The sequence below is a fragment of the Parabacteroides sp. 20_3 genome (assembly GCF_964238835.1).
Taxonomy (GTDB): Bacteria; Bacteroidota; Bacteroidia; order Bacteroidales; family Tannerellaceae; genus Parabacteroides; species Parabacteroides distasonis.
This window is the reverse complement of sequence record NZ_CAXSNO010000011.1, coordinates 57,672-115,342: the sequence shown is the minus strand read 5'-3', so window position 1 is coordinate 115,342 and position 57,671 is coordinate 57,672. Positions and strand designations below refer to the sequence as shown.

Genomic DNA, 57,671 nt, shown 5'->3' with positions numbered 1-57,671 from the left:
TATGCCCACCGTATATCGCTGGGTGAGGGAACCGCTCTTTTTCAGGAATGAGAAGGAATTATCGGTATAAAAGTCGCGTAAGTTCATCGGATAAGGGTGGTTATCCAAGCGAAGATCGGCCGCGTTGCTGTGGTAACGGAGCAAAGACTGGACTTCCAACGTGTATTTGTCCAAGCTCCACAGGCTCCGTAAATTATTACGCAAGTCGAGGTTCGGGGTTTTGATGCGTTGGTTCAATGCTGTACGGCCGGTGGAAGCCATGTTTCCGGTTATATGGGAAAGGCTGGATTGCCAATCTCCGGTGGCTGAGGACTGGTTCTTGAGATACCTTTCCTGCGAGTTGTTTTCCACTCCGATATTTAGGTTGGCTTGATCCGAGCGAATGCGGCTATCGCTTTGCTCCGTTAGATGAATCGTATCCTCGGATTGGTAATAAGTCGTCTCACTCCCCCTTTCCTGTGTTTGCCGGTCGTGGATATAACCGGCGTTTATACGGAGTTGGGTGTTCTCGTTCAGTTTATATAGGCGATTTGCGGATAGGCTGTGTATATGGTTGAACAGCCAGCGCTCTTTCTTTAGCGGGGCGGAGAATGAGGGCTGTAGCAGAAATTGGGGAACCTTGGGCTCGGATAAACGGGATTCGGGTGATTCGGTAAGCGTATTTTGCTCGTCCGATACATCCTGCCCGGTATTATTCCCTTTATATAGATAAGCGGATTGGCTGCTGCGGCTGATCTGCAAGGCGTCAGCGGCTCCTTTCCATAAGAACGGGGATGCGCCGAGACCGCCTTCGGCATTGATCAACCAGCGATCTCGGAATTCCGGTCTCAGCTTGAGGTTCAACGCTACGTCTTCGGTCTTGATCTTTCTCTGTAACACACGGATCGGTTGGTGGTTCTCCATCACTTGTATGTTCTGTACGGCGTCGGCTCGCAGGTTCTCGCTGATTTGCTTGTATTTCCCGTTGGTGAGATCCAGTCCCTCCACATAGAAATTACGGATCTCTTTCCCGTTGTAAGAGATCTTCCCCAGATCATCGATATCGATACCCGGAAGTTTCCGTAATACGTCCTTGATGGATTGATCCTTTGGGGAGAGAAAGCGAGTGACATCATAATTGATCGTATCTTGCCGCCCCCAGACACGTCCCGGACGGATTTCCACCTCCTTTAGGCTGAATACCTGCGGCTCCATCTCAAAACGAAGCGTTTGTCCGGCATGTACGGCTTGTTGCTGGGTTTGGTACCCTAAGAGCGAGACGGAGACGAGAAGTGAGTCCGTCCGCTTCGGTTGGGTGAGGGTAAAGGTCCCTTCATTATTACTTAACGTATAGTTGATAGGAAAGGAGACGTTGCCTCTGGTTAATTGCACGGTGGCCGCTTCTACCGGCAGTTGGCTTTCCCTGTCGATCACGATCCCTCGGATGACGGATTGGGCGGCCAATCCTGCCGGGCAGAGCAGCGTAAGTAAACAAAAAGTGTGTATATGCAGTATGATCCGTTTCATCTTTCTTCCCTTTCTATAGGGTTATACGGCATGTTCTTGGGTTGGTAAGGTTTTCCGTTATCGTCGGTGACGGTCACTTTCACCTGTGGCGAGGTCAAGGCGATGTATCCGATAGGATCGGCGGCATATCGTTCGTAAGCCTTTTGCAGGTTCTTGCGGCTGATCGGCTCGAAATCGTTTCCCCCGAAAAGGATCGGGTTCTTACCCCGGCTCAGTTTGATACCCGCGCAGATGAAAGTGTAATGTCCTTGGCTGTCTTGGGCTTTTAGGATCAGGCCCGGTAATCCGCATAATTTCCAAGGACCCTCGCTTTTCGGTATCTCCGGCGTGTACCAAGCCTCATAATGCCTGCCCTTGAAATGACATGTCGCTTTCCGGCAAGGATAGGACAGGATGGTCATCGTATCGGGCAGTAAGGTCCATTCCGGGCGCTCCTCCTTTTCCTCGCAGCGAAAGCGACTGGCGGCAAGGGCATCCAAGGTCGTGGTCTTTCCCGCCGGATAATTCTTGTAGACCTGTGCATTGGTCTTGGAGGAATATCGTTGCAGGTGTTCATTGATGACTTCTTGTGAGGCTCCGGCGGCTTTGTCGGCCTCTAGTACGGAATCGGTGAGGAATTTGGCGTAACTATAGTAAACGGAGCATTTATCCCCGACCTTCAGCATGAGGGTCTCTTCCTCTTTCTTGTCGGGTTGGAGCGTGTCCGGCATGGACGTGGTTTGGTATTGTACCGTGAAACGTGTCTCGTCGATGGGCTTGGCTCTTAGTACGTCGTTTAGGTTGAAGATGTTGATTGTCACTTGGGCGTTCGTCTCGTGTCCCGCCCCTGACAGACCTACGCAAAGCAGGCCGATTGTCGCTATGATTCGTTTCATGATCTGTTGGTTTTAGAAGTTATTTGTTGCGAATGTAAGAGAGGAACGTTCGCCGTAAGGAAGATTTTTATTACTGAAATATTACTCCGCTTATAAAAATGGCTACATGTACGTTGTAATCATGGAGTAGCTATCTATCTTTGCCGGAAAGGAATGAGACATGGGAAAGAGAATTCGATGGATATGGGTAATCTCGTTGTCGGCGGCTTTGGCGGCGATCGGGGTACAAGGCTATTGGCTGTTCAATCAGTTCCGGTACGAGATGTGTACTTATGCGGATGAGATCGCCGGTGAGGTATTTCATGCCGGGCAGGAGGAATTTCGTATACGGAAGGAAGAGGCGGAGTTGACGAAAGGTACTTATATCATAGAACGCCAGTCGAAATACCAGTCTGGTGATAGCGTGTTAAACGGGTTGAAAAACTCGTTCGGTTTCCAGCTTTATCCCAAGGATACGACAAAGATCCATAGTTTTCGGCTTCATCTGGACCCGAATATGCCGGAAGATAGCTTATTAGTTGGGGTAGATCGTTCGGTCGTGGAGTTCTTCGTGCCTTTCTCTGCGGAGCGTTTGGACTCCATCTTGTCTGTCGGTCTGCCCGGTCTGGATTATCGGGTACGTCCGTTCGTAGCGGGCGATACCTTGTCCGGGCAGTCATCGGCCTTATGGTTGCCGTTATCGAAAAACCTGCTTTCAACCTCTATCTCGATATGCTATTTGTTCGCCCCGATCGAGCGAAAGGCGGTGTGGGTGGATGTGGATCTTCCCATGAATCCGTTATTGGGCCGGATGGGATGGCAGCTTTTCCTAAGTATTTTCCTTATCTTGTTATTGCTGGCTTGTTTGAGTTTCCAGATCCGTACGATCTGGGAGCAAATGCGCTTGAACGAGTTGCGTGAGGGATTCGTACATACGATGATCCATGAGCTGAGGCGACCGGTACAAACCTTGAAGGTATTCGTCTCTTTCTTGAATGACCGGGAGATGCGGATGGATGAGGCCACGACGGAACGGGTCCTTCAAGACTCCATGTTCGAGTTGGATAATCTTTCCGCCTATCTGGGAAAATTGAAAGATATGGTCTGTGCGGACGAGCGGGAGACGCTTCTGAGACCTTCCGCTTTTAATCTCCGTGAGTTGGTGGAGAAGGTGGTACGCCTAACCAATATCCCTGCCGGGAAAAAAGTCTCTTTCTCGACGGCCTTTCCCCCGGATATGCCGGATCTGACGGCCGATCCGGTACATGTGGCGAATGTCTTGTCTAACTTGATAGAGAATGCGATCAAATATTCGGGAGAGGAAGTGGATATCGATATCGTAGTGCTTTGGAATCAGCAAAGGGTGGAATTGACCGTTTCGGATAATGGCTTCGGTATCGCTCCGGATGAGCGGCGAAAGGTGTTCGATAAATTTTACCGTTCGTCTCATCTGCCGGATAAGCAAATTCCGGGTATTGGGTTGGGATTGAGCTACGTTCGCCAAATAGTAGAGGCGCATCATGGCTCTGTATCCCTGCGAAGTGAATTAGGTGAAGGCACTCGAATTACTATAAATCTACCGACTACAGCCTTATGAAATCGACATTGAAAATACTTTTCGCTGACGATGACCTTAAGTATTCCCTCGTCTTGAAGCGATTCTTGGAACGGGAGGGGTATGAGGTGACTTATACCGGCAATGGTACCATGGCTTTGGAGCAATTCCCGGTCGTGAAACCGGATCTGGTCTTGCTGGATATCAACATGCCCGGCCTAAACGGTTTCGAGGTAGCGGAAAAGATCCGTGAGCAAGACCGCCATGTCTTGATCTTTTTCCTTTCCGACCGTTCCGATAAGAACGACCGTTTGAAAGGTTTTAGCTTGCGCGGAAACGATTACTTGGCGAAACCCTTCTATCCGGAAGAGCTGATCGCCCGTATCAAGGACCGTTTTGAGATCGGTGTCCATGAAAACGTGCAGGAGGAGAGCTTCCATTTCGGAAACACGACCTTCAACTATACCACGAATGAGATCCGTACGGGCAATAACAAGGTATTGATCACTTCCCGCCAAGCGGATCTTCTGCGAATCCTGGCGACAAACCTGAATCTGGCGGTGGATCGTGACCTTCTGTTGGAAACCGTCTGGGGAACTAGCTCATACGCCAACTCCCTGGCCTTGAATGTGCAGGTCACCTATCTCCGTAAAGCGCTTCATAACGATCCGTCTACCGGCATCGTATCCTTGCCGAAGAAAGGATATATGCTAAGAGGATAGAATTTATCCGGTAGAATTGGGTTTCTGATCCGTAAGCATTATCTTTGTCCCACAAAGTATTCACAGAAAGAAAATGAATCATATATGAACTTCAGCGAACAATGTTTCCGCATTTTTGAGCAAGCTACGGAGGCTTATCATGTAACTGACAATGTAGATGCTACAGTGCATAATCCCTATGCGGTAAAGAGCATCGAGTTTTATCTTTATCTTAAGAACTGGATCGATGCCGTACAATGGCATTTGGAGGACATTATCCGGAATCCGGAGATCGACCCGGTGGAAGCGCTGGCTATCAAACGCCGCATCGACAAGTCGAATCAAGATCGTACGGATTTGGTAGAGTTGATCGATAGTTTCTTTCTGGATAAATACAAGAACGTGAAAGTCTTGCCGGATGCTACGATCAATACGGAAAGCCCGGCTTGGGCGATCGATCGTCTCTCTATCCTTACGCTAAAGATCTATCATATGCGTGAGGAGGCAAACCGTCCGGATGCTACTGCCGAGCATAAGGCTCGTTGTGAGCAGAAACTGGCGGTGCTGATGGAGCAGAAGAAGGATTTGTCGATGGCTTTGGATCAATTGCTATCCGATATCCGTGACGGTAAGAAATACATGAAGGTCTACAAGCAAATGAAGATGTACAACGACCCGGCCTTGAATCCTGTGTTGTACGGTAAGAAATAATGGCAAATATATTAGTAATACGACTTTCGGCTATTGGGGATGTGGCGATGACCGTTCCCGTTATCTATTCCGCAGCCAAGGCGAATCCTACGGACTCGTTTACCGTGTTGACGCAAGCGTTCTTGATCCCGGTCTTTATCAACCGCCCGAAGAACGTGAACGTGATCGGTATCAATACGAAGACCACGGAGAAAACGTTGGCGGGATTGCTCCGTTTTGCCTCTGCCTTGGTGAAATACGATTTCGATATAGTGCTGGATTTGCACGACGTGTTGCGGACCATGATTATCCGTACGCTGTTCCGCTTGAACGGCAGACGGGTGTTTGTCGTGGATAAGGCCCGGAAAGATCGTGCCCGGTTGACCGACGCAAAGCATAAACGATTTAAACAACTTCGCCCGGTGATCGAACGTTACGCGGATGTGTTCCGCAACGCCGGGCTTAACTATACGGAATCGTTCACCTCGCTTTATGAGACCTCGACCCCTGATTTATCCGCCTTGGAACCCCTTGTGGGAACGAAGACGGGCAAATGGATCGGTATCGCCCCCTTCGCCAAGCACCGGGGAAAGATTTATCCGACCGGGGAGATGGAGCTGGTCATGGCCGAGCTTTCCGATCGAGAGGATTTTACCATCTTCCTGTTCGGTGGTCGTGGCTACGAGGAGGCGCTCTTGGATCAATGGGCTTTTGAGTATCCCCGGGTAAAAAGCGTGGCGGGCAAGTATTCCTTGGATCAGGAACTGGCCTTGATCAGCCGGTTGGATCTGTTGATTTGCATGGATTCCGCCAATATGCATTTCGCTTCCTTGGTCGGTACACGGGTAATTTCTGTTTGGGGCGCTACCCATCCCTATGCCGGATTTTACGGATATCATCAGGATCCGGAAGATTGTATCCAGCTGGATTTACCTTGTCGTCCTTGTTCCGTATTCGGCCAAAAGCCCTGCCTGCGGAAGGATTGGGCGTGTATGAAACAGCTCAATCCGGACCTAATCATAAACAAGGTATTAACCTCTTTAAATGGAACGATTTCGGATGCAGGAGGTCATTAACCCGGCGTATAGGCGATTCGAGGATTTTGTAAGGCGTGTACCTCGTATATTTTCAGAAGAGGGAAAAACGATTTATAAGGCGAGGAATGAGATCAAGGTTTTTGAGGTAGATGGTGTGGAACTGAATGTCAAGCGATATAGAGTCCCCCACTTGATAAACCGTGTTATTTATCGTTTTTTCCGTCAGCCTAAGGCCGTGCGAGCCTATGAGTACGCTCTGCGTTTAGTCGCCAAGGGTTTTGAGACTCCTGCCCCGATCGCTTATATCCTTTTTAGGAAGAAAGGGTTTTTGGAATATAGTTATTTTATCAGTCTGCAATCCAGCTATAAGACATTGTATAAAGTCGGACAGCGTCCGGTAGAGGAGAACGAGGATATTTTCCGTGCGTTAGGTACTTATATGGCAAAGTTGCATGAGGCGGAGGTTTATCATGCCGATTTCTCTCCCGGAAATGTATTGTACGATCGTACGGAGGAAGGGGTTAAGTTCTCCTTGATCGATATAAACCGGATGCACTTCGGGCCTGTCTCGCTAAAACGAGGATGCGCGAATTTCTCCCGCTTGTGGGGACGGGAAGCCGCTTTTCATTTAATGGCGGAGACCTATGCCGAGAGCCGGCATTTTGATGAAGCGGAATGCCTTCGTTGGATATTATATTATCGAAATCGTTTCTGGAAGAAATATGCGTTGAAGCATGAGATTGAATTTGAATTATAGACTTTTATGAAAATACAAATACTCCGGTTCTGCTTAGTTGTTAGTTGTCTTTTGACCTATGTATCTCCGGTTAAGGCGTTAGAATGGTGGGAAAAGGTAGAGTATCTGACTTACTCGCCCCGTTATTTCGGGCCAAATGCCTTTCCGATTCCCGAGTTGGTAGGAGGAAGCCTGTCCAGCCGTTGGGAAGTGGAGCTTCGGGGGGAATATCATAAGACGCGAGGCGATCAGACGAAAGATATCTTTGCCCGTTTGTACATTCCTGTCGTAAAGGGACGTGTAGGGGTGAATGTCAGTTGGGTATTCCAAGAATGGTATGAGATGTCGCCGGAAGTGCGGGATGAGCGTTATGCGGTAGAACTGAAATCCCCGATTGTTTGCCGGGGCGACGTGATCTTTAATTTTTATTTCCAAGCTCTCCGGAGCGAGAAGTGGATGGATATCGTGGTAAGCGCCAACCTGAAAACCGCCAGTGGCGGACGCTTGTGCGACGCTCGTTATACGGATGCGGCCTCTTATTGGTTCGACGCCAATCTGGGACGTACGTTGTGGAAGCGGAAAGATGTAAACGCTTCGATCCGTGTGCAAGCTTTAGCGGGTTTTTATTGTTGGATGACGAACGATGTCGTGAATCGTCAGAACGACGCTTTCTGTTATGGGGCAGGTGTGTTAGGAACCTATCGGGGGTTCTCGTTGGATTGTAATTATGCCGGTTTCCGGGGATATCGGGATAATGGGGATAAGCCGATGATCCTACGGACAAAGCTAAATTATGAGCTTAAGAAAAATATCCTGTCCTTCCAATATAAACATGGAATGAAGGACCATCTTTATGATAGCTATTCATTAGCTTATATCCGTTGTTTCTGAATCTGTAAATAATCTATGCTTTCTTGATCGACCTGAATAACGTGGCGAAGCCATCTGTATAAGCCTTTACGCTGAAATCTTGGATGATATGCTCACGTGAGGCCTTGGCGAACGCTTCCAATCGCTCCGGGTTATCGATAAGCGAGCGGATAGACGCCGCCATTTTTTGAGGAGAAGAAGGCGGCACTAACAATCCGGTGACTCCGTCTATGATTAAGTCTCTTGCTCCCGGTATGTTTGTTACGATACAAGGAACGGAACAAGCCATAGCCTCCCGCACGACTCTCGGGGAGGCATCCCGGTGCGAGGGAAGTATAAACAACTGGGACGTGACCAGAAAAGAGATGGCGTCGGAACGCTGTCCCAGAAAATGAATTTGTGCGCTTACCTTCGACTGTTGGGCTAATTGGAAATCATTTTCCCCATATTCTCCCACGATTGTAAGATGTACCCGTGGATCATCCAATAAGATAAACGCATGAATCAAATCGGTTAAGCCTTTGAACGGCCTGTTCTTCGTCGCTCCGATATAGATGCAACGAAAGGCGTCGTCCGGAATATCGTCTGCTTGTTTGGGCGTACGGACTGCCTCCTTGATCCAATCGATATCAAATGGCTTTGTGCTGGTTGTTAGTCTTTTTCGTGCGATGAATCGGGAGAGATATTCCTCGATATCTTTGGTCTCGCATACGACATGCTCCACGGCGGGATTTAATATGCCTAGATAATAGGTCGGATCGAACCGCTTCAATTTAGCCTGCGTGCCTCGGTATGCGATATTCTTCGCCCGTGTGCCTATGGAGGCGAATAAAGCGTTTGATAAACCGGAACTACTTGGTGAGTAGATAAGGTCGATCCGATAAGTCTTGATGATTTCGCGCAGGGCACGAATAACGTTCCAGTTGAACTTCGAGGTAATGACCGGCAGATCCAAGGGTGTACAATTCCCATAGATCTTTTTGTCGGTATACGATTGGGGGGAAGCGATATAGATGTTGAAGTCCTCAAGCTTGGACAATCCTTCCAGCATTTTGTAGGTCGCTATGTCGGCTTCTTTATAGACTAAAAGTATATTCATTGTGTATGGATAAAATGGATTTGCTAAGATCGTGAGATATTCTCGTATACTCGCATGAAATGAGCCGCTAATACGTCGGGCATGAATCGCCGTATATTCTCTCGTCCGCCGGAACGCATGGATTCGGCCAGCTTCGGCTCGTTCAATACGGACTCTATCAAGCCGCGCAGTTCTTGCTCATTTCTCGGATCGGTATATAGAGCGGACGATCCGCCCGCCTCTTCCAGACAAGAACCGGTAGCCGCTATCACCGGAATACCGGCAAGCTGGGCTTCTAATATCGGGATACCGAATCCTTCGAAAAACGAGGGATATACAAATAAGGTCGCCATCTGATAGAAAGCGGCTAATTCGTTAAAAGGTATATGGGTCAAGATACGGACGCGACCGGACAGGTTGTTTTCCCGGATATAGGTCTCTACCGTATCCGTATAAGGCGTATGCTTACCGATAGCGATCACGGAGATATCTTCTTTCAGGGCTTTCAGGGCTTTTACCAGAAGCAATAAATTCTTCCGTTCCTCGATGCTCCCTACATATAATATATAAGGCCCGTTTATCTGATATTTCTCGCGTACGGACGATTTCACGTCTTCTTGAACCGCTTGCCCGAATATCGGGTCACAACCTTGGTAAACAACCTCGATCTTGCTTTCCGGAATGTGGAAGAAGTCCCGGATGTCTCGCATCGTCTGCCTGCTGATCGCTATGATCTTGTCCGATCGTAAACAAGCTTGCTTGAATTTGTAGGTATAGATGGAACGATCGATCGGTTTATAAAGCTGCGGGTAACGCAAGAAGATCAAGTCATGTATCGTTACGACCGCTGGGATTCCGTTCTGTTTTAGATTCATAGGAATCTCATTACTCAAGCCATGGAACAGATCTACGTGCTCTTTTCGAAGCGTAGTCGTTAGACCGGAGGTACGCCATAAAGACGGAAATAGTTTATCGAACCTGCCTTCCGGATAATGGAATGAGACACTTGGACGCTCCTCGATCCGTTTCCGTAACGCCTCTTTGCCTTTGCCCGGCGTATAGAGTTGATAGATATGCTCCGGGAAAGAAGTGGACAAACTATTCACTACGAACCGGCTATAATTACCCAGTCCGGTAGCGTTATGCGTAATCCGTTTTGCGTCGAAAGCGATCTTCATAGGCTTGAATTCGATATATTGGGCAAATATACGATATAATTTTAATTACCTTTACCTCATTTCCTTCCGAAATCCGCCGGGATCTCCCCCCATACGGATGTTTCCCATTTGAGGATCTGGGTGGTATAGGTATGGGTGTTCAACCATTTCTCGGCCCGCTCGATGAGGTCGAAGATAGGTTCGTTGATCGGTTTACGTGCTAATAGGGTTTTGCATTTCTTTTTCTTGACCCAGCTGATGGCGTTGCGGCTATCCGAATAGATCGGCAGGTCGCTTCCCTTTTGCTGTAGCAAGGCGAGGCCGTGTACTAAGGCGAGGAATTCCCCGACATTGTTCGTGCCCTCCTTCAGCGGGCCGATATGGAAGATCTCTTGCCCGGTAGCGGTATAAACGCCTCTGTACTCCATATCCCCGGGATTACCGCTACAGGCGGCGTCTACGGCAAGACTCTCATTGATGGGGTTCCCGATCGGGGCTTCCGGCGCGAGACGGGCCACGGCTTTCGGGGAAGAGACGGTCTTTAGGTAATGGGTATAGCCGGCCTCGAAGGCTTTGGCGGCTTCCTCCCGGTTCTCGAAGGATTTATATTTGGCTCCCTCTTGTCCGTCTACCTGTGCCTTGCATTCCGCCCAGTTATCATAGATTCCCGGGTTCAAACCTTTCCATACGACATAAAACTTATTCTTGGCCATGGCTCTTACTCAAGATTTCTTGTGAGAATTGCGTATAGGTACCGAACGGCGCTCTTTTATCCTTGAAGAAACGGATCAAGGCATCCAGCCTTCTTTCCATGCCGCAACCGGAATGGTTGGTCATGATAAACGGTAACTTTAGCTCTTTCCGATCACTTAAGGAGGTGAACTCCCACGGATGGAAATAGGTCAGGAAATAACCGTCCTCTTTCCACGTCCAAAGCGCCAGCTTACGGTACAAGGTGGCCGGAAGGTTATGGTAAGCCAGCCAAAACAAGGGGAAACGGACGATCGGGGTCACCGAGGCGGGCAGTTGCAATACGCCCGCTTTCATGAAATAGGTACGGGGCTGCCCCAGATGGTTGTAACGGCCGGGAATGCAAGTCGGGTTCAAGGACGAGTTGTATAGATAACCGGCCTTATGGATCTCTTCTTCTTCGACGGGCATCATGCGGGCCATACGGAAACCGTTCACCGGTTGTCCGGTCAGTTCCTCCAACGCCTCTTTGGACTTGCGTAGATCGGCGGTCTCGAACGACGAGTGATAAAAACCATGCGAAGCGATCTCATGTCCACCCTTTTGGATGTCCAAGATCAAATCCTTTGCGTGAAGGGCGAAGTTCGCCGTGCAAAAGAAAGTCGCTTTTACCCGGTGACGGGCCAGACATGCCAGTATCTTCCGGGTTCCTTCTACGGAAGTACGCATTTGTTCCTCGAACGGCAATTCCACGCCGTGTTCCAATGGAGCGTCAAACTCCTCGATATCAAAACTAAGTAATATCATGTATGTCAATTAATCTCTATGAAATAAGATGGATAAGAAGTTCAACGCTTCCCGCCGCAGGACCTTGAATCCCATATCGGATACCGCCAGTCCTTCTTTGATGTTCGCGTTGATCGTCCGTAAGTTTATCTCTTTCCGGCGACTTGCCTTATAGATAAATTCCGTATCGAATAGGAAGCTATTGATACGGGTCGTCAGGAATATCGCCTGTCCCGCTTGGCTGAATCCCTTCATGCCCCCTTGCGTATCCTTGATCTTGATCCGCAAGACCCATGTATTGCATATGTGGGACAGTTTGGATAACATTTGCCGGAAAGGAGGTAGATTATCCTGATAACTTTTGCCGCGGGTAGCCACGACTACGTCCGCTCCTCCTAGCAACGCCTCGACCATCCTGCCGAATGAGTCGTTTGTATATGGAAAATCGTAGTCTGTATAAATAATGTAAGGAGAGGTACATCGCTTTACCGCCTCTCGCAAGGCATATCCTTTTCCCCGGTTGGGCTTATAGTCCACGACGCAGACATCCGGTATCAATTGCCGGAGGCGGTCGATCGTTTCCGGCTCGTATCCCCGTCTCGAACCATCACTGACAATAAAAAGGTGGAAACGTACCGGGCTGAATAATCGCTCCACTTCGCGGAAATGGGTGGCTACTCGTTCCTCCCAGCCCGAAGGCGGGTTGTAACAAGGTAATACCAAATCTATGTCTGCTCGTGCGTTCATTCCATTTATACCTTTACCGGATTATAACTCCTCGTACACATCTCAAATGTCAGCTTTAGCCAGATCAGCATACAAGGCAACGCTTTTAACGCATACGGGTATACATAATGCACTCGTATGTATTTCGGGAAAAGATCGGACGGAGACATGCTGGTCAATATAAAGGCGAAGACCATCAAGACAATATCCAATGTCGAACGTTTCCACGGTACAGCCGTATACCAAATAGCGACTCCGATAAACGCTATGATATAGGTACTGGACTCGCTACCCGTGCTGAACAGTACGACAAACATCAACACCGAGGCCAATAACGTTTTCCGGAAAGCCTCATATTTATATTGACTGATGCGTAGATAAGGCAGGCCGAATAATAGTAATCCCCCTATTATCAGATAAATGTCCGAGTAACTGACCGATCCCGATATCTTACGAACCATTCCCAAGAAGGAAATGTTCTGCATGAGCGCGAATAAGTTCTCCGAATTTTTTCCGGATAAGTCCTCGAACCAACCGGTATATTGGGACATTATATAATCCGGCCCGGACAATATCATCGGGGCTACGACCATGACGACCGCCCATCCTACGCAAGATAGGCTGAACTTCATCTTATGGCGAGAGAAAAAGAAGAACGCCAATCCCGTGATCCCATACAATTTAGTAAAGGTACCCAACATGATCACGAAAGCGGCCCATACGTCTTTCTCTTTCTCTATCAATACGTAAGCGAGGACAATGATAGCGGCGATACTGATATTGAATTGCGACATGAAAAGCGAGGTAAGCAACTCGTGGGCACAGAACCAATAGATAAAGATACGTTCCCGCTTGATCCCCGGCAGCATCTTGATCGCCCAGAATAAGAAAAGGCTCTGTGCCACCGACCAAGTAAGCAATCCCAACCATAACGGTGTAACGGCGAATGGAGCGATGACCAAGCTAAATACCGGCCCGTAGTGAAAAATATCGTTGTATTCTTCCGGATAGGCGGCATAGAGCGGCAATTCATTCAACGTATGCCAAAAGGATTGCCTGAAGATCGAGAAGTTATTATATTTCCCGGGGAAATACTTGGTAATCCATGCGATAACCCCCAGCAATGCCCATAGCCCCATTAAGGTACTATATTTGCTGAAAAATGGCTTATGGATGATTGTATTGAACTTATCTATAAATTTCATCATCGAATCTACATCTGTCTACGGGGCAAAATTACATAAAAACGGTGACTTTTATGCGAGTTAAATAAAAATACTATTTTTGCGTCCAAAACTGGTAAGAGATTATTTATGAATGAAATGTTGAGATACACGATCATTCGTGTAATTCTGTTTGTAATGGGAGGCTTTCTTGTTCTTGGATGTTCGGATGAAGATGATGTGGGTAATAGTGGAGGAACGAGTAAATATGGTTTGATACGGATGGCGGAGGAGGATTATGATTCGTCGAATACTTCTTACATCCTTCAGGATGAGGAACCGGACGAGGTTCTTTTCGATTCGTCAAAGCGAAAATTCAAGGTGAATGAGCCTTTGCAGGTGTCAGTTACCGGGCAGAAGGAGTTGATGCTTCGTTTCTATTCTCCTAGAGCTATCCATAATGTGATTGTCTGGGCTACGGTTGAGGGTTATGAGGATGAGGTACGGTTTGCGGAGTTTACTACGGTTTTACCTTTTCAGGAGTTTAAAATGAAGTTGCCTTTTCTAGAACGGGCGAAGGTTTATTATACACGTTCCGGCGAGGAGGTTACCATAGATGCCCATCCGGATATCGTGGCCGAGAATATAAGTTTGCGGGTTGAATGTGGAGATCCGGTCTATCAAGGAATGATAAACGTGAAACCTAAGTGGGATATTTGGTTTGGTAAATATTCCGGTTCGAACTGGGGCAACTTTAGGCCACATCTGGCTCGTGAGGCGGTTGCCCTTTCCTTGAATATGGCCGCGATGTTTTCTTCCTCGCTTTTTGATGAGGAACTGGAGAAGTGGCGTGGCAAGCTGATAAATAACGAGCAAATCGTGGATATAGATGTGTTGAAGAAACAGATCACGAATCATGGCGGGTTGTGTTATGGACGCGTGGTGAATGTTGTCGGTCTGGGTGGAGGAAATACCTTTGGGCTAGGTGAATATGTCTATCTGACCCATTATGCCGACGATGCCAATGGTTCTGACACGCCGTATCATGAGCTGGCACACTGCTTGGGGTATGGGCATAGTGGGAATATGACGTACTATCCGGCGGAAGGCGGTTTCCCTACAATTTGTATGAAGGTTTACTCACAGCTTTCCGTGAGCAAGAATTTACCGGTTTATTCCCGCCGTTTCTTGCATACCCGGAGGAATAAGAATCTGGTAGAGAATAAAAACGTGTATACTTCCTCGAAATACATTATCGATGATCCGGAATTGGATGCCATAGATGGCGGGCTTGGGCTTGCTCCGATGGAGACGGATAGGGCTGGTGATGAGGGTTCTCCTCTCTCATTTACACTTTCTGTCTTGGATATTCCCGGTGCCACTGTGGAAACTTTTCATCCGAAAGCGGTCCATCTTTATGGGAATACGCTATATGTAGCAAATGACGCTCCGGGACATTATAGTTTGGAGGTCTTTGATGTATCTTCCGGTAATGTGCGTCATGTGAAAAGTATGGTTGAGTGGATGAACGGAGATAAGAAAGAGACCTTTGCGGGGGAGCCAAACGGCGTGACTCGCTCGTATGGGAAAATATATGTCACGAATACGGGAAGCCGTACGGATGTGTTTGATGCGGAAACGTATGAGTTCATTACTTGTATCGGTACGGGTACTTGGGGTGAGGGTGGTTATCAGACCGTTCATGCGTTTGATGTGACGGCTAGTCAAGGGGCTGTCTTTATCCGGGATAAACGGAAACTGGTAGTTGTCTTGGAGCAAGATGTACAGCCCGGTTCCGCTGCTCGGGTACCTATATATAGCCGTAGCGTAAATTTACAAGAGGCAATGGGTACTTATGCGGTAGCGGCACGAAATGATGGCTTTTTATATGTGACGGCCCAGAATAAAAATATGATCTATTTATTCGATCCTGCGGACATTCGGGCAGGGGACACGGGCTTTGCGCCGTATCTGATGACATTGGGATTTGAAAAGTCTCCCCAGTCGATAGCGTTTGTAGGGGATCGTTTGTTTGTTACGCTTCGTGTCGATGATAAACGGTCGGAGCTATGGGAGATCAGCCCTAAGAACGGAAAATTATTGCAGGACTTTACAGATTCGATGGTCTATCCCGAGAAAATAGCCGGTGCTCGTCATACTTTATTGGTAGTGGATCGTGCGACCCAGACAGTAAAAGCCATTGGCCTATGATTTTTTTATTGATTCTTAGGAATAAAGAAGATGGAGTTCCCGGAAAAAGTTTACATTTGCGAAAACTATTATAATAACGTATGAAACGTGTTTTTTTGGTCGGATATATGGGAGCGGGCAAGACAACGGTGGGAAAAGAGCTTGCCAAGCTCGCCGGTCTTTCGTTCATAGATCTTGATTACTATATCGAAGGGCGTTATCATAAGGCCGTTTCGCAGATATTCGCCGAGAGAGGGGAGGAGGCTTTCCGAGAGATAGAACGGAATATGCTTCACGAGGTCGCTGAGTTTGAGGACGTGCTGATCTCCACGGGAGGAGGCGCTCCTTGCTTTTTCGATAACATGGAGTTTATGAACGCTTCTGGCACGACGGTTTACTTAAAGGTGTCAGTCGAGGAGCTGGCAAAGCGTCTGGAGTTGTGCAAACATACCCGTCCGGTGTTGAAAGGACGTTCCGGGGAGGAACTGAGGGCGTTTATCGCCGAGAGTCTGGAGAAAAGGAATCCGTTTTATACGAAGGCGTCCATAACGTTTGATGCCGAGAAGATGTTAACAGAATCTGATGTACATGACATATCGAACGCGTTAATGAAAATCCTATAGCATATGGAAGCGAACGACGGCCGGCAGGCACAGGGGGCCTATATCCCGCAGGAATTATTGAAAGAGATCAGCAAGGTGAATAACCGTTTGCTTATCGGTATTCCTCGTGAACGATGCGAGGCGGAAAAACGTTTGCCGTTGACTCCGGAGGCAGTGGATATGCTGACCGATTGCGGTCACCGGGTGCTGGTGGAAAGTGGCGCCGGATTAGGTATCAACTATTCCGATAATCATTTCTCGGAGGCGGGGGCGGAGATTGTCGATACGCCCGCGGAAGTTTTCCAAGCGGATCTGATCTTGAAGATATTGCCTCCGTTGCCGGTGGAAATCGCGCTTATGAGACCTCGCACGACCGTTTTCTCATTGGTGCAGTTTAATTTATTCGCTCAAGAGGCTTTCGAGTTGATGATGGCGAAACGGATTACCGCTATCTCTTATGAGTTGATGGCGGATGAATATAATCGTTTCCCGGTGCTGAATGTCACTTCCGAGATCGAGGGGGCGGCTTCCATAACGATCGCTTCCGAGCTGTTGAGCAATACCCAAGGAGGTAAAGGGATCTTATTAGGCGGTATCCCGGGCGTATCCCCTACGGAAGTGGTGATCATCGGGGCCGGAAACGCCGGGACCGTGGCCGCGCGTGCCGCATTGGCCTTGGGAGCATCCGTGAAAGTATTCGATGATGATATCAATAAATTGCGTATAATACAACAGGTCTTGGGGCAAGGGCTTTTTACTTCCACGTTCCATCCGAATGTGCTGCATAACGCGTTTCGTAGCGCTGACGTGGTGATCGGGGCGATGCGTTATATTAATACGAGACATCGCTATATTATCGCTACGGACTTGGTGCGTACGATGAAAAAGGGAGCTTTGGTGATCGATCTGAGGGTAAGCCAAGGCGGTTGCTTTGAGACGACATGCTGCTTGTCGAGGGAAGATCCCGCGGTGTTCGAGCAATATGGGGTATTACATTATTGTAAACTGAATATCAGCAACCGGGTGGCTCGTACTACCTCGATGGCTTATAGTAATATATTCGTGCCTTTATTATTGTCGTTGGGCGACGCCGGTTCCGTGCAAGGAATGATCAAATCGGATAAGGGCTTTAGGGCGGGAGTATATATGTATTACGGGAAGACAGTGAATAGTTATGTGTCTAATCATTTTAATCTATCATCTAATAATCTTGATCTATACCTCTCTGCTTTTTGATGCGGAAAAGTTTTGAACTCGCAAAGTTTATGCTTTACTTTGCGGACGATCTAAATACCAATAAGCGATAAAGCTAATAAAGTATATTATGGCAGAACAGACAAAAGTTAAGACGCTGGAGAAGGTTGTAATTCGTTTCTCGGGAGACTCGGGAGATGGCATGCAGTTAACCGGTACAATCTTTTCAAACCTGTCCGCGGTTTTCGGGAACGAGATTTCTACATTCCCAGACTATCCGGCAGAAGTACGTGCTCCACAAGGAACACTAAGTGGTGTATCTGGATTCCAAGTGCACTTGGGATCGCGCAAAATCTTCACACCCGGTGATAAGGCCGACGTATTGGTGGCCATGAATCCCGCCGCGCTAAAGGTGAACGTAAAACACCTAAAACCCAATGCGATTGTTTTAATCGACACGGACTCTTTCAAGAAAAGTGATTTGGATAAGGCCTTGTTTACGACCGATGATCCGTTTACTGAGCTGGGATTGACTGGCGTGCAGGTTGTTGCCGCTCCGATCTCTACGATGGTAAAAGACGGATTGGTTGAGTTTGGCTTGGACAATAAATCGGCTCTTCGCTGTAAGAATATGTTCGCCTTAGGACTTGTTTGCTGGTTGTTCGAGCGTCCGCTGGAGGAGGCTATGCACATGTTGCAGAATAAGTTCGCTAAGAAACCGGTTATCGCCCAAGCTAATATCAAGGCTTTGACGGACGGTTATAATTATGGTAATAACATCCATGCCTCGGTTTCTACGTATCGTATCGAGAGTAAGAAAGCCGAGCCCGGATTCTATACGGACGTGAATGGTAATAAGGCTACTTCCTATGGTTTGATAGCCGCTGCCGAGAAAGCTGGTTTGCAGTTGTTCTTGGGTAGTTACCCGATCACTCCGGCTACTGATATTTTACATGAATTATCTAAACGTAAGGATTTAGGCGTTATCACGGTTCAGGCCGAGGATGAGATCGCCGGTATCTGTACTTCTATCGGAGCTAGTTTCGCCGGTTGCTTGGCGGCTACGTCTACTTCCGGACCAGGTCTTGCCTTGAAGAGCGAGGCGATCGGTTTGGCTGTAATTGCCGAGTTGCCTTTGGTGATTATCGATGTTCAGCGTGGCGGTCCTTCTACGGGCTTGCCGACGAAGAGCGAGCAAACGGACTTGATGCAGGCTCTGTATGGCCGTAATGGTGAGAGCCCTGCCGTGGTAATAGCGGCCTCTACGCCGACTGATTGTTTTGATGCCGCATTTTGGGCGGGTAAGTTGGCCGTGGAGCATATGACTCCGGTTATCTTGTTGACCGATGCCTTTATCGCTAACGGTTCTTCCGCTTGGAGAATTCCGGAAATGGATAAATATCCGGAGATTAAGCCGAATTACGTAGCTAATTATCAAGACGAGAAAGTTTGGAAGGCGTATCGTCGTAACAAGGAAAGCTTGGTTCGTTACTGGGCGATTCCGGGAACGGAAGGTTTTGCTCATCGTCTGGGTGGTCTGGAGAAAGACTACGAGACGAGCGCTATCTCTACCGATCCGGCTAACCACCAGAAGATGGTGACGACCCGTCAGGCTAAGATCGATAAGATCGCCGACTATATCCCCGAACTGGAAGTGATCGGAGATGAGGACGCTGATTTATTGATCGTTGGTTGGGGTGGAACCTACGGACACCTTTACGAGACGATGGAGACGATGCAGGAGAATGGCAAGAAGGTGGCTTTCGCTCACTTCAAGTTTATCAACCCGCTGCCTAAGAATACGGCTGAGGTTCTTTCTAAGTATAAGAAAGTGGTGGTGGCTGAGCAAAATAACGGACAGTTCGCTAACTATTTACGTGGAAAGGTACCCGGATTTAACCCGTATCGCTTCAATCGTGTAAAGGGACAACCTTTTGTCGTTGCGAGATTAGTTGAGGAATTCACTAAAATATTGGAGGCTTAAAAGATGACAACAGAAGAAACTAAATTTCAACCGAAAGATTATAAAAGCGACCAGTACGTACGTTGGTGCCCGGGTTGTGGCGACCATGCGGTACTGAATTGCCTGCATAAGGCTATGGCCGAGGTAGGAGTGGCTCCTCACAATATGGCAGTTATCTCAGGTATCGGCTGTTCTTCCCGCTTACCTTATTATATGAATACGTATGGCTTCCATACGATCCATGGTCGTGGAGCGGCTATCGCTACCGGCGTAAAGACGGCTCGCCCGGACTTGAGCGTATGGTTGATTACGGGTGATGGCGACTGCTTGGCTATCGGCGGTAATCATTTTATCCACGCTGTCCGTCGTAATATCGATTTGAATATCGTTCTTTTCAACAATAAGATCTATGGTTTGACGAAGGGGCAGTATTCCCCGACATCCGACCGTGGTTTCGTATCCAAGAGCTCTCCGTATGGAACGGTGGAAGATCCGTTTGTGCCGGCTGAGTTGGCATTGGGTGCCCGTGGTAATTTCTTCGCCCGCTCGATCGATGTGGATTTGAAGAATACGACCGAGGTATTGACGGCTTCCGCTCGTCATAAAGGCGCTTCCGTTACGGAAGTGTTGGTAAACTGCGTGATCTTTAATGATGGTATCCATAAGGGGATCGTTGATAAGGCATACCGTGCGGATCGTACGATTTTCCTTCGCCATGGCGAGAAAATGGTTTACGGCGCTAACATGGATAAAGGCCTTGTGCTAGACGGCCTAAAACTGAAATCCGTAACGATCGGACAAGATGGTTATACGATGGATGACGTATTGGTACACGACGCCCATGAGAAGGATAACACCTTGCATATGATGCTTGCCATGATGAGCGGTGATATGCCAATCGCATTAGGCGTAATACGAGATGTGGAGGGACCGACCTATGATGAGGCTGTCCACCAGCAAATCGAGGAGGTACAAGCGAAGAATCCTACACGTAAATTACACGACCTTTTGATGAAAGGTGAGATTTGGGAGGTAAAGTAATATATTTCTGATCGGATATAAGAGAAGGCGCAAGATATTTATCCTGCGCCTTTCTTATATTTATACGCTGGATTTGTTTGTGTGGAAAAAAGTATATATCTTTGTTTCAGTCACAATAAAAGCGAATACCTATGATGACGACTTCGGAAATAGTTGAGATGCTAGCTAAAAGTATATGATTTGTAAACTCCATATTACAAATAGACTAAGGGTTTTGTTAATTGCATGGAAAAGAGTAATTATTACTGAAAAATTTCCTTAATAAGCTGTGTACGATAAAAAAAAATATTACTTTTGTACCGCGGTTAACAAGGTGGAGTCGCAGCAAGCTCCAAAAGGTCGGAAAGCCTCACCGTATCGAACTAGAGTAGAGAGAAAAGTTATATAAAGTCAATCATTTAAATTAAATTCAAGATGGCTAATTTAGATTTAAGCAAGTACGGAATTGTTGATGTGAAAGAAATCGTTCACAATCCGTCTTATGATGTTCTGTTCGCAGAAGAAACTAAACCGAGTTTGGAAGGCTTCGAGAAAGGCCAGGTAACTGAGCTAGGTGCTGTAAACGTGATGACTGGTATTTATACAGGTCGTTCTCCTAAAGATAAATTTTTCGTAAAGAATGAAGCCAGCGAAGATTCTGTATGGTGGACTTCTGATGAATATAAGAATGATAACAAGCCTTGTTCTGAGGCTGCTTGGGCAGACTTGAAGGCTAAAGCCGTAAAAGAATTGTCTGGCAAACGTTTGTTCGTTGTCGATACATTCTGTGGCGCTAACGAGGCTACTCGTTTGAAAGTACGTTTCATCATGGAGGTTGCTTGGCAAGCTCACTTCGTAACTAATATGTTCATCCGTCCGACAGCTGAGGAATTGGCTAACTACGGCGAACCTGATTTCGTTTCTTTCAACGCTGCTAAGGCTAAAGTTGACAACTACAAAGAATTAGGCTTGAACTCTGAGACCGCTACTGTTTTCAACTTGAAGACTAAAGAGCAAGTTATCTTGAATACTTGGTACGGTGGTGAGATGAAGAAGGGTATCTTCTCTATCATGAACTACTTGAACCCGTTGCGTGGTATCGCTTCTATGCACTGCTCCGCTAACACGGATAAAGAGGGCAAGAGCTCAGCTATCTTCTTCGGTTTGTCTGGTACTGGTAAGACTACTTTGTCTACGGACCCGAAACGTTTGTTGATCGGTGACGATGAGCACGGATGGGATAACGAAGGTGTATTCAACTACGAGGGTGGTTGCTACGCTAAGGTTATCAACTTGGATAAAGAGAGCGAGCCGGATATCTACAACGCTATCAAACGTGACGCTCTTCTTGAGAACGTAACAGTTGCCGCTGATGGTAAGATCGATTTCGCTGATAAGTCAGTTACAGAGAACACTCGTGTTTCTTATCCGATCTATCACATCGAGAACATCGTTAAGCCGGTTTCTAAAGGCCCGCACGCAAAACAAGTTATCTTCTTGTCTGCTGACGCATTCGGTGTATTGCCTCCAGTATCTATCTTGACTCCGGAGCAAACTCAATACTACTTCTTGTCTGGATTTACCGCTAAATTAGCAGGTACAGAGCGTGGTATCACGGAACCGACTCCTACATTCTCCGCTTGTTTCGGTGCTGCTTTCTTGTCATTGCACCCGACAAAATACGGCGAAGAGTTGGTTAAGAAGATGGAAATGACTGGCGCTAAGGCTTACTTGGTGAACACAGGTTGGAACGGTAGCGGCAAACGTATCTCTATCAAAGATACAAGAGGTATCATCGACGCTATCCTTGATGGTTCTATCAACGAGGCTCCGACAAAGAAGATCCCGTATTTCGACTTCGAGGTTCCGACTGCATTACCGGGCGTAGATCCGAAGATCTTAGATCCTCGCGATACCTATGCTGATCCTGCTCAATGGGATGAGAAAGCGAAGGATTTGGCTGCTCGCTTCCAGAAGAACTTCGCTAAGTTCACGGGCAACGAAGCTGGTAAGGCATTGGTTGCTGCTGGTCCTCAGTTATAATTGCTTAAAAAACCTTGATCAAAAAAGGTCAAGGTTTAAAAATATCTTTATAAAAAAGCGTGGAATTACTAATTCTGCGCTTTTTTTATGATAACTGCGTTAATTTTATTATAAATGTGAAGTAGTTTTAAAAAATATTCCTACCTTTAGACCGGATTATCTGTTATAAGAAGAGCTTAAAAAGGAGTAATGATAAAAAAACTGGCACTTATTATTGGCTTTATAATTTGTTTGTCATCTTGTGGCAAGGATTATGTCTATCGGATTGAAGGGGAACTTTCTAATCTGGAAGATCAAACCGTATATGCTGTATTTGAGAAGGATAATTATAAAGTGGTTGATACAGTGGCTTGTACGAAACCCGGGCAGTTCCAGATCGATCAACATGAAGCGGGTTTCCATTGTGTGACTATCTTCTTTGCGGATAAAGAGCATTGGGTTACGGCTTATCTGGAACCGGGAGAAACCGTGAAAATCACGGGCGACGCTAACTCTCCATTGCTATTGCAGGTAAAGGGGGGACGGACAAATGATAAGTTGACCGCTTTTAAGAAAAAAATCGCTCCTTTATTGACGGAATTGACAAATTTATCAAATTCTTTAAATAGCAAGGATTTGAACGATACGATCGAGGAGACGGATATCGCCGCTCGTTTGGCGAATGTTAATATGCAATTGAGCGAGGAAGCGATCCGGTACGTGAAAGAGAACCCGAATGAAGAGGCATCCGTTGTCTTGATTCAATCTTTTTTCTCAGATCCCGATGATACTCGTAAAATTGATGAGTTGTTGGCGTTATTGAATCCAAGGTTGAAAGACTTTTATCTGGTAAAGGAGCTGGAGCAATATAGCGCCCGTGCGAAACGTACGGCTTTGGGTGCGGAAGCCCCAGATTTCTCCGTAAGGAATATTTATGGGAATACGGTAAGTTTGGACTCTTTCCCGCAGAAATATTTATTGCTGACGTTTACCGCTCCTTGGTGTGATATGTGCCAGACAGAGGATCTATATCTGGATAAGGTAGCGATGAAATATCCGAAAGATCAGTTGGACATTCTTTTGGTTAGCTTGGACGATAATCCGGATAATGTCCGGGATGTACTGAAGAAGGATAGTATAGCGTGGAATCTGGTAACGGATTCGGCCGGACAAGCGGCTATGTTGATAGATCTGTATAACGTAAGCGTATTGCCACGCTGTTTCTTGATAGATGAGGATCATAAGATCTTGATGAAAACAGAGAATGGTATCGAGATCAAGCAAACACTGGAGAACTTGTTCGAAGACTGAGCGATTGAAAACAGGAGGTTCCGGTTTTAATTTGTAATTAGTAACTCAAAATTCTTAACTATGTTAGTAAAATCTTATGCCGCTGCCGTGCAGGGGATTTCCGCTACGGTCGTTACCGTAGAAGTGAACTGTTCCAAAGGTATCCAATTCTTTTTAGTCGGTCTTCCGGACGTGGCTGTTCGTGAGAGCCATGAACGCATTATCTCGGCTCTTCAAGTATGTGGTTATAAATTCCCCCGCAATCGTATCGTTATTAATATGGCCCCCGCAGATATCCGTAAGGAAGGGTCTTCTTATGATCTGCCTTTGGCGATCGGTATTCTGGCGGCGGCAGAGCAGATAGATTCATCCAACTTATCCAAATTCGTATTGATGGGCGAGCTTTCTATGGATGGGAGCCTCCAATCGATAAAAGGGGCATTGCCTATCGCTATCAAGGCTAGGGAAGAAGGCTTTAAGGGCTTTATCTTACCCAAGCAAAACGCTTGTGAGGCTGCGGTGGTGAACGATCTGGAAGTGTATGGAGCTTCGAATATCAAAGAGGTGCTGGAGTTTATGGAGGGGAAACCTACATTGCGACCTACGGTTATTGATACCCGTAAGGAGTTTTACGACCGCCAGCAATTGTTTGATTGCGATTTCTCCGATGTCCGGGGACAAGAGAACGTGAAGCGTGCGATGGAGGTGGCCGCCGCCGGCGGGCATAATCTGATCATGGTAGGCCCTCCCGGAAGTGGCAAGTCCATGTTGGCGAAGCGTCTCCCCACGATCTTGCCCCCTTTTACCTTGCATGAGTCCTTGGAAACAACTAAAATCCATTCCGTAGCCGGTAAGATAGGAGGTGGCACCTCCTTGATGGTACAACGTCCTTTTCGCTCTCCCCATCATACGATCTCTAATGTCGCTATGGTAGGAGGTGGCACTTTCCCGCAGCCGGGAGAGATCAGCTTGGCTCATAATGGTGTCCTTTTTTTGGATGAGTTGCCGGAATTTAACAGGAGTGTCTTGGAAGTCATGCGGCAGCCATTGGAAGATCGAGTGATCAATATCTCCCGTGCCCGTTTCACGGTGGAATATCCGGCCGGCTTTATGCTTGTGGCCTCCATGAATCCTTGTCCCTGCGGCTACTACAACCATCCGGACCGTCCTTGCCTCTGTTCTCCCGGAGCCGTCCAGAAATATATGAACCGCATTTCCGGCCCTTTATTGGACCGTATCGATATCCAGATAGAGATTGTCCCTGTCCCTTTCGAGAAGATTTCCGAGCAACAGCCCTCAGAGCCTAGTATCGCTATCCGTGAGCGGGTCATAAAAGCCCGTGCGATCCAGGAAAGGCGTTTTGCCGCTTATGAGGGTGTTTATTGTAATGCCCAGATGAACTCCAAGCTACTCCATCAGTACGCCGTTCCCGACGCTTCCGGCCTCTCCATCCTCAAAACCGCCATGCAACGTCTCTGCCTCTCCGCCCGTGCCTATGACCGTATCCTGAAAGTCTCCCGCACGATAGCCGACTTGGATAATTCGGAACATATCGAAGTCCGGCATTTGGCGGAGGCGATACAGTATAGGAGTTTGGATAGGGAGAATTGGGGAATGTGAGTATCGACTAACTATTTCTATACTCCTGTGGGCTCATGCCCACATACCGCTTGAAATACTTTCCAAAAAAAGACATATTCGTGAAATTTAGCGTATAGGCTATGTCGTGGATGGAAAGGTTCGTTGATTTCAGTTGAGCTTTAGCGTCCATGATTACCATGGAGGTTATGATCTCTATGCAAGTTTTTCCGGTAGTTTGTTTGATAATGCTGCTTAGATGCGCTTGTGTGATGCCAAGCCGCTTGGCATACCATGCAACGGATCGTTGCATGGTATAGTTTTGCATGACTAATTGAGTGAAGTTCTTGCTGATAATTTCGGCTTTAGAGAGATTGGACGTGTCTGTTGTCTTATCTTTATACATGATGCTGACTCCCATTAATATTCCGGAAAACAGGTGGTTGATGAGACTCCTGTTTAATTGCGAGACACAAAACTGATATGTCTTGATCAACAATTCGAAATAATCTCTCAATAATGATTGGGCTTCTTCTTTTAGTTTGAAAACAGGACTATCTTTTATGGCATAGTGCATATCCATGACCGATTTATTGATATTCGCTTGATTGATGAAATCAGACGAGAATCCCATGAAATAAATTTGCAGATCTCTATCCATTCTATGAATCTGGAAAATCGTACCCGGCAGAATCGTAATAAAACTCCCGGCCTCTACTTTAAATTGCGTCAGATTTATAGATGCTTCCACTTCTCCCCTTAGGCATAACACGAATATTCCCGCCTTTAGTCGACAAGGATAATTAGCGTATAAATTCAGCAATCCAATGTCTTTCTCCGAGAGTTTTCCTATTACCCAATCTTGTGGCAGGTCTATTTTAGGGATGTCATTTTCCATATTCTTACGTAATTTTGATGGCAAATATACGTTTTTTTGAGGATATTTTTATTTGGACTCAATCTAATAAATAGAATAATGAAGAATAAAAACAGGACAGAAGATAATCGTAAGACGCTCTGTTCTTGTTGTTGTATAAAATGGAATCTAAAAAAAAGAATAGGTAATAATAAAAATTGACCTTGTGAGATTCCTAACGAAGTCGTTCTTTTGTACACTTTTTATTAGGTAAATTAAAAAAACAGAAATCAATAAATTTTTGCATGAGAAAATTGAGGACTTTATTAGTAAAAATGGTCTGTGCCTTGGCGGGAGGCCTAATGTTGAGCGCTTGCTCCTCCGAGGAGGGAGGCTCGCAGGCTATGGGCGGAAAAGGTGCGGTAATACTAGACCTTGCCGCCGAGACGGTCTTTGATACGAAGACAAAAGCTGTCGATGAGAGTACATACCTGACGGATCGTCCCCTTGCGGATTACAAGGTGAAAATCTTGGATGCGCAAGGCCATGTGGTATCGGGCTGTGAGTGGAAATACTCGGAAAGGCCTACAGGTTTGATCGAGTTGAGCAACGGCTCTTACACGGTAGTAGCTTCTGATGGGGAAGAGTTTAACGTGAATGCCTCCACCCGTAACGGTATCTATATGTATGGCTCTAGCCGATTCGACGTGAATAGCGATAAGGTAGCGGCTGTAAATGTGGCTTGTAAGCCGGCCTGCGGAAAGCTGGTCGTGAAATTTGGCGATACGATGGCTACTTATTTCTCTGATTACGCCGTTCATTTCTCTACCCAAGCGGCAGGTGAGAACGGTCCGATCATCTGGCCGAAGGGAGATACGGATCCTCTTTACGTGAAGCTGGCCGAGGCCGGGGAGAACGTGACGGCGACTTTCCAGTTTACCAAGAAGGCAGATGGAACGAAGGCCGAGGTCAATACCTTGACCCGCGAGATGAAGTGGGGCAGCATGTGGACAATCACTGTCAATCCGAAAGTAGAGGATACCACCGGCAAGGTAGGCATCACGATTACTTTCGATGATTCCACGAACGATAAGCCTATCGATATCGAGATCCCTTCCGATTGGCTCTAATAGTTATTAGGATGTAAAACCAGTAGAACGAATTTAATGATGAATATAAAATATACGATAATGGCAGGTTGCCTTCTAGTAATGGGGCTGGCTTCCTGCGAGATGAAGAACGAGATCCTCGGGAAAGAGGATGGCTCCTCCGAGATGGGCTTGCTGAATCTTGGGGTAGCTGTAGACGCGAAGAACAACGACGTGCAGACCAAGGCCGATGCTAACCCCGGAACTCCAGAGTCTATCCCATCGGTGAGCGCCACGGGATATATCGTGGAGATCAGTAACAGCACGGGCGTTTACAAAACCCTTACTTACGATCCTACGAATGCCTCCGTGGAACTTCCGGTAGACAGCTACACGATGTATGCCCATAAGCCGGGCGGTCCGACAGAGACAGATCCTTACTATGGTGGAAGCACCTCTTTCGCCGTGAAGAAAGGTGAGGCTACCGATGTCACCGTTACTTGTAAGATGGAAAATACGAAGATACAGCTTGTTTATTCCACGGAAATGCAGACTTCCTTTACTAGCTGGTCGATCACGGTGAAGGCCGGTACGCGGAGCAAGGTGCTTACCTACTCTGGAACGGAGGCTTTCGCGCAACCCTCCGCTTTCTATTGGATGCTAGATGAGGGCGTAAAGGAGATAACAGTCTCTTTCGTGGGAAAGAATAAGGATAATAAGGATATACGCGAGAGCCGTGTGATCACGAAGCCCGCCTCGGCCGAGAGCTCCGACTGGCTGGGTGGCGACGCGTTGGCCATCACGATGAAGCCGGGCACTTATGATCCGGAAAATCCGAATGGTTTGCAGGGTATCGAGATCTCTGCTGAGGTGACGTGGAATGGGCTGACGGATTCCGTAGATGTGCCGGTGGTGGACGATGGCGGCGATGAGCCGGAGGGTCCGGTGGATCCGAGTGATCCTTCCGCTATAAAAGTTTCAATACCTCTAACTACTTATACGCTACCGGATGATACGGATAAAAAAGCGGAGGCAATAGCCACTATTACGAGTGAGAGCGGACTGAAAAGTATGAAAGTGGTTATAGAAGCAGGTAATTCAGGCTTTGACTCGGTAATCAGTGATCCACAATTAATAGAGAAAGGTTGTGATTTTAGCAAGGGAGTAGAGTTTGTCGGTGCGACTGATAGCAGTCCGGTAATGACATTAATAAAGATGATCGCTCCTAATCTGAAAGCTCCTGCTGCTGGCGCTACTTCTTACCAATTCCCCTTAGGCGAATTCTTTCAAGCGGTAAGTATTTATCAAACGACAACTTCTGCTAATGGCCATGTCTTTAAGATCCGTCTAGAAGATAATGATGGAAATGTTAATGACGAGACCGTTTTATCTATCATAGTAAAGTAAAAGGAGGAATAGAAGTATGAGACAAACATATCAATTTATATTATTGCTTTTAACCGGTATTTTCTTCTATTCTTGTCAAGGTGATGAATTGAGCACACAGGGAAGCGAAGGCTACTTGCGTGTGACCTTGGAGCAAAGCGCGGAGGTGAACACGAAGGCTGACGCTACGTACAATTCCAAGCAGATGCGTGTGGTGATAAAGAACGCCGCCGGTGTGACCAAGTATGAGACGAACGACCATACGGAGTTGTCCGGCAAAGAGATTTCCTTGAAACAGGGAGAATATACCATCGAGGCCGTTTCCAACGGATGGGACGGCAATGCCGGAGCGGATCGTGCCTATTACACGGGCAAGACGACGGTGACGATCGAGAAAGGCAAGACAGCGACAGCCAATTTGGTTTGCTCCTTGGCGAACGTGAAGGTGACGGTGGCTTTCGAGCAGGCTTTCTTGGACAAACTGGGCAACGGTTCTATCAAGGTGCAGGTGAAGAGCGCTACCGCTTCGATCACTCCGGTGGATTTCGCCCCGAAAGGTACGAGTGTGGCCTATTTCCCGGTTTCCGACTTAACGGTGGCCTATACGGTCACTACCGCTGCCGGAAAAACGAACTCCAAGGAGCAAAAAATCTCGGAGGTCAGTGCGAAAGATCATTATATCTTGAACTTTAAGAATCAGGCTACCGGCACAGGAAATGTAACCGTAACGATAGATCCTACGATGAACCAGTACACATACGACTTCACGATCGATCCGAACGCAAAGAGCGGCGCTACCTTGTCCGCGAACCCGTGGAGCCAGCTCGCTTATCTGACGGCTACTGACATAACGCTTGATTCCGGTGAGCTTTCATCCTTGAAGTTCCAGTATCGTCCAAAGAATACGGATACTTGGATGGATGTGGCGACCACGGTTAATACGGCGGCCTCTTCCGCCTCGGCTACCTTGACGGGATTGACTTCCACCACGGCTTACGAATATCGGTTGACAGACGGAGAGATTAGTGTCGCTACGGGAGAATTTACTACAGCGGCGGAGATTGCTTTACAAAATGGATCCCTGGATGGCTGGGATGGTAGCTCACCTAATGCTGCCACGGATTCCAAATTTTGGGATACAAGTAACGAGGGCGCGAAGATGGGTGGTTTGACCCCGACACAAGCCGTCACGGATTTTGTTCATACGCAAGGAGGTAAGGCTGCTAAACTGGAGTCTGGTAAGGTGGATTTGATGGGGGGAATATTTGCCGCAGCCAGTTTGTACACGGGATCATTTGGTTCAACAAATATATGGACTCAGACTGCGACCGTCAATTTTGGTCAATCCTTTACCGCTCGGCCTATTGCGCTGAAAGGTTTTTATAAATATACGTCTAATGTGATAAATCTAGTAAAGAATGTTCCAGCAGGCGTAACTATTGTAAAAGATCAGACACTCGACCAGTGCGCTATTTATATCGCTTTGGCGAAAAAGACCTATACGATTGATAATGGCAATCAAAGTACTTTCATCGATTTTAAGAATGATGAAAACATCATCGCCTACGGCGAGCTCCCTTCCGGGGCGGCTACGGAGGGCGATGGCTACGTGGAGTTCAACATCCCGTTGAAATATAAGAACCTGACGGATCAGCCCACCCATATCATCGTGGTTTGCTCATCCAGTAAATACGGCGATTACATGACCGGAGGTGCGGGAAGCACCCTATATGTAGACGATCTTTCCCTCATTTATGACGGAACGCCTACTATCTGGGAATAATTCCCTATATTCGCGAAACCCGTTTCGACCCCTCGAAATCCATTTCCTAAGACCGGTAAATGCCTTTCGGGGGCTCGAGATGCTTTCCCGGGACAAGAAAATACATTTCGAGGTCTCGAGATCCACCTCCTGAAGCGGGAAAACGGCTCTCGACTCCTCAAAATCCATTTTTGGAAACCGGAATGGGCTTTTCGACCCTTCGAACGGGTACAAACGAATAATAACCTTCAAAAAAAATCGAATTATGGGTACATTCACATTGATTCCTCCGATGTCGTTAGGTAACTTGAACAAGGCCGAGAAGCTAAGTCTGTTGAAACGCTACATGAAACTGATGCCGAGCGGCTCCGATTCCGAATCGCCGGACGAGATATCGTTGCTAGCCGATAGCGGAGTGCCCGCGCTAAACATTTCCGCCGGACAGGTGACACGTATGAATGGCATTATCGATGAGCTGACCGAACTGACGATGCAAGCCTCCTCCTCGGAGGAGACCCCGGAAATGCAGCAAGTGGAGGCCGATCGGGATACGGCGGGTAACTACATAGTCCGCCGCGTGCTCGATTACGCCAAGCTGCCCCTTGCCGCCGAGCGTACCGCCGCCCAACGGATGGAACCCGCCTTGCGCGGTTACCGCGACTTCGCCAACCTGCCCACAGCGCAGGAGACGGAGGTGATCAATGGCCTGCTTATCGACCTAGCGAAGCCCGAGTTCGCCGACTCGGTAGTCACTCTGCAACTGGCACCTTACATCGCCGAGCTACGACGGCTCAACGATCGCTATGCCGAGCTGGCCGCCCTACGCGACAAATCGAGATCGGTACGCACAGAGAATGTGACCTCCAAGGAGCTGTCCTCCGAGGCGCAAGACCTGCTGGACGATATGTGCGCACTGGCCAATGCCTCCAGCCTGTTGCAACCCTCGGAAGAGGCGCGCGTATTTGTTCGTGACGCGACTCATCTTTTCGCCCAGGTACGAACCGCCTACAAGCAACGTTCCAAGGGCACGCCCTCTGGACCCGCCGAACCCGGCACGCCGGAGCCCGGTGGGGGAGGGGATTCCGAATCTCCCGATGAAATATGACTAGAATAGGAAAAATGAGAATAAATAAACTAATCTGTCTGGCCCTCCTCTGCGCCCTTTGCGTAGGGGAGACTTGGGCCCAACGTGGCAAGAGAGCCATGAATCGTATCGACCGAGAAGTGCAAGAGACCGTCTTCATCCCGAAAGGTACGTGGATGGCGGGAGGAACTGTTTCCTACTCCGAGCACGATGAGGGGAATCTGAACTTCCTCGTCTTGAAGAACGTGGAGGGAAAAGGCTACAACTTCGGTGTCAGTCCCTACGTGGGTTACTTCTTCCGCAACAACATCTCCGCGGGCATGCGTTTCGCCTATCACCGCGACTACCTCGACTTGAAGAACTTCGAGTTGAATCTCGGCGAGGATTTCAACATCAGCCTCGACAACCTCTATTATCTGGAGCATAAGTACGAGGTATCCGGTTTCTTGCGCACCTATATGCCTATCGGACGCAGCAAGATATTCGGCCTGTTCAACGAGGCGCGCCTCACCTATGGATACGGTACGGGCAAGAATTCCACCGGTACGGGTGCCACCTACGACGGCTCCTACCAAACGGCGCAGAACCTGCAGATCGGTATCGCTCCCGGGATGACGGCTTTTATCACCGACTGGTCGGCCGTAGAGGTATCGGTTGGCGTGATGGGTTTCGATTTCAAGTGGATCGACCAAAAGACGAACCAGATAGAGGAGGGGCATCAGCGTGTCTCCTCCGGCAATTTCAAGATCAACCTCTTCTCGATCAACATAGGCATGACCTTCTATCTTTAATGGAGAAAATATAATTTAATGAAGATTCAACGATTGATGTTTAAAGAGAATTTACGTGCGGCCGGTCTGGTAACTTTGTTGGGACTGGCCTCGTGCGCTATTGATAACGATATTCCTTACCCACTGGTGGAGGGAACGATCAGTGAGATCGTGACTGAGGGCCTGCGTGCCTCGGAAGACGGGACGGTAGCCTCCGGTGTGGATATAGATCGCTCGGCTCGCACCGTGACACTCTATGTGAACGACTCCGTGGATGTGTCACGGCTGAGACTGACGCGCCTCATCCTCGATCCGCGCGACGCGACGATCGAGCTGGACTCCGCACGATGCGACGATAAGGAGAAATTCCCTTTTCATGATTTTGCCTCGCTTGATAGCCTCTCGTTGTCGGCCAATACGCGGCTCGACCTCTCCACGCCGCTTGAGCTGAACGTCCGTACCTACCAAGATAATCCATGGACACTTACCGTACGCCAGATCGTGGATCGTACGGTAGACGTAGACGGCATGGTGGATCATTTGGTAGATCCTGTCAGCCGTGTCGCCGTGATCTACGTGAGTGCGGATCAGGATCTTTCCAACATCAAAATTCGTACGCTTAACCTTGGTGGGGCCTATGGACGTGTCACGCCCGATCCTACTACCGTGCGCGACTTTACCTATCCGCAGACTTTTTATGCGGCTCGTGCCGGCGAGGAGGTATGGCAGGAATGGAAAGTGGTGATAGAGCAAAGCGAGGGCGGTGCCTCTACCTCGTCGAGCGTCTTCCCCATGGTGACGAAAGCCACGCTTACCGGCTCTGTGCAAAGCGGCAAGACCCCGGTGGTGGAATATAAGGAACAGACGGCTTCTGCGTGGAGCACGGCGGCAGACGTGAAGACCTCGGGTGCCTCTTTCAGCGCTACGATCGGCGGGCTGCGGGGCGGTACAGCCTATGATTATCGCATCAGCGTAGACAATGCGCAAACGGGCAGCGGCTCGTTTACCACTGCCGGTGAGATCGCTTTGACAAATGGCGGTTTCGAGGATTGGTCGCAAGACGGCAAGCAATGGAATCCGTGGCCTTCGGGTGGAACCTCCTTCTGGGGAACCGGCAACCCGGGTGCGGCGGCTTTCATCGGTAATCTGACGACGCCTACGACCGAGAGCGTGTCAGGGAAAGCTGCCTTGCTGGAATCCAAGGACGCCGTGATCAAGCTGGGGGCCGGGAATATCTTCACGGGCGATTTCGCGTTGGACGGCACGAATGGCGTGCTGCAATTGGGCCGTCCGTTCACCTCATTCCCTACCTCCCTCAAGTTCCAATATAAATATACCTCTACCACGATCAATCGTATCGGGCAGGATGTGGGCAGTCTGGAAAACCTTCGGGGCCGTCCGGACTCTTGCCAGATATATATCGCCCTCTCGGATAAGCCGGAACCTTACGAGATCCGTACCAAGCCCTCTGTCCGGCAGGTCTTCGACAAGAACGACCGTAATATCATCGCCTATGGCGAGTTCATCAGCGGACAGTCTACCACGAGCTATAAGCAGGTTGAGATACCCTTGGAATATCGTGCGACGAATCGTACGCCCAAATATATCGTCATCGTGGCGGCGGCTAGCAAGTACGGTGATTACTTCATCGGGGGGGAAGGCAGTACCCTTTGGATAGACGAGATGGAATTGGTTTATGAATAAAAAGCATTGATATAGGATATGAGAAAGATGATACGACAGATAATGACCTTGGCCACCCTTTGCTGGATGGTGGCGGGTTGCGCCGATGAGGTTATCGACCGTAATGGTGGCAAGGGGGAGGGACGTTTGCTCCTCACGGGGATCGAGGTGGAATCTGCTGTCAGCGACGTACAGACGAAGGCTTCGCTGGCGGAAGGCGTGATTCCCACCGTCTCAGATTTTACGATAACGATCGTCTGTGCCGCTACGGGTGAGACCGTGAAGACCCTGCCGCCGGGCGTGGAGGCGGGCTGTTTCCTGCCTGTGGGCGAGTACCGGGTAAAAGCGGCTTATGGCGGGGAGGCGGGCATGTCCGCTGTCCCTTATTTCTATGGCGAGAGTGATAAGGTAACGATCGTGGAGGGCGAGGTGAAATCGGTTTCCCTTACGGCTTTTTTGGCGAGTGCTGTTATTCGTCCTCAGATGGCGGATCAATTGGTGGAACAATATAATTTCTATACCTTGACTGTCTCTGAGACTGGCGGCTCGGGAGTTACGCCTTCACAGACATTGACAAACGGTGAGGACTTCTTCGTCTCAGGGGGTAAGGGTAAGACCTATAACTTGATCCTTGCCGGCCAGAATAAATTAGGCGAGACGGTTACGCATACATGGAGTTATAGTGATTTAGTGAGACGTACACGCTATATCGTTCAATGCGATCCGGATCTTCCAGCCTTCACCCTTCCCGCGCAAAGCGATGGCGATGTATGGAGCAAGTTCATCTACATCACGCCTATGACAGCCGATAACATGACTGCTCATAAGGCTGACATGGCCGATAAGGTGATCGCCAATGTTGTGTACGAGGCTTCTGCCGATAATGGAGAGACTTGGATCCCCTCGGACAAGACCTCTGATGGCCGCTATGTAATCAAAGGTTTGGAGCCATCCAAAAACTATACGATCCGCTCCCGCTTCGGAGGCGTATTAAGCAGCAATACTCAAACGGTGACGACGGAGAGCGCACAAGTGATAGCGAATGGGGATATGGAAGCGTGGAGTAGCACGAAATTGCATAGTGGTAATGGAACTTGGGATGCGGATATGTATTGCGATTATTGTACAAACTGGAATACCCGTAATGAAAAGACAACGAATGGGGCTGAGAATGCTAACTCAGGAGGTGTTTTCGGTTCGAATAAAGGATCAGGTTATGGTGTAAGATGGCGCTGGTGTTCGGGAACTTGGTCTACAACAGATAAAAAAGATGGCGAAAAAGCGGCAGAGATTTCAACATTGGCTTTTTATAATAGTAATGTAAGTGGTAGCTGGAAGCGAGCAAGTGTTTATTCTTATACTCGTGATAATGGAACGGCGTATGTTGGGTATTTATTTACGGGGACATTTGATAAAAATAGTGATTCCTATTCGTTAGGAATTGCGCATACCGCACGTCCAAAGAGTATTTCTTTTGATTACAAATATGCTCCTCTACCTTCTACTGATCAGTGTATCGCTTATGCGAAAATATATGATAGCAATAATGTGGAAATAGCGACTACTCAGGAATTTAATTCTATGACTCAAGATGTTTATAAGAAAGAAACGTTAAATTTTACCTATACACAGTCAACTACAAAGGCTGCTTATATTGGAATCTTTTTCCAATCTGGCACAAATACAGATATTGGTAATATGCGGCAAGTTGAAGGAGGATACTCCACTAGTCCTTACAATCAAGATCGTGTAGTCGGCAGCGTTTTCAAAATAGATAATGTAACATTGAATTATGATTATGAATAAGCGAATCCTATACCTATTATCTGTCCTATGCTTTTTCTCGTTCTCCGCTTGCACGAGCGAGGAGGAAACGGTACTCACTGAAGAGCAGGGCGAAATTTGGCTATCCGTAGTCGATACCTCGAAAATCGAGATTGTTACCCGTGCCTTGTCCGGCTTTGATGTAAAGGATTTCAACGTGAGCCTTTCCCGTGGCGAGACGGTGGTTTTCTCCTCCCGTAAATATGGCGATATCGCCGGTGCTCCAATCACTTGTAGCGCTGGCTCCGGCTATCTCCTTACGGCAGAGAGTTGCACGGAGAGTGAGGCAGAGCGTACCAATAGCGGTTGGGGGCAGGCTCGTCTGGCAAAAGATACCTCGTTTACTGTCAAACCCGTGGAGCCAACGGAAGTAACGCTGAAATGTGTCTTGGCAAACTCCTCGGTAAATGTCGAGTTCAGCGATTTTATCAAGAAAAACCTCTCGGATTACGCTATCACCCTGTACGCCGTCGATGTGTCTAGCCGTAGCTTTACCTTCAACAAGAACAACTATAGCTACAAGACCGCCTATTTCAACGTAGGTGCGGTGGGGAGGGCCTTGCAATATACCATCAATCTCACCTTGCCCGGCGAGAAGGAACCTCATACCTATTCGAACGTTTTGACTTTGGAGCCTTCGCATAGCTATCATCTTACGGTGAAACTGGATGATGAATCCAAGTCAAAAATCTCGATCGGAATTATGGTGGATGGTACGCTAGTCGATGAAAAGACTTCCACGGAGATTATCAATCCTTATGACTAATCGGAATGTTTGGGCATTGAAGGATGGGTGCAATCTTTCAATGCTTAAATGTATATTCTCAATTTAAATTTAAATAAATGAGATTAAAGTCCCTTTCTCGGAAGTCGTAATAGCCGCCGTGTAAATCTTATCTTCGATCTTTATTATAATAATCTTCTTTTTGTCGAAGAAATTACCTTTTTCGATGATGTCAAGAGCTTCCGCCTTATGTCCAATAGCGGTAAGCTCTTTTTTTATACCTTGTTTTTATGTCTTCTTCCCATATATTTATTATTAGAGGTAAAGTTCCTAGCCTCATTAAGAGGAAACTCACTCACAAAGGAAATTATTCTTTTTCGTCTAACCAAATTATTCCGTACCTTTGCCCCTCAAAAAGAGAACACAAGGTATGGAAAAACATTTTAAGAGAACGCTGATTACTACGGCGTTGCCGTATGCGAACGGACCGGTGCATATCGGACACTTGGCCGGGGTGTATGTGCCTGCTGATATTTATGCCCGTTACCTTCGTTTGAAGGGAGAGGAAGTGTTGATGATTGGTGGTTCGGACGAGCATGGGGTACCCATCACGTTGAGAGCGAAGAAGGAGGGGATCACGCCGCAGGATGTGGTGGATCGTTACCACGGTATTATCAAGAAATCGTTCGAGGAGTTCGGTATCACGTTTGATATCTATTCACGTACTACTTCCGCTACGCATCATCAGATGGCCTCGGATTTTTTCCGTACATTGTATGATAAAGGCGAATTCATCGAGAAAACAAGCGAGCAATACTACGATGAGGAGGCGAAGCAATTCTTGGCCGACCGTTATATCACGGGTACTTGTCCGCATTGTGGAAACGAGAAGGCGTATGGCGATCAGTGCGAGGCTTGCGGTACTTCCCTTAGCCCGACGGATTTGATCGATCCGAAATCCGCTATCAGTGGCAGCAAGCCGGTGATGCGTGAGACGAAGCATTGGTATCTGCCTTTGGATAAGTGGGAGCCGTTCTTGCGTAAATGGATCTTGGAGGATCATAAGGAATGGAAGCCGAACGTCTACGGGCAGTGTAAGAGTTGGCTGGATATGGGTCTGCAACCCCGTGCGGTGAGTCGCGATTTGGATTGGGGTATCCCTGTTCCCGTAGAAGGGGCGGAAGGAAAGGTGCTGTATGTATGGTTCGACGCTCCGATCGGTTATATCTCTAATACGAAGGAGTTGCTGCCGGATAGCTGGGAGACTTGGTGGAAGGATCTGGAGACTAAAATGGTCCATTTCATCGGTAAAGATAATATCGTGTTCCATTGTATCGTGTTCCCTTCCATGCTGAAAGCGGAAGGTTCTTATAACTTGCCGGAGAATGTCCCCGCTAACGAGTTCTTGAACTTGGAGGGCGACAAGATCTCTACTTCCCGCAACTGGGCGGTTTGGTTGAACGAGTATCTGGTGGATATGCCGGGCAAGCAAGACGTGTTGCGCTATGTCTTGACGGCCAACGCGCCGGAGACAAAGGATAATGATTTCACATGGAAAGATTTTCAGGCTCGTAATAATAATGAGTTGGTCGCTATCTTAGGGAACTTCGTGAACCGTGCGTTAGTCCTTACGGATAAGTATTTCGAGGGTAAGGTGCCGGTGGCTGGCGAGTTGACAGATTATGATCGCCAGACCTTGAAGGATTTCGCGGATGTGAAAGAGAACGTGGAACGCCTGTTGGATACCTACCACTTCCGTGACGCTCAGAAAGAGGCGATGAACCTAGCCCGTATCGGAAATAAGTATCTCGCTGATATGGAGCCTTGGAAGTTGGCGAAGACGGATATGCCTCGTGTCGCTACGATCATGAACATCGCTTTGCAGATTACGGCTAATCTGGCGATCGCTTTTGAGCCGTTCTTGCCGTTTAGCATGGAGAAACTGAATAAGATGCTGAATGTAGAGCCGTTGGGATGGAATCGCCTAGGTGCTACGGATCTATTGGAGGCCGGTCATCAATTGGGCAAGGCAGAGTTGTTGTTCGAGAAGATAGAGGATAGCGTGATCGAGGCCCAAGTGCAGAAATTATTGGATACGAAGAAAGCGAATGAGGAAGCGAATTATAAGGCGAAACCGATCCGTGAGAATATTGAGTTCGATGATTTCATGAAACTGGATATCCGTGTGGGTACGGTTCTGGAATGTGTGAAGGTTCCGAAAGCGGATAAGCTGCTTCAGTTCCGTATCGACGATGGCCTGGAGAAACGCACGATCGTGTCGGGTATCGCCCAGCATTATAAACCCGAGGAATTGGTAGGCAAGCAAGTTTGCTTCATCGCTAACTTAGCTCCCCGTAAGCTGAAAGGCATTGTTTCCGAGGGTATGATTCTCTCCGCCGAGAATTTCGATGGAAAGCTGGCCGTTATCACCCCGGAGAAAGAGGTGAAACCGGGTAGTGAGGTGAAATAATAAGGTAGACGCAATAATGAGGGGGCTATTCCGTTTTAACGATGGGATAGCCCTATTTTTGAGTGGATAAGATGCTTGAGAAACAGATACAGATGGTAGATCTGCGGAAGCAGTATGAACGTTTGCGTAGTGAGATCGATCCCGCCATGCAAACGGTGATAAATGCTTGCGCCTTTATCAATGGCCCTCAGGTGAAGGGATTTTGTAACCATTTATCAGATTATTTAGGTATTCCTTATGCGATCCCGTGCGGCAACGGTACGGATGCTTTGCAAATCTCCTTGATGGCATTCGACTTACATCCGGGCGATGAGGTGATCGTTCCTGCTTTTACGTATATCGCCGCGGCTGAGGTCGCTTTGGCTCTTGGCCTAGTGCCGGTATTAGTGGATGTAGATCCCGGTACATTCAATATAGACCCGGAAAAGATAGAAGATGCCTTGTCTGAAAAGACGAGAGCTATTATTGCGGTTCATCTTTTTGGCCAGTGTTGTGATATGGAATCGATCTTGAGTATCGCTGGCCGCCATAATTTATATGTGATCGAGGATAATGCCCAATCCATCGGTGCTAATTATACCTTCTCGAATGGAACGGTGAAGAAAGCCGGTACGATCGCCTCTATAGGAACGACCTCCTTCTTCCCTTCGAAACCGTTGGCTTGTTATGGTGATGGTGGGGCGATGTTTACTTCCGACGCACGATTGGCCGAACGACTGCGAATGATCGCCAATCATGGGCAAAAGGTAAAATATCATCATGCTTTGGTGGGCTGCAACTCCCGTTTGGATACCTTGCAGGCCGCTGTCTTAGATGTTAAGCTTCGGTATTTGGATGAATTTGCCGCCGCTCGTTGTAAAGTGGCTGCTAGATACGATGCTGCCTTTTCCGGATTGGATGCTGTACGCAAACCACTAAAATCAGCCTTTTCATCGCATGTTTATCATCAATATACGGTACAGCTAGCTGTAGAAAAGAGGGATCAAGTACAAGCTGCGTTAAAAGAACGAGGCATTCCTTCTATGATTTATTATCCATTGCCTTTGCAGGAGCAAGAGGTGATGAGGGGTCGATGCCGGATTTCCGGGGATTTGAATGTCGCTTCTCGCTTGAGCCGATCCGTATTATCCTTGCCGATTCATACGGAGATGACAGAAGAGGAGCAGGCCTATATTATAGAATCTATAAAGAGTGTTTTATGAATAAGAAGATACGTTTCGCCGTGATCGGCTGTGGTCATATAGGTAAGCGTCATGCCGAGATGATTACCCGGGATGAAGGGGCGGAGTTGGTCGCTTTGTGTGATATCCGTCCGAAAGAGGAGCTGGGGATCGAGGCTTATGCGGTCCCTTTCGCCCGGAATATAGATGAACTATTCCGTTTGGGATTGGATATAGATGTGGTGAATATTTGTACACCCAACGGTTTACATGCCGAGATGGCGATCCAAGCGATAGAAAGCGGACATCATGTGGTCATAGAAAAGCCTATGGCCTTGACCTTGGCGGATGCCGAGAAAGTGGTTTATACCTCGCTGAGGTTCCGTAAGCAGGTATTTTGCGTGATGCAAAACCGATATTCCCCGCCTTCGGTCTGGATCAAGGAGATGGTTGAGTCCGGAAAATTAGGCCAGATTTATATGGTGCAGCTGAATTGCTACTGGAACCGTGACGAACGCTACTATAAACCCGGAGGATGGCATGGCGACGCTGCCTTGGATGGTGGTACCTTATTCACCCAATTCTCCCATTTCATCGACATTATGTACTGGTTATTCGGGGATGTCTGTAATATCCAGACCCGTTTCGCCGACTTCAACCACGAGAAACTGACCGCCTTTGAGGATTCCGGTTTCGTGAATTTTAATTTCGTGAACGGTGGAATGGGTAGTTTGAGCTACTCTACGGCGGTATGGGACAAGAATCTGGAAAGCAGCATGCTGATCGTGGCTGAGAATGGCAGCGTGAAAATCGGCGGTCAATATATGAATGAGGTAGAATATTGCCATATCAAGGGGTATGAAATGCCGGAATTGGCCCCTACCAACCCCGGCAATGATTATGGCCCTTACAAAGGCTCCGCCCAAAACCACAACTTCGTGATCCGTAACGTGGTCAATGTCCTTTCCGGCGCCCCCGGCGAGATCATAACGACCAACGTCTTGGAAGGTATGAAGGTGGTGGATATTATACGGAGGATTTATGCGGGGAAGGCGTGAGAATCCATTCCCAGATAGGGACTACCTCGATCGTTCTCTCTTGGACTTGGATGGTTCGTTTCTCATCTCGGGTGATAATCATCATACGTTTAAGATGTAGAAACGCATCCGCTTGCTTTTGTTTTATATTGGAAACAATACGGTGGATTTACGTATTGAAAGCATAAATCCACCGCGAATAGAGATTGAGATTTTAGATCTCGTCAGGGCTTTCGCTGTCTTGGCTACCCCCGCTTTGCGGTTCGGAGAGTTCCTTTTTCTCGAAATTAGTGAGTTTCTTAGCTATTCTCAAGGCCTTTCCGGGACTAAAGACAACTTTAGGTTCTTTGATCAAGCTGGTGGTAAATTCCTCGGTGGTAGGGGTTCCCGTAGAGCCTACCCCAAAACGGAAATTGCCCAATTCGCCTACATTCACCCTGCGCCCTTGCGCGAGATTTCGTTTCAACACGATATTGATACGGTCGAGTACCGCCTTGACTTGTGCGGAACCTACTCCACTTCCATCTGCCACTTCCTCGAGGAAAGTCTCGAACTCTACAAGATATCCATAGATCACTTGCGCATACTGTTTCTTGGGTGTTTCTGTCTTGTCGTTACCCAAGTTCTTTCTCTCGATCAATCTGTACTTTACTGCCATAATTTCTAAATTTTAAAAGATGATTAAATGAATTACCTTGTTTTCGAAAACATGACAAAGGTATCGCAAGCCGTATGAGGCAAATCGGTCTGTGTCGGTTTATGTCTGTCAATGTCCGTGTATGTGCCTATTAGTCTACGAGTACCTGTTTCGCTTCCTTTAGTTCGCAAGACTAGTAAAATGTAAAAATGTACAATAAGCTATATTAGAATGGGTCTGTTTTGTATATTTCTGATTATTAGTTTATTATATCTAGTAGGTGCGAGACTTTTTAATTAGTATCAATAGAAATCCGGATTTCTATTGATACTAATTGGTGTTTTCTATTGATACTAATTCATATTTCCATACGTACTATTTGTTATTTTATACATAAAGTATGAAAAGCTTCCGGGTTTTGCCCGTTACCCAAGAGTAAATGTTTATCTTTGTGGCACTTTTACCGTAAATATCAAATGGCAGAACAATCACTAAAAGATAAGACAGCGAAAGGGCTCTTCTGGGGAGGGGTGAGCAATGGGGTGCAGCAGATACTCGCATTGCTGTTTGGTATCTTTTTGTCTCGCATATTATCGCCGGGAGATTATGGGATGGTCGGGATGCTAACTATTTTTACGGGTTTTGCGAATGCTCTTCAAGAAAGCGGCTTCTCGGCGGCCTTGACAAATAAGTTGGATATTAAGCATGAGGATTATAACTCGGTATTTTGGTTTAATATAGTAGTAGGGATTGGCCTTTATGTGATTTTGTTTTTCTCGGCGCCTTTGATTGCCGTTTTTTTTGACCAGCCGGATTTGTTGTGGGTATCCCGTATCGTATTTTTAAGTTTTTTGTTTGGTTGTTTTGGAACAGCTCAAGCCGCTTATTTGTTTAAAAACTTGATGGTCAAGGAAAGGGCAAAGATTGATATCTATGCGTTGTTATTATCCAACACGGCTGCACTGATCATGGCGTTGAATGGTATGGCTTATTGGGGGATTGCTATTCAAGGAGTACTTTATATCGGTTTAGGCACTTTTCTTAGGTGGTATTATTCACCTTGGAGGCCAACTTTCTCTTTTAACCTTCAGCCTTTGAGGGAGATGTTCCCGTTTAGTGCAAGGTTGTTATTGACAAATCTGTTTAGCCAGATGTCTACGAATATATTCTCTATTCTATTGGGTAAGTTCTATACGGTTCAGCAAGTCGGTTATTATTCCCAAGGCTATAAATGGATGAATATGGGGGGGAGTTTTATCACGGGAATGATATCAGGAGTAGCCCAGCCGGTATTTGCTCAAGTCTCTTACGAGAAGGAGAGGCAAGTACAGGTTTTAAGAAAGATGATCCGTTTTACGGCTTTTATATCTTTTCCATTGATGTTTGGCATGGCGTTGGTCGCAAATGAATTGATCCTGATCACGGTTACGGAAAAGTGGGCGCCTTGTGTTCCTATTTTGCAATTACTGTGCGTTTGGGGAGCTTTTTCCCCGATATGCGAGCTTTATAAAAATATCGTGATCAGTCATGGGAAATCTAATATTTATTTGTATGCTAACGTAATATTTGGCGTACTCCAGATATTGTTGCTGATAATGATGTTGCCTTATGGAATTTTATGGATGGTTGCGGCTTATGTGCTCGCTTACCTTTGCTGGCTGCTTGTGTGGCATTGTTTTGCGAGCCATTTGATAGGTGTTAGATTATATCATGTAATAAGAGACATATTGCCTTATTTTCTTATCACTCTCTCAGTTTTGAGCTGCGCTTGGTGGGTCTCTTTCTTCTCGGGGAATATTTATATACGGTTTGCTTTGAAGATTATTGTGTCTGCGATTTTATACATTGGAATTATGTGGGGTGTGAAGTCTGTAATTTTTAAAGAATGCATAGGGTTCTTATGGAAAAGATGAGTTTGAAACGAGTTTCTGTCGTATTATGTACCTATAATGGTGAGAAATATATCCGTGAACAGCTGGAATCTATCGTATCTCAGACTTATCCTATCCATGAATTATTGATACAGGATGATTGTAGCACAGATGCGACACCTTTAATAATCGAGGAATATAAGGAAAAATATCCTTTTATTAGATTTTATCGAAACAAGAATAATCTGGGCTTCAATCGAAATTTTTGGAAGGCTTTCGAAAAAGTAACAGGTGATTATATTGCGATTTCGGATCAAGATGATATTTGGGTAGATACCAAGATAGAGGTCTTGGTTGGTTGTATAGGAAATTATCTGATGGTTTATGCGGATTCTGTGAGTTTCTTCGATAAGATTCCCTCTTATGTTGCGGCGAGGAAAGAAGAGTTTGTTCTTACGGGATTACGATTCATTTCTTTGCAGTATGGTGTATTGGGGCATGATTGCCTCATGCGGAAAGAGCTGATCCAAATAACACCTAAAGAGGTGCGGGAGAAATTTGTATATGATTTTGCGTTGGCTTTAGTAGCGAGATCTAAACGCAGTCTTTTACATAAGGTCGAGAATTTAACATATTTTAGACGCCATCCTCATGCTAGCTCTAATTTGTTGCAAAATGTGAAAGGAGGGTTTAGAGGCTATCTGGATGGGTTTTTATCGTTGGGTAAAAGAAACCGTTTGGAGATATCTGATCGATACCGGCTAATGCTTCCTTATTTAAGTATGGAGGAGCCTTTAGTTTATCAATATGCGTTGTATCTTTCGTCGGGTAGGATTCTAGGCATTTTTAGAGCGGGGTGGATCACTTATGTCTGCCGGTCTGAGTTAAGAGGGAATACAAAAAGTATTATGAATAAAGTGCGAGCTTATTTTCTTCCATTATTTTTGTATGGCAAATGGAAATATATCAGGAGCTTGTGGGGTGAAAAAACTATATTAGATAAGTAAGATTAGTATGGATCGGATATTTTTATGCTCATTTGGTAATTCCAGTTATTTGTCTTCTTTATCTCGTTTGAGAGCTCAGGCTGAGGAGACTGGTTGGTTTTATCGTGTCGAATGTAATACGGAAAAAAATCTATCTGCCTTTTTCCGGCAAGAGGCTGCGGATCTATTAAAACAGGAAGTGCGAGGGTTTGGATATTGGATTTGGAAACCCCAGATTTTACTTCAATGCTTACAACAAATGGAATATGGTGATATTTTGCTTTACACAGATGCTGGTTGTCATATAAATGAGGTGGGGAAGAATATGTTTCTAGCATATATAAAAGAGGTAAAAAAACATCCTTCGGGATTTTTGGTATTTGGCGCTCGCAAAGGTTCATTAGAGAGACAATATACAAAAGGTGATATTTTCTCATACTTTGGTATACAAGAAGATGATGATATTTATAATAGCGGACAAATACATGCTACCACTTTTTTTCTAAGAAAAGATGATCATACTCAAAAGGTTGTAGAATGTTGGAAAAAAGTGATGATGGAAAATAGAAATTTGATAGATGACTCCCCTTCATCCACTCCTAATGCTTTGGATTTTAAGGAGAATAGGCATGATCAAAGTGTTTTTTCAATTTTGATGAAATTGAATAAGGCACAGATATATCCAATAACTCATATATGGTCATACACTTGGTTCTTTATGGGATATTATCCGATTTGGGCTAAAAGAGATCGAGGGGAAACTTTGAGAAAATATTATCCATTGAAACAATATTGGAAGGATTTTCTTTTTTTTGTTCGAAATAGAGTGGAACGTTTATAATAAGAGTTTATGAATAGTATGAGTAAGATGAAAGTTTTAGTCTTAGTTCCGATCGGGGGGTTGGCGAATCGATTTTATGCAATATCATCAGCTATATCATTTTGTCAAATGTATGGGATCCGGCTTCATGTCATTTGGTTTAAAGATTGGGGGATGGGGGCTGACTTTCATTCTTTATTAGACTTAGCTCCGATTTTATCAAATATAAAAGTTGTGGATGCGCATTGGCAAGATTATATTTATGATCGGCCTAGGAAGAGAAATTTTTGGCTCCCTTATTTATATCAAAAAGTTGCTTTCCCGGAAAGATTTTATGAAAAAGATATTTATAACCGGTTTTCGGTGGAGAGCTTGTTAAATTCGTTTCAAAAGCATGATTCTGTTTATTTGGTCCAATTTCGTTCTTTCTATAAAAATGAAATAACGTTTAAATGCTTATCTCCGATAAAACCTATTCAACAGCAGATAGATGAACGAACGAAGTTTTTTGAGGACAAACATGTGATAGGTATGCATATTAGGAGAGGAGATCATACGACTCCTACATTAGGAAGTCCTTTGTCTTTATTTATTTCAAAAATTGAGGAGGAGGTTACTCTTGATCCGAATACTTATTTTTATGTAGCTTCAGACTCGTTCTCGGAAAAGAAAAAACTAAAAGATCTGTTTGGCGAAAGGATTATTACTAGATTTGATGAAGTTAGGCGAGATAACGAAAGTGGTATTGTCGACGCTTTAGTTGAATTGTACACTCTGGCTCATACCTCAAAGATCTATGGTTCTTTAGCAAGTTCTTATTCTTCTTTGGCATCGGAGTTATTGATGAGAGATCTTGAGATTTTGTCGATTGAAGCGTAAAGTATTATTGTTTAAATCTTATTATAATGAAGAAGCGAGCTGTAATATTTCATCCGGCTATTGCGCCATATCGGATCGATTTTTTTAACTCTTTGAGTGAGACTTTTGATGCTAGTTTTTATTTTGAATTTGAGGATCCGTTGGAGCAGTCTTTTGATAAGGAGAAGATGAGGCGGCGCTTGGCTTTTATGCCGATGTTTTTGCGACCTGGTTTTTGTGGTGTGAAAAACTTAAGATTGGATGTGTGGAAAGTGCTGAGTATTAGTAGCTTTGATGTTGTATTGATTTCGGAATATAATCTATTAGGATTATTGGTGCTGTTGCATAAATGGCTGTTTCGAAAACGGGTGAAGATCTATACAATTTGTGATGATAATGTAGATATGGCAAAGTCGGTTGGGATAATTAAGAAATTTACTAGATTTATACTGCTCAATTTTATTGATGGGACTATTTTGGCAGACAAAAAAGCCTTTGATTGGTATCGGGAGCATTTATTTTATAAGGCTAGATATTTTTATTTCCCTATTATCCAGTCGGAAGAAAATTTCAGAAAGAACTTAGAGAGGGCTTTGCCTCGTTCTCGCCAGATTTTAAAAGAAAGTTTTCTGCAAGATAAAAAAGCAATTCTATTTGTAGGTCGTTTAGTTAAGGTGAAAAATATTTCTTTATTGTTAGACTGCTATGCGCAAATCTGCTTAAAAATGAAGAATGTGGTCCTAATAGTTGTAGGGGAGGGGGACTTAGAAGATGAATTAAGGAGGCAAGCTGATGAGCTACATATTAGCGACTCTGTTTTTTTTGTTGGGAAAAAAGAAGGAGAAGAATTAATGGCTTTTTATAATTTAGGAGCTATCTTTGTGTTACCAAGTACCTATGAGCCATTTGGCGCAGTTGTGAACGAGGCTTTGCTTGCGGGATGTTATACGTTATGTTCTTCATGTGCCGGAGCATCTTGTCTCATACAAGAAGATGAAAATGGAAATTGTTTTAGTGTTAACAATCCTGAGGATTTGATTACAAGGTTACAGTATGCTCTTTCTATAGTAGAACCGTTGACTGAAGAACTGACGTTAAAAGAGAATAGAATGGCATTAAGTTATGAGGAGCAATATAGTCGATTTGTATATGAATTTTTAGAAGATAAATAATATGTTAGCAGAATATGTTTCGGTTATGTTAAATCGATTTAAGTATCTAAAACATGCCTTGATGAGGTCTCCAAGATATACTTTGACAAAGAAAGTTCGGGAGTTCCTTTTGGAGAATGAGAATATTATGGAAAAAAGTGAACAACAAGGAATAAGCTCTTATCTAAAATCTCATTTGATAGATATTTTCAATTATGACTTTGTGCCAAAATATAGTCTTAGATATGTAAGAGTGCTGAGGGATAGAGAAAATGGGCTTAGCTATGTATATACTCTTGAGAGGCGTCGTCTATATTTTAAAAGGGGCATGAGCGATAAAGAAATTACTAAAGTCTATAATTTCCTTTGTATGGAGCAGGCCGATGGCTCACCGCATAATTATAGCTTTTCAGAATTAGATCTTAACGAATCATCTGTTGTCGTGGATATAGGGGCGGCAGAAGGTATTTTTTCGTTGAAGATAATTGATCTTGTGCATGAGGTCTATCTGTTTGAGTGTGATGCTGATTGGCGAGAGGCATTAGAGGCCACTTTTTATCCATGGAGAAATAAAGTACATATCATCAATAAATATGTGTCTAGTATAAATGACGCTAAAAATATATCTCTTGATGTCTTTTTTCACGATCGAGTGAAACCTTCCTTGGTAAAGATGGATGTTGAGGGTATGGAAATGGATGTGCTAAATGGTGCGCGACAATTGCTTCAGCAAAAGTCTATTCTTGAATTGTTAATTTGTACGTATCATAATAAAGATGATCAAAAAGAGTTGAGTGACAGAATGAAAGGATATGCCTATACTATATCTTATTCATGTGGATATATGACTATGTATTGGGATTGGCTAAAAGAAAACCCTAAACAAAAGTATGATTTTAGACGTGGTGTAATGTATGCAAGAGTGTGAAGCAGTATCTATCGTGATGTGTACTTATAATGGAGAGAAGTTCTTGATTGAGCAAATAGATTCCATTATAAATCAAACATATCCTATATATGAACTTATTATACAGGATGATCATTCTATTGACAACACATGGGACATCTTGAAAAGTTATCAGCAACGGTATCATTTTGTGAAAATATTCCAGAATAAGCGATCTATTGGCGTGAATGAGAATTTTTTCTCGGCGATAAAACGTGCGACAGGAGATTATATAGCGTTATCCGATCAAGATGATATTTGGGAGCCATATAAGATTGAACGGCAAATCGGAATGATTGGAAATAAGATGTTATCCTCGGGTTTCTCCAAACCCTTTGCTAATGGTGAAGGAATCAAAATTCATTTTGACCAACGTATCCCTAACTTTAATTTGGAAAGGGTTGTTTATGTGAGTTCTTTAGCTGGACATACGATGCTATTTAAGAAAGAATTTATAGCGATGATACCGGATATAAATATCTGGTCTCCTCATTTTATGTATGACCATCTTTTTCAGATCATAGCGGCTGCTTATGATAGCATATCGTTCTGTGATTGTGTTTTAGTTCATCAGCGACGGCATATCTCGGCGGCCACTTATGGAGAGCCTTCCAATTATAGTAAGACATTACTGAATATATTAAGGATGGTCAAGCAAACATATTTTCAATATCGTAGTCTACGCCCCTTCATTCGGTCTTATTTTTCTCAAGTTTATGAATTATTATCGTCTCTTCCTAAAGAAGCGATAGCGAAAGATGATGCCTGCTTGATGGCTTTATATCAGTCTGGCCGGTCTTTTATGTCATTTTTGAGATTAGAATGTATTTGTGTGAGGTTGAGAAATAAAATTGTTTATTCCAAAGAACATAACATGGTGTTCTCATTCTTGCGTGCTCTTTACTTTCCGGTCTCTTGTAGTGAGTATTTTCGTTATATGTTAAATAATGATTGATGTATGGAATTAGGTTTATTTATCGATAGAGTTTATTGGTCGTTGGTGAAGAAAACGAATATTAAAAACAATAAAAAAACATATGATGGTTGGCTGAGTAAGGGTTATAATAATACTCCAAATGTGACTTTTATCATACAGTCTCATAATAAAAGTCGCCAAGTAATACATATTGTGAAGAAGCTGAGAGAGTGGCCCTCCTCTGAGATCATTGTTATAGACGACGGTTCCGACTTTAAACATATGAACGCTTTATCTTTGTTTATGCAGCGGGCTAATGAATTTGTGATCAGAGCAAATGATTTGTACGAAAATGTTATGTATGATAAAGCCATTCGTTTCGCAAATGGGAAATATATTGCGCTTTTGCAAGATGATGATGACTTTGACGATCTTCATTGGGTAGAAGAAGCGTTATCCTATTTCTCGAAATATCCACGACTTGCTATTTTGGGAGGGAATAATGGTTCTGATTTTGTGATAGATGAGGAGAATAAATTCGGTTTAGGTGCTGTTGTGGAGCGAAAGGATAAAGAATCTTTTTTATTTGTTTCTCATGTGGACAGGGCGCCGATGTGGTTGGATAAGAACTTGTTCATGGAAAAATTGATGCACATTGACTTTTCGTTTGCTCCATTCCAATTTGATGATTGCGAACTTTGTTTGAGGGCTTGGTTGAAAGGCCTTCAAGTTGGATGGTATGATGCTCGTTTTAAATCATTATCCGCAGGAGGAATGCGTATATGGAATAGTTCTTTTACAGGAGAGCAATGCCGAAGAAACGCAGCTAAACTATACCTTATGTATAAAGATAAGAAGGAGTTATTGGATCAGTTGTTACTTGAGGCGAGAAAGACGAATCTAGTTCCTTGATAGAACGGCTTCTGCTTTTTTATGTGAATGGTAATATGTAAAGAACTTGATTCTCTGGATATAAATATTAACTTTGCCTAAAAATCATATGAATACCGAGTCTCAAAACATAGAGCTTGGGGAGAGTTGGAGTGACGAGTATTCTTATGCGACTAAAAAGAGCTTTATGAAAACCAGCCAAACGCTGCGTTAGGTGGAATAAGGCATAATCTAGCTCGCTTGCAAGAACTGGAAATCTTAAAATGGATCGGTGGGCGTAAATTAGAACATTGGGAGATAGAATGAAAGAAAACCAACATACCGAATTTAAGGAGTCATGGCATGACGAATATACCCGTTATATATCAGCTTTCTGTAATACGGAGGGTGGTGTATTATATATCGGTATCGATGATAAAGGAGAAGTTGTAGGGATAGAGCAGCCAAAGAAGTTGATTGAGAAACTGCCGAACTTTATCGCTCAGAAAACGGGTATTATGCCTCTTATCCATTTGAGGGAGAAGGCCGGTAAAGAATATTTGGAAATAGAAGTCCAACCTTCTGCCATGCCGATTTCCGTGCATGGACGGTATTATACCCGGAGTGGAAGCGTTACTTCCGAGCTACAAGGGAATCAGCTAAATATGTTTTTGGCTGCGAAAATGGGTTTGACATGGGAAAGTGTGATCGAGGAGGATTTTTCATTGGAGGACATAGATGCCGATACGGTAGAACGTTTTAAGCTATTGGCTAAAGACCGGGTTCCTTCCATCGAGCAGGAAACGGATCTGCTGGCTTTGATGGAGCGGTTGAATTTGGTTGTAGGAGGCCGTTTCAAGAGAGCCGCTGTAGTCTTGTTTGGAAAGAATGTGCAGAGATATGTGTTACAAGCTCGTATTAAAATAGGAAAGTTCCTTACCGATACGGAGGTACTGACAACCGATATTATCGAGGGGAATCTGATTCAGCAGGTGGATCGGGCTTTGGATATATTGCGAACGAAATATTTATTAAGTTATATATCGTATGAGGGGATTCATAGGCGTGAGAAACTGGTTTATCCCTACGAGGCTCTGCGGGAAGCCTTATTGAATTCGATTATCCATCGAGAATATTTTGTTTCTTCCGAAATTCAGGTACGTGTTTACGAGGACAAGCTGGTGATAGGGAATGAAGCTCGTTTGCACGATATTACGGTTGAGGACTTGTCTCGTCCTCACCCCTCTAGACCTCATAATAAGTTGATAGCGGATGTTTTTTACAAAGCTGGCTTTATTGAGAGTTGGGGACGGGGAACACAACGTATTATTGACAACTGCTTGGCAGAAGGATTATCCGCTCCTGTATATGAGCATAAGATGGGTTTTTTATACTTGACTTTTTCTCATGAGCGGATAAATGAGCGGATAAATGAGCGGATAAATGAGCGGATAAATGAGCGGATAAATGAATTGTCGGATATGGAACGGGAGGTATATCAGATCTTGCGAGAGGAGCCTACTATCCGTCAAATAGATTTAGCAAATCGTTTGGATTTGACAGAGCAGTATATCCGGAAGCTTATAAAAAAGTTGAAAGAGCATGGTTGGATTGAACGCATTGGAGCTAGGAAAAATGGTTATTGGAAAATAATAGAGAAGTCATGAAGATATTGATATTAAATACCTCTGAATTAACCGGTGGAGCGGCAGTCGCTGCGAACCGACTAGCGAAAGCATTGGGTAAATCTGGTGTAGAGGTTTCTATGTTAGTACGGGATCGGAAAACAGACCATGTAAAAGTTTTCTCGGTAAATAATTCATGGATTTCATATAAGCTTAACTTCTTTCGTTTTATATGGGAACGATTGATAGTTTTTATCTGTAACTTCTTTAGCAAGAAGAACCTTTTTCAAGTTTCCATAGCCAATACAGGCACGGATTTATCGAAGCACCTATTAGTGCAACAGGCGGATGTGATTCATCTGCATTGGGTGAATCAAGGATTTTTGTCTCTTTCTGATATCAAGAAATTAGTAAATACCGGAAAACCCATTGTGTGGACTATGCATGATTTGTGGCCTGCTACGGCTATTTGTCATTATCCGGGAGGATGTGAGAAGTATATATCGAATTGTTATCAGTGCCCGATGCTGAAACGAAATCCGTTTTTTGATTTAGCGGCTTCTGTTTTTAAGGAGAAAGGGAAAATTGGGTTATCTAAGATTACATTTGTCGGTTGTAGCCGATGGATAATGGAAGAGGCCAAAAAATGCAATTGGTTGAGAACTGCCTGTTTTACCTCGATTCCTAACCCGATTGACGTGACAGCCTTTAAGCGTATGGAAAAGCGGGTGGCCCGTAAACGATTCGGCCTGCCGGAAGATAAGTTCCTTCTTCTTTTTGCCGCCGCTAAGCTTTCAGATACCCGGAAGGGAGCGATTTTTTTGATCGAGGCTTGCGAAAAACTAAAAGAGAAATACCAAGATCGCATAGAAATCGTGTTGATGGGAAATAGCTCGGAAGAATTGATTAGCCAGTTTCCTTTTAAGGTAAATACGCTGGGATATATATCGGATCAAGACTCTATGATTTCCGCTTATGCCTGTGCCGATATGTTCGTTATTCCTTCGTTGGAGGATAACTTACCCAATACGATTATGGAGTCGATGGCATGCGGTACGCCTTGTGTGGGATTTGAGACAGGAGGGATTCCGGAGATGATAGATCATTTGAAGAATGGGTATGTAGCTAAATATAAGGATACAAATGATTTGGCTGTAGGGATTAAGTGGATAATTGACAACCAAGAGACTTTCCGATTTAGTGAGGCTTGCGTCCGCAAGGTGCATGATTGTTATAGGGAATCGGTTATTGCCGAAAAATATATAGCTTTGTATCAGAGCCTGTGTAATAAGAGAAAATAGCGTGAAAGAAGATCAGCATATCGAAGTAAGAATGAATGCTTGTTGGTAAGTGATTGAAAGCAAATGAAAATTGCTACATTTGTGGAAAAATGGAATAAATGGACGATCAGCATAAGCCTGAATGGATTAAGGTGGACGAGTGGGATTTTGTAGAATATGTGGATAGCTTGTTACGTAGTCAAGAGGCTGTCGATTTAGAGTTTAAGACCGCTCGTGCCGGATTCCCAAATAGTGTGTGGGAAACGTATTCTTCATTTGCGAATACAGATGGAGGAACTATCGTTCTGGGAATAAAGGAGAAAAATGGGGCACTATTTGTGGAGGGACTTCTTCCAGAGCAAATTGTGTCTTATCGGCAAATCATTTGTAACCAATTGAATAATCCGGATTGCGTTAATGTTAATTTACTTACTGACAAGAATATTCAAGTGGTAGACTATAGAGGAAAATCTCTTTTGCTGATTTATGTTCCGAGAGCATCTCGTTCACAACGTCCTGTATATTTAACAAGAAATCCCTTGAATGGACATACTTATAAACGAAATAATGAGGGAGATTATAAATGTACGGATACGGAAGTTCGCAGAATGATTGCCGATGCGGATGAGGAACATCCGAGAGATTCTCGTATTTTATGTAATTATTCAATGGAAGATATTGATTTGGACTCACTTAAACAATATCGACTGCTACTTTCTAGTCGTCAGCCAGATCACCCTTGGTTGACACTTGATGATATGGCTTTTTTGAGAAAATTGGGAGGATATCGACAAGATAGGCAAACAGGTCAAGAAGGGTTTACTTTAGCGGGTATATTAATGTTTGGAAGGACAGAAAGTATAACGGATAATGAATGTGCTCCATCTTATTTTCCGGATTATCAGGAAAAAATGTCGGTAGATGAGAATGTTAGATGGACAGATCGCATTTGTATGGATGGAACTTGGGAAGCGAATCTTTTTCAATTTTATCGGCGTGTGTATCCTAAATTATCATCTGTACTGCCTAAGCCATTCCGTTTGGAGAATGGTGTGAGATTGGAAGATACTACCACACATGTCGCTTTACGTGAGGCATTTGTAAATACATTGGTGCATTGTGATTATATGGAGGAAGGAAATATAACGATAGAACAATGGAAAGATCGTTATGTATTTAAAAATCCCGGAACACTGCTAGTGAGTAAGGCCCAGTATTATGCCGGAGGTGAAAGTATATGCCGTAATAAGAGCTTGCAAAAGATGTTTATGCTGATTGGCTTCTCTGAGAAAGCAGGAAGTGGGGTGAATAAGATTTTTATGGGTTGGAAAAATGCGAATTGGAGACCTCCATTTGTGGAGGAGCAAAGTCACCCGGATCGGGTGGTGTTGAATTTACCGATGGAAAGTTTGTATCCAGAGGAAGTCTTAGAAGAACTTAAGCGTCTGTTTGGACGGGAAATTGAAAGAATTCCATATGATCAATTCACGGTTTTGGCTCTTTGTTACTCTGAAAAACAAGTATCTAATGAAAGACTTCAATATATTTTGAACCAACATAGCTCAAATATTACAAAGCTACTAAAAAGTATGTGCAATGCTGGTTTTTTGGAGTCTATAGGAAATGGCCGGGGAACTAGGTACCGTTTGCTGTTTTTGGAGAAGGATGAAAGCAAGCCTCAAAAGGATGAAAGCAAACTGAAGAAGGATGAAAGCAAGCCTCAAAAAGATGAAAGCAAACTGGAGAAGGATGAAAGTAAGAAATATATGCGTTATGAGGATTTGTCGAGGTTAATACTATCTGTTTGTGAGGATTATGTAGCTCTGGAAATAATAGCGGAAGCTGTTCATAGAGAGGCTTCTTATTTAATTAATCGGGTTATACCAAGAATGTTAGAGGATGGGCTACTAGAGAGATTATATCCGTCTTCTCCTAAGCATCCTTTACAAAAATATCGTGTGAGACAAGTCGGAAATTTATAAGAGATAATGGAAATGAATCAGCAACCTACATTTTCGATCATAACGATCACCTATAATGCGGAGCGATGGTTGGAGCGTACGATATTGAGCGTACTTAGCCAGTCGTATCCGAATATCGAGTATATATTGATTGACGGAGCGTCGAAGGATAAGACCGTAGAGATCATCAAGCAATATGAGTCCGGTATCGCTTCTTGGATAAGCGAGCCTGATAAAGGCTTGTATGATGCTATGAATAAGGGATTGAAGCGGGCTACAGGGGATTATGTGTGGTTCCTGAATGCGGGGGATACACTTTATACCGCAGATACCGTGCAAAGAATTGTGGCGTCTTTGAAAAAGAAAGTATCTTTGCCAGACGTGATTTACGGAGAAACCCGGATCGTTGATGCGGAGGGTAGATCATTAGGGATGCGCAGATTGAAAGCACCGGAGAAACTGACTTGGAAAAGTTTTCGGATGGGAATGTTGGTTTGTCACCAGTCGTTTATATCAAAACGGGAGATCGCTCCGTTATATAATACGGAATACCGTTTGACGGCGGATTATGATTGGTGTATCCAATGTCTGAGACGATCGAAAAGAATACATAATACACGTTTGATCCTGTCTAATTTTTTGGAGGAAGGGTTAAGTAGTGTGAACCGGAAAGCTTCCTTAAAGGAGCGATATGAGGTCATGTGTAAGTATTATGGCAAGGTGTCGACGATTCTGTTGCATGGTTGGTTCGCCGTGAGATTCTATTTTGCCAAATGGTTTAAAGGTAGAGTATAAACAATAAATTATAGATAAGTTTTATGCGGAGTATAATGAGTAAATGGGGAAAACATATCGCAGCGATAGCCGTATTCTTGGTATTGACGGTGATTTATTTTTCTCCGGCCGTATTTGAGGGTAAGGTCGTCCGGCAAGGGGATACGGAAAAGGCTATCGGTATGGGGAATAGCCAGATGGATGAATATGAGAAGACGGCCCAACCGGGAGAATTCAGCGCATGGTCTGATGCTATGTTTGGCGGAATGCCTTATGTGTCGGGATATGGCAATCCGGCTCCACGATTTCCCGGATATCTTTTAGTGGAGAAGCCTTTAAAAGCGCTGGGGTATATGGATGCGGGGATGGTGTTTACCGGATTCGTTTGTTTCTATATCTTGATGTGTGTCATGGGCGTAAATTGGTGGTTGGCGATCGCTGGTGCTATCGCTTTCGCTTTAGCGTCTTATAATCTGATCATTATAGAGGCCGGCCATGTCACGAAAGCGTATGTAATCGCTTATATGCCATTAACGTTGGCGGGTATGGCCCTGTTGTTCAAGCGTAAGTATTTATGGGGGGCGGTCGTGTTCTTGTTGGGTGTCGCTTTCTCTATCGCGAATACGCACCTGCAAATCACTTATTATTTATTATTACTTTGCTTCTTCGTTTATTTGGGATATTTGTTCAATAAACTGAAGGAAAAAGCTTATAAAGAACTGGGTACGGTAACCGCTATTATGGCTGGATGCGTGATATTGGCGGTGTTGCCGAATGCCCAGAATATGTATGCTCAATGGGATTTGGGACAGAACTCTATCCGTGGGGCTACGGAATTAACGACAACGACCCCTTCGGGCGAGAAGATCTCTTCCGGCTTGGACAAGGATTATGCGTTCGCTTGGAGCTATGGAAAAGGGGAGTTGTTGACCTTGTTGGTTCCGAATGCCTATGGTGGAAGTTCGGGTGGAATGCTAGGCCCGGATTCTGAGTTATATAAGGAATTAAGGGCGAAAGGCGCTCAAGTCGGAAAAGAGGTACAGGCTCCTACCTATTGGGGAGAGAAGACATTTACTTCCGGGCCGGTTTATTTCGGGGCATTGGTCTGCTTCTTGTTTGTTCTGGGAATGTTCGTGATCCGGAATCCGATGAAATGGTGGTTATTCGGAGGTTCTGTCTTTTTGATATTGCTGGCATTGGGACGTAATTTTGATAACTTCAATGACTTTATGTTCCATTACTTGCCGATGTATAATAAGTTCCGTACCGTAGAGATGGCATTGGTTATTCCGGGTATGGTATTTCCTATTATCGCTATATGGGGATTGAAAGAGGTGTTATCCGAGACCGTGAGCGATGCCTTGTTGAAGAGAGGATTGATCGCTGCTTTGGCTATCACGGGGGGGCTTTCTTTAATCCTTTGGTTGATGCCGAGTATGCTGTTGGATTTCCGTTCTTCTTTCGACGCTCAATATCAGTTGCCGGATTGGTATTACAACGCCTTGTTAATGGATCGTGCTTCCTTGGCTTCGGCGGATGCGTTGCGCTCTTTGGTCTTTATCTTATTAGGGGCGGCTTTGTTGTTCTGGTTCTATACCTCGAAAGATCGGAAAAAGGTGGCGACATTCGTAGGGATCGGTGTTGCGGTCTTGATGTTGGTTGACTTATGGACGGTGGATAAACGGTATTTGAACGATAGTAACTTTATCCGCCAGAAACCTACA

Annotated in this window: 48 protein-coding genes (2 of these 48 cut by a window edge); 38 read left to right on the top strand and 10 right to left on the bottom strand. The window is 45.4% G+C overall.

Annotated elements, in window-relative coordinates:
- Positions 1 to 1,506, bottom strand: partial view of a carboxypeptidase-like regulatory domain-containing protein gene (locus tag ACESPU_RS19935; protein ID WP_272057257.1) — the 5' portion only. It extends 1,020 nt beyond the left edge of the window; 1,506 of the gene's 2,526 nt are visible here — the first part of the coding sequence; its start codon is at positions 1,504 to 1,506; its stop codon lies off the left edge, out of view.
- Positions 1,503 to 2,381 carry a GLPGLI family protein gene (locus tag ACESPU_RS19930; RefSeq protein ID WP_122379002.1) on the bottom strand — a complete coding sequence of 293 codons (879 nt, stop codon included), beginning with the start codon at positions 2,379 to 2,381 and terminating at the stop codon, positions 1,503 to 1,505. Before ACESPU_RS19930 ends, ACESPU_RS19935 begins: the two co-directional genes overlap by 4 nt.
- A 160-nt stretch (positions 2,382 to 2,541) precedes the next feature.
- Between ACESPU_RS19930 and ACESPU_RS19925 the strand changes: the two genes are divergently transcribed.
- The 6 genes from ACESPU_RS19925 (at position 2,542) to ACESPU_RS19900 (ending at position 7,970) form a co-directional block, all read left to right on the top strand.
- On the top strand, positions 2,542 to 3,957 hold the full coding sequence (locus tag ACESPU_RS19925; RefSeq protein ID WP_122115062.1) for a sensor histidine kinase KdpD: 1,416 nt from the start codon (positions 2,542 to 2,544) through the stop codon (positions 3,955 to 3,957).
- Positions 3,954 to 4,637: a response regulator transcription factor gene (locus ACESPU_RS19920; protein ID WP_005864037.1), complete on the top strand. Its 684-nt coding sequence runs from the start codon at positions 3,954 to 3,956 to the stop codon at positions 4,635 to 4,637. The genes ACESPU_RS19925 and ACESPU_RS19920 overlap by 4 nt, the downstream gene beginning before the upstream one ends.
- 84 nt (positions 4,638 to 4,721) lie before the next feature.
- Entirely contained in the window at positions 4,722 to 5,327 is a 606-nt protein-coding gene (locus ACESPU_RS19915) for a DUF4254 domain-containing protein (RefSeq protein ID WP_005860709.1), read from the top strand.
- Positions 5,327 to 6,382, top strand: a complete 1,056-nt coding sequence (locus tag ACESPU_RS19910) for a glycosyltransferase family 9 protein (protein ID WP_373133615.1) — start codon at positions 5,327 to 5,329, stop codon at positions 6,380 to 6,382. Before ACESPU_RS19915 ends, ACESPU_RS19910 begins: the two co-directional genes overlap by 1 nt.
- Positions 6,366 to 7,100, top strand: a complete 735-nt coding sequence (locus tag ACESPU_RS19905) for a lipopolysaccharide kinase InaA family protein (protein ID WP_122369595.1) — start codon at positions 6,366 to 6,368, stop codon at positions 7,098 to 7,100. Before ACESPU_RS19910 ends, ACESPU_RS19905 begins: the two co-directional genes overlap by 17 nt.
- 6 nt (positions 7,101 to 7,106) lie before the next feature.
- Entirely contained in the window at positions 7,107 to 7,970 is an 864-nt protein-coding gene (locus ACESPU_RS19900; RefSeq protein WP_122369597.1) for a hypothetical protein, read from the top strand.
- Between the two features lie 13 nt (positions 7,971 to 7,983).
- Here ACESPU_RS19900 and ACESPU_RS19895 read toward each other — a convergent pair whose 3' ends face one another.
- From ACESPU_RS19895 to ACESPU_RS19870, 6 genes are read right to left on the bottom strand one after another with little or no spacing between them, the layout of a single operon-like run.
- Positions 7,984 to 9,048 (bottom strand): glycosyltransferase, encoded by a 1,065-nt coding sequence (locus ACESPU_RS19895; protein WP_122369599.1) that lies wholly within the window; start codon positions 9,046 to 9,048, stop codon positions 7,984 to 7,986.
- Positions 9,049 to 9,071: 23 nt separating this feature from the next.
- Complete coding sequence (locus tag ACESPU_RS19890; protein ID WP_005864045.1) at positions 9,072 to 10,205, bottom strand: glycosyltransferase family 1 protein; 1,134 nt, start codon at positions 10,203 to 10,205, stop codon at positions 9,072 to 9,074.
- A gap of 56 nt (positions 10,206 to 10,261) precedes the next feature.
- On the bottom strand, positions 10,262 to 10,897 hold the full coding sequence (locus ACESPU_RS19885) for a viroplasmin family protein (RefSeq protein WP_122369601.1): 636 nt from the start codon (positions 10,895 to 10,897) through the stop codon (positions 10,262 to 10,264).
- Complete coding sequence (locus ACESPU_RS19880; RefSeq protein WP_122369603.1) at positions 10,884 to 11,681, bottom strand: polysaccharide deacetylase family protein; 798 nt, start codon at positions 11,679 to 11,681, stop codon at positions 10,884 to 10,886. The genes ACESPU_RS19885 and ACESPU_RS19880 overlap by 14 nt, the downstream gene beginning before the upstream one ends.
- 9 nt (positions 11,682 to 11,690) lie before the next feature.
- The gene (locus ACESPU_RS19875; protein WP_005864051.1) at positions 11,691 to 12,407 is read right to left on the bottom strand and encodes a glycosyltransferase family 2 protein; all 717 of its coding nucleotides are present in this window, start codon (positions 12,405 to 12,407) and stop codon (positions 11,691 to 11,693) included.
- 5 nt (positions 12,408 to 12,412) lie between these two features.
- A complete protein-coding gene (locus tag ACESPU_RS19870; protein ID WP_122369605.1) occupies positions 12,413 to 13,594 on the bottom strand; it encodes a glycosyltransferase family 87 protein in 1,182 nt (393 codons plus the stop codon).
- 153 nt (positions 13,595 to 13,747) lie between these two features.
- On the opposite strand from ACESPU_RS19870, the gene ACESPU_RS19865 reads away from it, so the two are divergent.
- The 8 genes from ACESPU_RS19865 (at position 13,748) to ACESPU_RS19830 (ending at position 25,450) form a co-directional block, all read left to right on the top strand.
- Positions 13,748 to 15,760 (top strand): hypothetical protein, encoded by a 2,013-nt coding sequence (locus ACESPU_RS19865; protein WP_227168048.1) that lies wholly within the window; start codon positions 13,748 to 13,750, stop codon positions 15,758 to 15,760.
- An 80-nt stretch (positions 15,761 to 15,840) separates the two neighbouring features.
- Positions 15,841 to 16,362 (top strand): shikimate kinase, encoded by a 522-nt coding sequence (locus ACESPU_RS19860; protein WP_005860724.1) that lies wholly within the window; start codon positions 15,841 to 15,843, stop codon positions 16,360 to 16,362.
- 3 nt (positions 16,363 to 16,365) lie between these two features.
- On the top strand, positions 16,366 to 17,577 hold the full coding sequence (locus tag ACESPU_RS19855) for an alanine dehydrogenase (RefSeq protein ID WP_005860726.1): 1,212 nt from the start codon (positions 16,366 to 16,368) through the stop codon (positions 17,575 to 17,577).
- 88 nt (positions 17,578 to 17,665) lie between these two features.
- Positions 17,666 to 19,519 (top strand): 2-oxoacid:acceptor oxidoreductase subunit alpha, encoded by a 1,854-nt coding sequence (locus ACESPU_RS19850; RefSeq protein WP_005860728.1) that lies wholly within the window; start codon positions 17,666 to 17,668, stop codon positions 19,517 to 19,519.
- 3 nt (positions 19,520 to 19,522) lie between these two features.
- Complete coding sequence (locus ACESPU_RS19845) at positions 19,523 to 20,539, top strand: 2-oxoacid:ferredoxin oxidoreductase subunit beta (protein ID WP_005864059.1); 1,017 nt, start codon at positions 19,523 to 19,525, stop codon at positions 20,537 to 20,539.
- Between the two features lie 414 nt (positions 20,540 to 20,953).
- The gene (gene pckA, locus ACESPU_RS19840) at positions 20,954 to 22,561 is read left to right on the top strand and encodes a phosphoenolpyruvate carboxykinase (ATP) (RefSeq protein ID WP_005860732.1); all 1,608 of its coding nucleotides are present in this window, start codon (positions 20,954 to 20,956) and stop codon (positions 22,559 to 22,561) included.
- Between the two features lie 189 nt (positions 22,562 to 22,750).
- Entirely contained in the window at positions 22,751 to 23,851 is a 1,101-nt protein-coding gene (locus ACESPU_RS19835; protein ID WP_057317550.1) for a TlpA disulfide reductase family protein, read from the top strand.
- 60 nt (positions 23,852 to 23,911) lie between these two features.
- A complete protein-coding gene (locus ACESPU_RS19830) occupies positions 23,912 to 25,450 on the top strand; it encodes a YifB family Mg chelatase-like AAA ATPase (RefSeq protein ID WP_195284155.1) in 1,539 nt (512 codons plus the stop codon).
- A gap of 7 nt (positions 25,451 to 25,457) precedes the next feature.
- Here ACESPU_RS19830 and ACESPU_RS19825 read toward each other — a convergent pair whose 3' ends face one another.
- Positions 25,458 to 26,306 (bottom strand): AraC family transcriptional regulator, encoded by an 849-nt coding sequence (locus tag ACESPU_RS19825; RefSeq protein ID WP_005864065.1) that lies wholly within the window; start codon positions 26,304 to 26,306, stop codon positions 25,458 to 25,460.
- A gap of 263 nt (positions 26,307 to 26,569) precedes the next feature.
- Between ACESPU_RS19825 and ACESPU_RS19820 the strand changes: the two genes are divergently transcribed.
- The 11 genes from ACESPU_RS19820 (at position 26,570) to ACESPU_RS19770 (ending at position 41,273) form a co-directional block, all read left to right on the top strand.
- The gene (locus tag ACESPU_RS19820; RefSeq protein ID WP_005864068.1) at positions 26,570 to 27,394 is read left to right on the top strand and encodes a DUF4493 domain-containing protein; all 825 of its coding nucleotides are present in this window, start codon (positions 26,570 to 26,572) and stop codon (positions 27,392 to 27,394) included.
- A gap of 60 nt (positions 27,395 to 27,454) precedes the next feature.
- The gene (locus ACESPU_RS19815; RefSeq protein WP_227713691.1) at positions 27,455 to 28,759 is read left to right on the top strand and encodes a DUF4493 domain-containing protein; all 1,305 of its coding nucleotides are present in this window, start codon (positions 27,455 to 27,457) and stop codon (positions 28,757 to 28,759) included.
- 16 nt (positions 28,760 to 28,775) lie between these two features.
- Positions 28,776 to 30,521, top strand: a complete 1,746-nt coding sequence (locus tag ACESPU_RS19810) for a DUF4493 domain-containing protein (RefSeq protein WP_057326743.1) — start codon at positions 28,776 to 28,778, stop codon at positions 30,519 to 30,521.
- 244 nt (positions 30,522 to 30,765) lie between these two features.
- Positions 30,766 to 31,605 (top strand): DUF6261 family protein, encoded by an 840-nt coding sequence (locus ACESPU_RS19805; protein WP_057326742.1) that lies wholly within the window; start codon positions 30,766 to 30,768, stop codon positions 31,603 to 31,605.
- Between the two features lie 14 nt (positions 31,606 to 31,619).
- On the top strand, positions 31,620 to 32,375 hold the full coding sequence (locus tag ACESPU_RS19800) for a hypothetical protein (RefSeq protein ID WP_005864076.1): 756 nt from the start codon (positions 31,620 to 31,622) through the stop codon (positions 32,373 to 32,375).
- A gap of 18 nt (positions 32,376 to 32,393) precedes the next feature.
- Complete coding sequence (locus ACESPU_RS19795) at positions 32,394 to 34,058, top strand: PCMD domain-containing protein (RefSeq protein ID WP_005864077.1); 1,665 nt, start codon at positions 32,394 to 32,396, stop codon at positions 34,056 to 34,058.
- An 18-nt stretch (positions 34,059 to 34,076) separates the two neighbouring features.
- The gene (locus tag ACESPU_RS19790) at positions 34,077 to 35,843 is read left to right on the top strand and encodes a DUF4493 domain-containing protein (RefSeq protein WP_373133612.1); all 1,767 of its coding nucleotides are present in this window, start codon (positions 34,077 to 34,079) and stop codon (positions 35,841 to 35,843) included.
- Positions 35,836 to 36,627: a DUF4493 domain-containing protein gene (locus ACESPU_RS19785; RefSeq protein WP_057326762.1), complete on the top strand. Its 792-nt coding sequence runs from the start codon at positions 35,836 to 35,838 to the stop codon at positions 36,625 to 36,627. The genes ACESPU_RS19790 and ACESPU_RS19785 overlap by 8 nt, the downstream gene beginning before the upstream one ends.
- A 388-nt stretch (positions 36,628 to 37,015) precedes the next feature.
- Complete coding sequence (gene metG, locus ACESPU_RS19780) at positions 37,016 to 39,055, top strand: methionine--tRNA ligase (protein ID WP_057326741.1); 2,040 nt, start codon at positions 37,016 to 37,018, stop codon at positions 39,053 to 39,055.
- Between the two features lie 71 nt (positions 39,056 to 39,126).
- On the top strand, positions 39,127 to 40,257 hold the full coding sequence (locus ACESPU_RS19775; RefSeq protein ID WP_057326740.1) for a DegT/DnrJ/EryC1/StrS aminotransferase family protein: 1,131 nt from the start codon (positions 39,127 to 39,129) through the stop codon (positions 40,255 to 40,257).
- On the top strand, positions 40,254 to 41,273 hold the full coding sequence (locus ACESPU_RS19770; RefSeq protein ID WP_373133611.1) for a Gfo/Idh/MocA family protein: 1,020 nt from the start codon (positions 40,254 to 40,256) through the stop codon (positions 41,271 to 41,273). Before ACESPU_RS19775 ends, ACESPU_RS19770 begins: the two co-directional genes overlap by 4 nt.
- 193 nt (positions 41,274 to 41,466) lie before the next feature.
- Here the strand turns inward: ACESPU_RS19770 and ACESPU_RS19765 are convergent, their stop codons facing one another.
- Positions 41,467 to 41,910: an HU family DNA-binding protein gene (locus ACESPU_RS19765; RefSeq protein ID WP_158532921.1), complete on the bottom strand. Its 444-nt coding sequence runs from the start codon at positions 41,908 to 41,910 to the stop codon at positions 41,467 to 41,469.
- Between the two features lie 455 nt (positions 41,911 to 42,365).
- Here ACESPU_RS19765 and ACESPU_RS19760 point away from each other — a divergent pair, with 455 nt between their 5' ends.
- From ACESPU_RS19760 to ACESPU_RS19700, 13 genes are all read left to right on the top strand, one after another.
- The gene (locus ACESPU_RS19760; RefSeq protein WP_057326738.1) at positions 42,366 to 43,802 is read left to right on the top strand and encodes a lipopolysaccharide biosynthesis protein; all 1,437 of its coding nucleotides are present in this window, start codon (positions 42,366 to 42,368) and stop codon (positions 43,800 to 43,802) included.
- The gene (locus ACESPU_RS19755; protein WP_005860769.1) at positions 43,790 to 44,767 is read left to right on the top strand and encodes a glycosyltransferase; all 978 of its coding nucleotides are present in this window, start codon (positions 43,790 to 43,792) and stop codon (positions 44,765 to 44,767) included. Before ACESPU_RS19760 ends, ACESPU_RS19755 begins: the two co-directional genes overlap by 13 nt.
- 7 nt (positions 44,768 to 44,774) lie before the next feature.
- Positions 44,775 to 45,587 (top strand): hypothetical protein, encoded by an 813-nt coding sequence (locus tag ACESPU_RS19750; protein WP_057326737.1) that lies wholly within the window; start codon positions 44,775 to 44,777, stop codon positions 45,585 to 45,587.
- An 18-nt stretch (positions 45,588 to 45,605) separates the two neighbouring features.
- Entirely contained in the window at positions 45,606 to 46,445 is an 840-nt protein-coding gene (locus tag ACESPU_RS19745) for a hypothetical protein (RefSeq protein WP_227713690.1), read from the top strand.
- Positions 46,446 to 46,471: 26 nt separating this feature from the next.
- Positions 46,472 to 47,596 (top strand): glycosyltransferase, encoded by a 1,125-nt coding sequence (locus tag ACESPU_RS19740; protein WP_057326735.1) that lies wholly within the window; start codon positions 46,472 to 46,474, stop codon positions 47,594 to 47,596.
- A 127-nt stretch (positions 47,597 to 47,723) separates the two neighbouring features.
- On the top strand, positions 47,724 to 48,503 hold the full coding sequence (locus ACESPU_RS19735; protein WP_158595487.1) for an FkbM family methyltransferase: 780 nt from the start codon (positions 47,724 to 47,726) through the stop codon (positions 48,501 to 48,503).
- Positions 48,490 to 49,476 (top strand): glycosyltransferase, encoded by a 987-nt coding sequence (locus ACESPU_RS19730; RefSeq protein ID WP_057326733.1) that lies wholly within the window; start codon positions 48,490 to 48,492, stop codon positions 49,474 to 49,476. The genes ACESPU_RS19735 and ACESPU_RS19730 overlap by 14 nt, the downstream gene beginning before the upstream one ends.
- 3 nt (positions 49,477 to 49,479) lie before the next feature.
- Positions 49,480 to 50,349 carry a glycosyltransferase gene (locus ACESPU_RS19725; RefSeq protein WP_057326732.1) on the top strand — a complete coding sequence of 290 codons (870 nt, stop codon included), beginning with the start codon at positions 49,480 to 49,482 and terminating at the stop codon, positions 50,347 to 50,349.
- A gap of 281 nt (positions 50,350 to 50,630) precedes the next feature.
- Complete coding sequence (locus tag ACESPU_RS19720; RefSeq protein ID WP_217775702.1) at positions 50,631 to 51,974, top strand: ATP-binding protein; 1,344 nt, start codon at positions 50,631 to 50,633, stop codon at positions 51,972 to 51,974.
- On the top strand, positions 51,971 to 53,233 hold the full coding sequence (locus ACESPU_RS19715) for a glycosyltransferase family 4 protein (protein WP_373133609.1): 1,263 nt from the start codon (positions 51,971 to 51,973) through the stop codon (positions 53,231 to 53,233). The genes ACESPU_RS19720 and ACESPU_RS19715 overlap by 4 nt, the downstream gene beginning before the upstream one ends.
- 98 nt (positions 53,234 to 53,331) lie before the next feature.
- The gene (locus ACESPU_RS19710; protein WP_373133608.1) at positions 53,332 to 55,194 is read left to right on the top strand and encodes an RNA-binding domain-containing protein; all 1,863 of its coding nucleotides are present in this window, start codon (positions 53,332 to 53,334) and stop codon (positions 55,192 to 55,194) included.
- Positions 55,195 to 55,206: 12 nt separating this feature from the next.
- Positions 55,207 to 55,968, top strand: a complete 762-nt coding sequence (locus tag ACESPU_RS19705) for a glycosyltransferase family 2 protein (RefSeq protein ID WP_009018694.1) — start codon at positions 55,207 to 55,209, stop codon at positions 55,966 to 55,968.
- Between the two features lie 23 nt (positions 55,969 to 55,991).
- Positions 55,992 to 57,671, top strand: partial view of a YfhO family protein gene (locus ACESPU_RS19700; RefSeq protein WP_057326728.1) — the 5' portion only. 825 nt of this gene lie beyond the right edge of the window; only the first 1,680 of its 2,505 coding nucleotides appear in the window; it begins with the start codon at positions 55,992 to 55,994; its stop codon lies beyond the right edge, outside the window.

Excerpts from the sequence above, each read along its gene's own strand:
- ACESPU_RS19930 (WP_122379002.1), bottom strand. The coding sequence starts at position 2,381 with ATGAAACGAATCATAGCGACAATCGGCCTGCTTTGCGTAGGTCTGTCA.
- ACESPU_RS19925 (WP_122115062.1), top strand. The coding sequence starts at position 2,542 with ATGGGAAAGAGAATTCGATGGATATGGGTAATCTCGTTGTCGGCGGCT.
- ACESPU_RS19920 (WP_005864037.1), top strand. The coding sequence starts at position 3,954 with ATGAAATCGACATTGAAAATACTTTTCGCTGACGATGACCTTAAGTAT.
- ACESPU_RS19915 (WP_005860709.1), top strand. The coding sequence starts at position 4,722 with ATGAACTTCAGCGAACAATGTTTCCGCATTTTTGAGCAAGCTACGGAG.
- ACESPU_RS19910 (WP_373133615.1), top strand. The coding sequence starts at position 5,327 with ATGGCAAATATATTAGTAATACGACTTTCGGCTATTGGGGATGTGGCG.
- ACESPU_RS19905 (WP_122369595.1), top strand. The coding sequence starts at position 6,366 with ATGCAGGAGGTCATTAACCCGGCGTATAGGCGATTCGAGGATTTTGTA.
- ACESPU_RS19900 (WP_122369597.1), top strand. The coding sequence starts at position 7,107 with ATGAAAATACAAATACTCCGGTTCTGCTTAGTTGTTAGTTGTCTTTTG.
- ACESPU_RS19895 (WP_122369599.1), bottom strand. The coding sequence starts at position 9,048 with ATGAATATACTTTTAGTCTATAAAGAAGCCGACATAGCGACCTACAAA.
- ACESPU_RS19890 (WP_005864045.1), bottom strand. The coding sequence starts at position 10,205 with ATGAAGATCGCTTTCGACGCAAAACGGATTACGCATAACGCTACCGGA.
- ACESPU_RS19885 (WP_122369601.1), bottom strand. The coding sequence starts at position 10,897 with ATGGCCAAGAATAAGTTTTATGTCGTATGGAAAGGTTTGAACCCGGGA.
- ACESPU_RS19880 (WP_122369603.1), bottom strand. The coding sequence starts at position 11,681 with ATGATATTACTTAGTTTTGATATCGAGGAGTTTGACGCTCCATTGGAA.
- ACESPU_RS19875 (WP_005864051.1), bottom strand. The coding sequence starts at position 12,407 with ATGAACGCACGAGCAGACATAGATTTGGTATTACCTTGTTACAACCCG.
- ACESPU_RS19870 (WP_122369605.1), bottom strand. The coding sequence starts at position 13,594 with ATGATGAAATTTATAGATAAGTTCAATACAATCATCCATAAGCCATTT.
- ACESPU_RS19865 (WP_227168048.1), top strand. The coding sequence starts at position 13,748 with ATGGGAGGCTTTCTTGTTCTTGGATGTTCGGATGAAGATGATGTGGGT.
- ACESPU_RS19860 (WP_005860724.1), top strand. The coding sequence starts at position 15,841 with ATGAAACGTGTTTTTTTGGTCGGATATATGGGAGCGGGCAAGACAACG.
- ACESPU_RS19855 (WP_005860726.1), top strand. The coding sequence starts at position 16,366 with ATGGAAGCGAACGACGGCCGGCAGGCACAGGGGGCCTATATCCCGCAG.
- ACESPU_RS19850 (WP_005860728.1), top strand. The coding sequence starts at position 17,666 with ATGGCAGAACAGACAAAAGTTAAGACGCTGGAGAAGGTTGTAATTCGT.
- ACESPU_RS19845 (WP_005864059.1), top strand. The coding sequence starts at position 19,523 with ATGACAACAGAAGAAACTAAATTTCAACCGAAAGATTATAAAAGCGAC.
- pckA (WP_005860732.1), top strand. The coding sequence starts at position 20,954 with ATGGCTAATTTAGATTTAAGCAAGTACGGAATTGTTGATGTGAAAGAA.
- ACESPU_RS19835 (WP_057317550.1), top strand. The coding sequence starts at position 22,751 with ATGATAAAAAAACTGGCACTTATTATTGGCTTTATAATTTGTTTGTCA.
- ACESPU_RS19830 (WP_195284155.1), top strand. The coding sequence starts at position 23,912 with ATGTTAGTAAAATCTTATGCCGCTGCCGTGCAGGGGATTTCCGCTACG.
- ACESPU_RS19825 (WP_005864065.1), bottom strand. The coding sequence starts at position 26,306 with ATGGAAAATGACATCCCTAAAATAGACCTGCCACAAGATTGGGTAATA.
- ACESPU_RS19820 (WP_005864068.1), top strand. The coding sequence starts at position 26,570 with ATGAGAAAATTGAGGACTTTATTAGTAAAAATGGTCTGTGCCTTGGCG.
- ACESPU_RS19815 (WP_227713691.1), top strand. The coding sequence starts at position 27,455 with ATGGCAGGTTGCCTTCTAGTAATGGGGCTGGCTTCCTGCGAGATGAAG.
- ACESPU_RS19810 (WP_057326743.1), top strand. The coding sequence starts at position 28,776 with ATGAGACAAACATATCAATTTATATTATTGCTTTTAACCGGTATTTTC.
- ACESPU_RS19805 (WP_057326742.1), top strand. The coding sequence starts at position 30,766 with ATGGGTACATTCACATTGATTCCTCCGATGTCGTTAGGTAACTTGAAC.
- ACESPU_RS19800 (WP_005864076.1), top strand. The coding sequence starts at position 31,620 with ATGAGAATAAATAAACTAATCTGTCTGGCCCTCCTCTGCGCCCTTTGC.
- ACESPU_RS19795 (WP_005864077.1), top strand. The coding sequence starts at position 32,394 with ATGAAGATTCAACGATTGATGTTTAAAGAGAATTTACGTGCGGCCGGT.
- ACESPU_RS19790 (WP_373133612.1), top strand. The coding sequence starts at position 34,077 with ATGAGAAAGATGATACGACAGATAATGACCTTGGCCACCCTTTGCTGG.
- ACESPU_RS19785 (WP_057326762.1), top strand. The coding sequence starts at position 35,836 with ATGAATAAGCGAATCCTATACCTATTATCTGTCCTATGCTTTTTCTCG.
- metG (WP_057326741.1), top strand. The coding sequence starts at position 37,016 with ATGGAAAAACATTTTAAGAGAACGCTGATTACTACGGCGTTGCCGTAT.
- ACESPU_RS19775 (WP_057326740.1), top strand. The coding sequence starts at position 39,127 with ATGCTTGAGAAACAGATACAGATGGTAGATCTGCGGAAGCAGTATGAA.
- ACESPU_RS19770 (WP_373133611.1), top strand. The coding sequence starts at position 40,254 with ATGAATAAGAAGATACGTTTCGCCGTGATCGGCTGTGGTCATATAGGT.
- ACESPU_RS19765 (WP_158532921.1), bottom strand. The coding sequence starts at position 41,910 with ATGGCAGTAAAGTACAGATTGATCGAGAGAAAGAACTTGGGTAACGAC.
- ACESPU_RS19760 (WP_057326738.1), top strand. The coding sequence starts at position 42,366 with ATGGCAGAACAATCACTAAAAGATAAGACAGCGAAAGGGCTCTTCTGG.
- ACESPU_RS19755 (WP_005860769.1), top strand. The coding sequence starts at position 43,790 with ATGGAAAAGATGAGTTTGAAACGAGTTTCTGTCGTATTATGTACCTAT.
- ACESPU_RS19750 (WP_057326737.1), top strand. The coding sequence starts at position 44,775 with ATGGATCGGATATTTTTATGCTCATTTGGTAATTCCAGTTATTTGTCT.
- ACESPU_RS19745 (WP_227713690.1), top strand. The coding sequence starts at position 45,606 with ATGAGTAAGATGAAAGTTTTAGTCTTAGTTCCGATCGGGGGGTTGGCG.
- ACESPU_RS19740 (WP_057326735.1), top strand. The coding sequence starts at position 46,472 with ATGAAGAAGCGAGCTGTAATATTTCATCCGGCTATTGCGCCATATCGG.
- ACESPU_RS19735 (WP_158595487.1), top strand. The coding sequence starts at position 47,724 with ATGGAAAAAAGTGAACAACAAGGAATAAGCTCTTATCTAAAATCTCAT.
- ACESPU_RS19730 (WP_057326733.1), top strand. The coding sequence starts at position 48,490 with ATGCAAGAGTGTGAAGCAGTATCTATCGTGATGTGTACTTATAATGGA.
- ACESPU_RS19725 (WP_057326732.1), top strand. The coding sequence starts at position 49,480 with ATGGAATTAGGTTTATTTATCGATAGAGTTTATTGGTCGTTGGTGAAG.
- ACESPU_RS19720 (WP_217775702.1), top strand. The coding sequence starts at position 50,631 with ATGAAAGAAAACCAACATACCGAATTTAAGGAGTCATGGCATGACGAA.
- ACESPU_RS19715 (WP_373133609.1), top strand. The coding sequence starts at position 51,971 with ATGAAGATATTGATATTAAATACCTCTGAATTAACCGGTGGAGCGGCA.
- ACESPU_RS19710 (WP_373133608.1), top strand. The coding sequence starts at position 53,332 with ATGGACGATCAGCATAAGCCTGAATGGATTAAGGTGGACGAGTGGGAT.
- ACESPU_RS19705 (WP_009018694.1), top strand. The coding sequence starts at position 55,207 with ATGAATCAGCAACCTACATTTTCGATCATAACGATCACCTATAATGCG.